We start from the raw sequence: 40,406 nt of genomic DNA on the forward strand, positions 1-40,406 counted from the left end.
CTGGCCCTGCAGGGCGACGTGCGCGAGCACCTCGCGGCGCTGCGCCGGCTCGGCTGCGACCCGCGCGTCGTACGCCGCCCCGAGGAGCTGGACGCGGTCGAGGCCCTCGTCGTCCCCGGGGGCGAGTCCACGACGATGGTGCGGCTGGCCCGCACCTTCGGGCTGCTGGAGCCGCTCCGGTCCCGCATCCGGGCGGGGATGCCCACCCTGGGGACCTGCGCCGGGATGGTGCTGCTGGCCGACCGGCTGCTCGACGCCGCGCCCGGCCAGGAGACGCTCGGCGGCCTCGACGTCACCGTCCGCCGCAACGCCTTCGGTCGGCAGGTGGCCTCGTTCGAGGACGAGGTCTCGCTCGCCGGGGTCGCGGGCCCGGTGCCCGCGGTGTTCATCCGTGCGCCGTGGGTGGAGCAGGCGGGGCCCGGCGTCGAGGTGCTCGGCCGGGTCGCCCGGGGGCCGGCCGCGGGTAGGATCGTCGCGGTTCGGCAGGGCCCGCTCATGGCGACGTCGTTCCACCCCGAGGTGGGTGGGGACGACCGTGTCCACGAACTGTTCCGAGACCTGGTCTCGGCCACCGCACGCGAGGGAAGGAACCACTGATGTCAGGCCACTCCAAGTGGGCGACCACCAAGCACAAGAAGGCCGTCATCGACGCCCGCCGCGGCAAGATGTTCGCCAAGCTGATCAAGAACATCGAGGTCGCGGCCCGGATGGGCGGCGGGGACGTGTCGGGCAACCCGACGCTCTACGACGCGATCCAGAAGGCCAAGAAGTCCTCGGTCCCCAACGACAACATCGACCGGGCCGTCAAGCGCGGCTCCGGCGCCGAGGCCGGCGGGGCGGAGTACAGCACGATCATGTACGAGGGCTACGGCCCCAACGGTGTCGCGTTCCTCATCGAGTGCCTCACCGACAACAAGAACCGCGCCGCGATGGAGGTCCGCACCGCGATGACGCGCAACGGCGGCTCGCTCGCCGACCCCGGCTCGGTGTCCTACCTGTTCCACCGCAAGGGCGTCGTCGTGGTGCCGTCGGCCCAGGAGGCCAGGGCGGTCAGCGAGGACGACCTCGTCGAGGCCACGCTCGAGGCCGGCGCCGAGGACGTCCACGACCTGGGGGAGTCCTTCGAGGTCGTCAGCGAGGCCACCGACCTGGTCGCCGTGCGCACCGCGCTGCAGGACGCCGGCATCGACTACGACTCCGCCGACGCCGCCTTCGTGCCCTCGATGCAGGTCGAGCTCGACGCCGACGGCGCCGGCAAGGTCTTCCGCCTGGTCGAGGCCCTCGAGGACCTCGACGACGTGCAGAACGTCTACGCCAACTTCGACGTCTCCGACGACGTGATGGCGACCGTCGACGCCTGACCCGGCTCGTGTCGCTCCCGTCCCCGGGGAGGCCGTCGGGCTAGCGTGGTGCGAACACGTGTTCGGACGGCGACAGGAGCAAGGATGCGCGTCCTGGGGATCGACCCCGGCCTGACCCGCTGCGGCGTCGGCGTGGTCGAGGGCGCGATCGGGCGCCCCCTGTCGCTGGTCGACGTGGGCGTCGTACGCACCTCCACCGAGCTGCACGTCGCCCACCGGCTGCGCGAGCTCGAGGTCGGGCTCGAGGAGTGGCTCGACCGCACCCGCCCCGACGCCGTCGCGGTGGAGCGGGTCTTCAGCCGCAGCGCCGTCAGCACCGTCATGGGCACCGCCCAGGCCAGCGGCGTCGCGATGCTCGTGGCCGCACGCCGCGGCCTGCCGATCGCGCTGCACACCCCCAGCGAGGTCAAGGCCGCCGTCACCGGCAACGGCCGCGCCGACAAGGCGCAGGTCGGCGCCATGGTGACCCGGCTGCTGCGCCTGGACGCCGTGCCCAAGCCGGCCGACGCCGCCGACTCGCTCGCCCTGGCCATCTGCCACGTCTGGCGCGGAGGCGCCTCCGACCGCATCGCCGCCGCCCTGGAGAAGCAGGTCGCGGCCCGAACCCGAGGAGTCCGCCCGTGATCGCCTTCGTCCGCGGCCGCGTGGCCGGCATCAGCCTCACCTCCGCCGTGCTCGAGGTCGGTGGCGTCGGCCTGGAGCTGCAGTGCACCCCCGACACCATCGCCGGGCTGCGGCACGGCGCCGAGGTCTCGCTGCCCACCAGCATGGTGGTCCGCGAGGACTCCCTGACGCTCTTCGGGTTCGCCGACGACGACGAGAAGCAGATGTTCGAGCTCGTGCAGACCGCCAGCGGCGTCGGCCCCAAGCTCGCCCAGGCCATGCTCGCGGTGCTCCGGCCCGAGACGCTGCGCCGCGCGGTGGCCGGCGACGACGTCAAGACGCTGACCACCGTGCCCGGCATCGGCCAGAAGGGGGCGCAGCGCATCATCCTCGAGCTGCGCGACCGCATCGGCACGCCGGGCTCCTACGTCGAGCCGGGCACCACGGCGCCCGCCGCACCCGGCACGGCCGACTGGCAGGCGCAGGTGCAGACCGGCCTGGTGGGCCTGGGGTGGAGCGCCAAGGAGGCCGACCGCGCGATCACCGCCGTGGCGCCGGAGGCCGACCAGATGGCCACCCCCGACGTCGCCCGGCTGCTGCGGCTGGCGCTGCGCGCGCTGAGCAAGGCCTAGGCGGCCGGCGTGGACGAGTCGCAGCTCGAGGCCGCCGAGGCGGCGTACGTCACCGGACGGGCGCTGGTGGCCGCCGACGCCGACGGCGACGAGCGCGTGGTGGAGGCGGCGCTGCGCCCCCGCACGCTCGACGAGGTGGTCGGTCAGGAGCGGGTCCGCGAGCAGCTCTCGCTGCTGCTGGAGGCCGCGCGCCGCCGCGAGCGGGTGCCGGACCACGTGCTGCTCAGCGGTCCGCCCGGGTTGGGCAAGACCACGCTGGCGATGATCATCGCCGCCGAGATGAGCTCGCCGCTGCGGCTGACCAGCGGTCCCGCGATCACCCACGCCGGCGACCTCGCGGCGATCCTCTCGGGCCTCAACGAGGGCGACGTCCTCTTCGTCGACGAGATCCACCGGATGTCGCGACCGGCGGAGGAGATGCTCTACATGGCCATGGAGGACTTCCGCGTCGACGTGGTCATCGGCAAGGGCCCCGGCGCCACCGCGATCCCGCTCGAGATCCCGCCCTTCACCATGGTGGGGGCGACCACCCGTGCGGGGCTGCTGCCGAGCCCGCTGCGCGACCGGTTCGGGTTCACCGCCCACCTCGAGTTCTACGAGCCCGCCGAGCTCGAGCGGATCGTGCGACGGTCGGCCCGGCTGCTCGAGGTCGAGCTCGGCACCGACGGTGCGGGGGAGATCTCGGGTCGCTCCCGGGGCACGCCGCGCATCGCCAACCGGCTGCTGCGCCGGGTCCGCGACTACGCCCAGGTGCGTGCCGACGGCGTGGTGACCCGCTCCCTGGCGCGGGCGGCGCTCGACCTGTTCGAGGTCGACGAGTCCGGCCTCGACCGGCTCGACCGGGCCGTGCTCGACGTGCTCTGCCGCCGGTTCGGCGGGGGGCCGGTGGGGGTGAGCACCCTCGCGGTCGCCGTGGGGGAGGAGCGCGAGACCGTCGAGGAGGTCGCCGAGCCGTTCCTGGTGCGCCTGGGGCTGCTCGCCCGCACCCCGCGCGGCCGCGTCGCGACCCGCGCCGCCTGGCACCACCTCGGCCTCACTGCCCCGGAGACGGTCGACGCCACGCTGTTCGGGTCGGACACCGAGCTGCCCCGGTAGCCCGGTTACACTGCCTCGTCGGTGCCCCGGCGACGCGCGCGCTCCGACCTGCCCCCGGGCGGGTCCCGTGCCCCGGAGGTGCCACTCGGCCTCTTTCCCCCCGTTCTTGGAGTTGGTGTCGTCGTGCCTCCCGCTGCACAGCTGCTGGTCGTCGTGGTGGCGCTGGCGGCCTTCTGGTTCGTCGTGATGCGTCCCGCCCGGGTGCAGCAGCGCAAGGTCGTCGAGCTGCAGCAGGCGTTGCAGGTCGGTGACGAGGTCGTGCTGTCCGCGGGGATCTTCGGCACCGTCCGTTCGTTGTCCGACGCGCGGGTGGACATCGAGATCGCTCCCGGCACCGTCATCACGGTGGCCCGCCAGGTCGTCGTACGCCGGGTGCAGGACTTGCCCGACCAGGACCGTCCCGCCGAGCCCGGCAGCGCGTCCGAGCACCCCACCGACCCCGACCACGGCCAGGACCCCCGCGCCCCGCGCGGCCCGGCCGACCCGACCCAGGACTGAGGCAGCAGTGGCCAGCACCCAGCGCGTGCCCCGTCCGGTCCGCACGCTCCTCGTCTTCGGCATCACGATCCTCGTGCTGTTCGGCCTCGCCGGTGCCGGTGGCACCTGGAAGCCGCGCCTCGGGCTCGACCTCGAGGGCGGCACCCGGATCACCCTCTCCGCCCTCGACCAGGGCGGCGCCGTGACGGCGACCAAGCTGCAGCAGGCGGCGGGCATCGTCGACCAGCGCGTGAACGGCAGCGGCGTCTCCGAGGCCGAGGTCTCGACCCAGGGCGACCGCAACATCATCGTGGAGATCCCCGGGGACAACCGCTCCGACCTCGTCGACGCGGTCACCCGCACCGCCCAGCTGCGGTTCCGGCTCGTCGCCGGCGCCCCGCAGCCCGGTCGTGCGGCCGAGGAGCCCAGCGGCTCGCCCAGCGCCTCGCCGAGCGGGTCGCCCAGCGCGTCCCCCGGGGCCTCGTCGAGCGCCTCCCCGAGCGCCCGACCCAGCCCGTCGGCCACCGCCGGGCAGGGCGAGGCCACCCCGGCCGGCCGGCCGGCGCCCTTCGCCGACCCCAGCGACGCGCCCAGCGGGTCGCCCAGCGGGTCGCCCAGCGCCAGCCCCTCCGCCTCGCCGAGCGCGCCGGCGTCGGAGCCGGCGGCGCCCGCCGACCCGCAGCAGCCCCAGGTCACCGAGGAGGGCGCGTCGGTCGACGACCCGCTCGCCTGGTCGACCAACCCGGGTGTGAAGTGGCTGCAGGACTTCCAGCAGTTCGAGTGCCCCGCCGCCGGTTCCGCGGCCAAGCCCGAGGCCGACGACCCGGACGAGCCGCTGGTCGCCTGCGACGAGGACGGCAACAAGTTCCTGCTGTCCAAGGCGGTCGTCGAGGGCACCGAGCTCCGCTCGGCGTCGTACGGCATCCCGCAGAACGGCACCGGCTACGCCGTGCAGCTCGGCTTCAAGGCCAGCGCGCGCGGCACCTTCGGCGACGTCACCACCGCGCTGCAGCGCAACGGCGGCAGCTTCGCGATCGTGCTCGACGGCACCGTGCTCTCCGCGCCCGGCGTCAACGAGCCGATCCTGGACGGCAACGCCCAGATCACCGGTGACTTCACCGAGTCCGAGGCGCGCTCGCTGTCCAACTCCCTGAAGTACGGCGCGCTGCCGATCCGCTTCGCCGAGCCCACGGTCGAGACGATCGGCCCCTCGCTGGCCGGCAATCAGCTCTCGGCCGGTGTGCTCGCGGGCGTCGTGGGCCTCGCGATCGTGATGATCTACTGCCTGTTCTACTACCGCGGCCTCGGCCTGGTGGTGATCGCGTCGTTGGTCGTGGCGGCGCTGATCACCTACGGAGCCGTGCTGGTGCTCTCGGCGTCCGCCGGGTTCACCCTCACCCTGCCCGGCATCGCGGGACTGATCGTCGGCGTGGGCATCACGGCCGACTCGTTCATCGTCTACTTCGAACGCATCCGCGACGAGATGCGTGACGGCAGGTCGATGCGGGTCGCCGTCGAGACCGGCTGGGCCCGGGCCCGCAACACCGCCCTCGCGGCGGACGCCGTCTCGCTGCTCGCGGCGGTCGTGCTCTACATCTTCGCCGTCGGCGTCGTCCGCGGGTTCGCCTTCGCCCTCGGCGTCAGCACGCTGATCGACATCGCCGTGTTCTTCTTCTTCACCAAGCCGGTGATGACCCTGCTCGCACGGCGTAGGTTCTTCAACACCGGCTCCCGCTTCTCGGGTCTCTCCCGGGAGACGCTCGGGGTCGACGAGGCGCCACCCGCCCGCACGGGCCTGGCCGGAGGGAGTGCCTGATGGGCCGGATGAGCCGCCTGGGCAACAGGCTCTACGAGGGGGACACCTCGATCGACTTCGTCGGTCGCAAGTGGCTCTGGTACGCCGTCTCCGCCGTCATCATGGGCATCGCCGTCACCGGGCTGCTGGTGCGTGGCCTCAACTTCGGCATCGAGTTCGAGGGCGGCGTCGAGTACCAGGTCAACCTCCCCGCCAACGAGGTGACCCAGGAGAACGCCGACGTCATCCGCTCCGCGGTGGCCGACACCGGCCTGGACGCCGCGTCCGCGCCCATCGTCAACACCTCCGGCACCGACTCGATCCGGGTCCAGACCGAGGAGATGAGCAACGACGACGCGACCGAGGTCCGCGACGCCATCGCGGAGGCGGTCGGCGTCGACGCGCGCACCGACATCTCCACCCAGGAGGTCGGCGCCAGCTGGGGCCAGCAGGTCGCCGAGCGCGCGCTGCTGGGTCTCGTGGTGTTCCTCGTGCTGGTGGTGCTCTTCATCTGGGCCTACATGCGCGAGTGGAAGATGTCGGTGGCAGCGCTGGTCGCGCTCGCCCACGACCTCGTCATCACCATCGGCATCTACGCCATCTCGGGCTTCGAGGTCACGCCCGCCACCGTCACCGGCGTGCTGACCATCCTCGGCTTCTCGCTCTACGACACCGTCGTGGTCTTCGACAAGGTCAAGGAGAACACCCGCACCACCAAGGGCTCCCGTCGGACGTACGCCGAGCAGGCCAACCTGGCGGTCAACCAGACCCTGGTGCGCTCGATCAACACCTCGATCGTCGCCCTGCTCCCGGTGGGCGCGATCCTCTACGTCGGTGTCGCCACCCTCGGCACCGGGGCGCTCAAGGACCTCGCGCTGTCGCTGTTCGTCGGCATGGCGGCGGGTGCCTACTCCTCGATCTTCATCGCCACCCCGCTGGCGGTGCACCTCAAGCAGGGGGAGAAGGAGATCAAGGTCTCCGACGCCCGCGCCAAGGCGCGGTCGCGGCGCAACGCCGACCGCTACGCCGAGGTGCCCGTCTTCCACGAGGGGATGCCCGTGGTCGACGAGGACGCGGCGTACGACGACCCGGACGACCCGGACGCCGAGCCCCGGGACGACCGTGCCCCGGCGGGCCCGGTGCGCGCGCCCGCCCGTCGTCCCGAGGCCTCCGGCTCCGGCCGGATCGCACCCGAGGCGCACTCCGCGCTGCGTGACGGCGGCGCCGCCAAGCGCAGCCAGCCCACCCGTCAGCCGCGCTCCAAGCGGCAGAAGTAGGAGCCACGTGACCTCCCAGCCTGCGACGGGCGCGCTGTCCGCCGAGATCGACCGCCTCGTCCGTGACGTCGAGGGGTTCCCCAAGCCGGGCGTGACGTTCAAGGACATCACCCCGCTGCTCGACGACCACGCGGCCTTCACCGCGGTGGTGCAGGCGCTGGCCGACGCGGGCCGCGACGCCGAGGGTCGGGTCGTGGTCGACAAGGTGGTCGGCATGGAGGCGCGCGGCTTCATCCTGGCCGCACCCGTGGCGCTGGCGCTGGGCGTGGGCTTCGTGCCGGTGCGCAAGCCCGGCAAGCTGCCGCACCGGACCCGGGCGGTCTCCTACGAGCTGGAGTACGGCGAGGAGACCCTCGAGATGCACCTCGACGCGCTCGACGAGGGCGACCGCGTCCTGGTCGTCGACGACGTGCTGGCCACGGGCGGCACCGCCGCGGCCACCGTCGCGCTCGTGGAGCAGGGCGGGGGCACCGTCGCCGGTCTCGCCGTGCTCATGGAGCTCAGCTTCCTGCCCGGGCGCGCGGCCGTGGGCGAGCTGCCGCTCACCGTGCTCCACACCGTCTGAGCGACCGCCCGGCCGCCACGACCTAGACTGGACCGCAGAGGTCCGCACCGCACGGAGGGAGGCCTCGTGGCCGAGGAGCCGGTGGTCACCGACCACCCCGTCGACGAGGGGCCTGCGCCCGCCCGCGACGCCACGCCCGCGCCCTCCTCGGGTCCCGCACCGCTGCCCACGGCACCCCGACCCGCCGCCCGGGCGCCCGAGCGCGCTCCGGCCCTGTCGGGTCGCGGCGTCCGCGCCCGGCTGGCCCGCATCGGCACCAGCAAGCAGGTCGGCAACCCCGTCCTGGAGCCCTTGTTCCGGACCGTCCGCGCCAACCACCCCAAGGCCGACCTCGCGCTCATCGAGCGGGCCTACGACGTGGCCGAGCTCCACCACCGCGGCCAGAACCGCAAGAGCGGCGACCCCTACATCACCCACCCGCTCGCGGTCACCACGATCCTCGCCGACATCGGCATGACCGAGCCGACGCTCGTGGCGGCCCTGCTCCACGACACGGTCGAGGACACGCCCTACACGCTGGACCAGCTGCGCAAGGACTTCGGCGACGAGGTCGCGCTGCTGGTCGACGGCGTCACCAAGCTCGACAAGGTCAAGTACGGCGACTCCGCCCAGGCCGAGACCATCCGCAAGATGATCGTGGCGATGAGCAAGGACATCCGCGTCCTGGTCATCAAGCTCGCCGACCGGCTGCACAACATGCGCACCCTGCGCTACGTCAAGCAGGAGACGCAGGAGCGCAAGTCCCGCGAGACGCTCGAGATCTACGCCCCGCTGGCGCACCGGCTGGGCATGAACACCCTCAAGTGGGAGCTCGAGGACCTCGCGTTCGCCACGATGCACCCCAAGATCTACGACGAGATCGTGCGGCTCGTCGCCGAGCGCGCGCCCTCGCGCGACCAGTTCCTCACCGAGGTGACCGGCCAGGTCGACCGCGACCTCAAGACCGCGCGCATCAACGCCCGCGTCACCGGCCGGCCCAAGCACTACTACTCGATCTACCAGAAGATGATCAACGGGGGCCGCGAGTTCTCCGACATCTACGACCTCGTCGGCATCCGCATCCTGGTCGACACCGACCAGGAGTGCTACGGCGTCCTCGGCGTGCTGCACAACCGCTGGAACCCCCTGCCCGGGCGGTTCAAGGACTACGTCGCGATGCCGAAGTTCAACATGTACCAGTCGCTGCACACCACGGTGATCGGTCCCTCCGGCAAGCCGGTGGAGATGCAGATCCGCACCGTCGCGATGCACCGCCGCGCGGAGTACGGCGTCGCCGCCCACTGGAAGTACAAGGAGGACTCCCGCAACGGGGTCGACACCGAGCGGGCCGCCGGGTCCGACGGCGACCTGCAGTGGCTGCGGCAGCTCCTGGACTGGCAGAACGAGGTCGAGGACCCGGGGGAGTTCCTCGACTCGCTGCGCTTCGAGATCAACAGCGCCGAGGTGTTCGTCTTCACCCCGCGTGGAGACGTGATCGGGCTGCCGATCGGCTCCACGCCCGTCGACTTCGCCTACGCCATCCACACCGAGGTCGGGCACCACACCATCGGCGCCCGGGTCAACGGCCGGCTGGTGCCGCTGGAGTCCGCGCTCGAGCACGGCGACGTCGTCGAGGTCTTCACCTCCAAGTCGCCCAACGCCGGACCCTCGCGCGACTGGCTGCAGTTCGTCACCTCACCGCGGGCCAAGAGCAAGATCCGCCACTGGTTCACCAAGGAGCGGCGCGAGGAGGCGATCGAGCAGGGCAAGGAGCAGATCGGCCGGCTGCTGCGCAAGGAGGGCCTGCCCCTCAAGCGCGTGATGACGCACGACTCGCTGACCCAGGTGGCCAACGAGCTGCGGCTGCCCGACGTCTCGGCGCTCTACGCCGCGGTCGGCGAGGGCAACCTCGGCGCCCAGACCGTCGTCCGCAAGGTGATCGAGGTCGCCGGCGGCAAGGAGGGCGCCGCGGAGGACCTGGCCGAAGCGGTGACGATCACCCGGCCCCGGCGTACGTCCTCGGCGGGGGTGGACTCCGGCATCGTCGTCAAGGGCGTCAGCGACGTCCTGGTCAAGCTGGCCCGATGTTGCACGCCGGTCCCCGGCGACGAGATCCTCGGCTTCGTCACCCGCGGCGACGGCATCTCGGTGCACCGTCGCGACTGCACCAACGCCACCTCGCTGCTCAGCCAGCCCGAGCGTCTCGTCGACGTCGAGTGGGCCCCGACCTCGCAATCGACCTTCCTGGTCCAGATCATGGTGGAGGCCCTCGACCGGGCCCGGCTGCTCTCCGACATCACGATGGTGCTCTCCGACCAGCACGTGAACATCCTCTCGGCCAGCCTCTCCACCAGCCGCGACCGCGTCGCCAAGAGCCGCTTCGCCTTCGAGATGGGCGACCCCAAGCACCTCGGCGCGATCCTGAAGTCCGTCCGCCAGGTCGACGGCGTCTTCGACGCCTACCGCGTCACGCACTGATCCCGGTCAGGAGAAGTCGGAGGCTGCCTGGCGGGCCATGTCGAGGAACTGCTGGCGCGACGCGAGCTGGGCCTCGACGTCCTTGACCTTGCGGTCGTCCCCGGCGGCGCGGGCCTTCTCCAGGTCGGCCTCGAGCCCGGCGACGGCGCGCTCGAGCTGTCCCAGCATGTCGTCGGCGCGGGCCGACTTCTCCGGGTCGCTGCGCTTCCACTGGTCGTCCTCGACCTGCCGGATCGCCTGCTCGACCTTGCGCATCCGGCCCTCGAGGGTCTTGATCTGGTCGCGCGGCACCTTGCCCGCCGCGTCCCACCGGTCGGCCAGGTCGCGGAAGGCCCGCTTGGTGGCGTCGAGGTCCTTCACGGGCAGCAGCGCCTCGGCCTCGACGAGCAGCGCCTTCTTGGTCTCGGCGTTCTCCGCGAACTCCTTGTCCTGCTCGGCGTTGGCGGCGTCGCGGGCACCGAAGAAGACGTCCTGGGCGGCGCGGAAGCGCTGCCACAGCGGCTCCTCGACGTCGCGGGGCGCGGGGCCGGCGGACTTCCAGTCCTGCATCAGCGACCGGTAGCGCGTCGAGGTCGGTCCCCACTCGGTCGAGCCGCTGAGCGACTCGGCCTCGGTGACCAGCCGCTCCTTGACGACTCGGGCCGACTCGCGCTTCTCGTTGAGCTCGTTGAAGTGCGCCTTGCGGCGTCGGGTGTACGCCGTCCGCGCACTCGAGAACCGGTGCCACAGCTCGTCGTCCTGGCGCTTGTCCAGACGAGGCAGCGCCTTCCACTCCTCCAGCAGGTCGCGCAGCCGGTTGACGCCGTTGCGCCAGTCCTGGCCGGTCGAGACCGACTCGGCCTCGACGACGATCTGCTCCTTGCGCGCCCGCGACTCCTCCTGCTTGCGGGCACGGTCGGCGCGGCGCTGGCCGCGCTGGACGCCCAGCAGCGGCCGCAGCGCGTCGAGACGGGCCGACAGGCCGACCAGGTCGCCGACCGCGCGGGGCTCGACCAGCAGGTCGGCGACCTTGGCCAGCGAGGTCGAGGCCTCGTCGGGCGACATCGCGCCGTTGCGGATGCGCTGCTCGAGCAGCTGCACCTCGAAGGCGAGCGCGTCGTAGCGCTGGGTGAAGAACGCCAGCGCCTCCTCGGGCGTGCCCTCGGGGAACTGCCCGACCTCGCGCTCGCCGTCGGGGGTGAAGACGAACACGGTGCCGTCCTGGCGCACCCGGCCGTGCTCGGTCTCCAGCGCGGAGTCGGCCGCGGGGGTGCGCTCCGGCCTCGGCGGTGCGGGCGTGGCAGGGGCTGCGACCGGAGCCTGCGGCGCGGCGGGGCGAGGAGGCGCGGGGACCGGCGGAGCCGGGGCCGGAGGAGCGGCCGGGGAGGTCTCGGACGGTCGCGGACCGTCGGGTCCGGGGGAGTTGCCCTGCGCGGTCACGTTCGCCACACCTGCTTCGCTCGAGTCGTTGGCGGTCCAGCGCTGCAATCGTAGCCATGCCCGGGGCACCGTCCCGTGGCCAGTAGGCTGGCTCGGTCCACGACCCGACCCCGCAGGAGACAGACAGGTGCTGATCGCAGGCTTCCCGGCCGGGCCCTGGGGCACCAACTGCTACGTCGCCGCTACCGGCGCCGGCCAGGAGTGCGTCGTCATCGACCCCGGCAAGGACGCGGCCGACGGCGTCGCCGACGTGGTGCGCGAGCACGGCCTCAAGCCCGTCGCGGTGCTGGTGACCCACGGCCACGTCGACCACATGTGGTGCGTGGCTCCGGTGGCCGGCACCTACGACGCGACCGCGTGGATCCACCCCGCCGACCGTCACCTGCTGAGCAACCCCATGGCGGGGATGTCGCGGGAGACGACCGCCATGCTGCTGGGCGGCAAGTACGAGTTCGCCGAGCCCGACTCCGTCGAGGAGCTGGCCGACGGTCGCACCCTGGAGCTGGCCGGGCTGTCGTTCGTCGTCGACCACACCCCGGGCCACACCGAGGGCTCGGTCACCTTCCGTACGCCGTACGCCGACGCCGACGTGTCCGAGGTGATGTTCTCCGGCGACCTGCTGTTCGCGGGCTCGATCGGGCGCACCGACCTGCCCGGCGGCGACCACCCGACGATGCTGCGCAGCCTGCGCGAGAAGGTGCTGACCCTGCCCGACGACATCGTGGTCCTGCCCGGCCACGGCGAGCAGACCAGCATCGCCCGCGAGCGTGCCACCAACCCCTACCTGCTCGACCTGGCCGACGACGCCCCCACCACGCCGCCGACCCGGGGGCTCTGAGGTGGCCCGCACCGCCCCGCTGAGCGGGTTCCCCGAGCTGCTGCCCGCCCAGCGCCACGTCGAGCAGCAGGTGCTGGCGCGGCTGTCCCGCACCTTCGAGCTGCACGGCTTCGCCAACCTCGAGACCCGCGCCGTCGAGCCGCTCGACCAGCTGCTGCGCAAGGGCGAGACCTCCAAGGAGGTCTACGTGCTGCGCCGGCTGCAGGCGGCCGAGGAGGGCAACGACTCCGGTCTGGGGCTGCACTTCGACCTCACCGTGCCGTTCGCGCGCTACGTGCTCGAGCACGCCGGCAAGCTGGAGTTCCCGTTCCGCCGCTACCAGGTCCAGAAGGTGTGGCGCGGCGAGCGGCCCCAGGAGGGTCGCTTCCGCGAGTTCACGCAGGCCGACATCGACGTGATCGGCCGCGACACCCTCGCCTTCCACCACGACGTCGAGGTCGCCCGCGTGATGCTCGCGGCCCTCGGGTCGCTGGCCGAGCCCGGGGGGATCGGGCTGCCCGGCTTCCGGCTCCAGGTCAACAACCGCAAGCTCATCCAGGGCTTCTACGCCGGCCTCGGGGCGCCCGACGTCGAGGCCGTGATGCGGGTCGTCGACAAGCTCGACAAGCTGCCGCGCGAGCGGGTGCACGCGCTGCTGCAGGACGACGCCGGCCTCACGGGGGAGCAGGCCGACGCCTGCCTGGCACTGGCCTCGATCACCACGACCGACACCTCCTTCGTGGAGCGGGTGCGGGCCCTCGGGGTCGAGCACGAGCTGCTCGACGAGGGGCTGGCCGAGCTGGCCGCGGTCGTCGAGGGCTGCGCCGGGCTGGTCACCGACCGGGTCGAGATCGTCGCCGACCTCACCATCGCCCGCGGACTCGACTACTACACCGGCACGGTGTTCGAGACCCGGCTGCACGGCCACGAGTCGCTGGGCTCGATCTGCAGCGGCGGCCGCTACGACGCCCTCGCCACCGACGGCCGCACCACCTACCCCGGCGTCGGGATCTCGCTGGGCGTCAGCCGGTTGCTCGTGCCGCTGCTCAGCCGCGGCGTGGTCGTCGCCGACCGCTCGGTGCCCAGCGCCGTGCTGGTCGCCGTCGTCGACGAGGACCGCCGCGCCGAGAGCGACGCGCTGGCCGACGGGCTCCGCGCCCGGGACGTGGCCTGCGAGGTCGCCCCGTCGGCGGCCAAGTTCGGCAAGCAGATCCGCCACGCCGAGCGCCGCGGCATCCCGTTCGTGCTCTTCCCCGGGAGCGACGGGGAGCACCCCCAGGTCAAGGACATCCGCAGCGGCGACCAGACCACGGTCGACCCCACCAGCTGGACGCCACCGGTGGAGGACCTCCACCCCCGCGTCCGGTTCGACGAACAGGAGCAGCAGTGATCCGCACGCATGACGCCGGCAGCCTTCGGGCCGAGCACGTCGACACCGAGGTCGTCCTCGCCGGGTGGGTGGCCCGCCGCCGCGACCACGGCGGGGTGGCGTTCATCGACCTGCGCGAGGCCAGCGGCGTCGTGCAGGTGGTGATCCGCGACGAGGCGGTGGCCCACCAGCTGCGCAGCGAGTACTGCCTCAAGGTCACCGGCACCGTCTCGCAGCGCCCCGAGGGCAACCAGAACCCCTCGCTGCCCACCGGCGAGGTCGAGGTCATCGCGACCGACGTCGAGGTGCTCAGCGAAGCGGCCACCCTGCCCTTCCCCATCGACGACGCGGCGACGCACAGCGGTGGCGCCGTGGGCGAGGAGGCGCGGCTGCGGCACCGCTACCTCGACCTGCGCCGCAGTGGTCCGGCCGCGGCGCTGCGGCTGCGCAGCAAGGTCAACAAGGCGGCGCGCGACGTCCTCGACGGGCGCGCGTTCGTGGAGATCGAGACGCCGACGCTGACCCGCTCGACCCCCGAGGGCGCCCGTGACTTCCTGGTGCCCGCCCGGCTGCAGCCCGGCAGCTGGTACGCCCTGCCGCAGAGCCCGCAGCTGTTCAAGCAGCTGCTCATGGTCGCCGGCATGGAGCGCTACTACCAGATCGCGCGCTGCTACCGCGACGAGGACTTCCGCGCCGACCGGCAGCCGGAGTTCACCCAGCTCGACATCGAGATGAGCTTCGTCGAGCAGGACGACGTGATGGAGCTGATGGAGGACGTCCTGGCCGCCATGTGGCGTCTGGTCGACGTCGAGATCCCGCGCCCGATCCCGCGGATGACGTACGCCGAGGCGATGCGTCGCTTCGGGTCCGACAAGCCCGACCTGCGGATGGGCCTCGAGCTCGTCGAGTGCACCGACTTCTTCGCCGGCACCCCGTTCCGCGTCTTCCAGGCCGACTACGTCGGCGCCGTCGTGATGCCCGGGGGAGCGGGCCAGCCCCGCAAGCAGCTCGACGCTTGGCAGGAGTGGGCCAAGCAGCGCGGCGCCCGCGGCCTCGCCTACCTGCTCGTCAAGGACGACGGCGAGCTGACCGGGCCCGTGGCCAAGAACATCAGCGACGAGGAGAAGGCCGGGATCGCCGCCCACGTGGGCGCCGCCCCGGGCGACTGCATCTTCTTCGCGGCGGGGGAGCCGAAGCCCAGCCGTGCGCTGCTCGGCGCGGCGCGCCTGGAGATCGGCCGCCGCGGCGACCTCATCGACACCAGTGCCTTCGCCTTCACCTGGGTGGTCGACGCCCCCATGTTCGAGCCCGCCTCCGACGCCGTCGCCAGCGGCGACGTCGCCGTCGGGTCCGGAGCCTGGACCGCGGTGCACCACGCCTTCACCGGCCCCAAGCCGGAGTTCGCCGACACCTTCGACACCGACCCCGGCAGCGCCCTGGCCTACGCCTACGACATCGTCTGCAACGGCAACGAGCTCGGTGGCGGCTCCATCCGGATCCACCGCGAGGACGTCCAGAAGCGCGTCTTCGCGGTCATGGGCCTCAGCGAGGAGCAGGCGCAGGAGAAGTTCGGCTTCCTGCTCGACGCCTTCAAGTTCGGCGCCCCGCCGCACGGCGGCATCGCCGTCGGCATGGACCGGATCTGCGCGATGCTGGCCGGCAGCGACTCGATCCGCGACGTCATCGCCTTCCCCAAGAGCGGGGGCGGCTACGACCCGCTGACGCAGGCGCCGGCGCCCATCACGCCGGCCCAGCGCAAGGAGGCCGGCGTGGACGCTCGTCCGACGCCGGAGGCCGCACCGGCGGCGCCGGCGGGACAGTCCCCGTCCTGAGGAGCGTCCTGCGGCCGGTCCCGAGGTTCGTCCTCCGGACGATCCGTGACGGCAGCGCCGCTGAGACGGAATCGTTACTGCCTCCGGCCCGGTGAGGGCCGAGATGTCACATAGTGTCTCGGCGAGCGCCCGGTCGGGGTGCGATTCTTCGTGAAAGGAAACCCAAACTCATGCGAAGTGCCCCACGTTCCATAACCGCGGTCTTCGCGGTCACAGCGCTGGGTCTCGGACTCGCAGCGTGTGGCGGCAGCGGCAGCGGTGACGGCGAGAGCAGCTCGTCGGGCTCGGCCCCGAGCGACCTGGTCGTCCGCGGCTGCAACCCCGAGAACCCGCTCGTCCCCGGCAACACGGCCGAGACCTGTGGTGGCGACATCCTCGACACCACGACCTCGAAGCTCATCCACTACGCCCTCAAGGACGCCGCTCCCGAGATGGACATCGCGGAGTCCATCGAGACCGACGACAACCAGACCTTCACCGTGAAGATCAAGTCCGACCGGAAGTTCTCCGACGGCACCCCGGTGACCTCGAGCAGCTTCGTGGACGCCTGGAACTACACGGCGTACGGCCCCAACGCGCAGCAGGGCTCCTACTTCTACGAGCCCATCGAGGGCTTCGCCGACGTCTCGTGCACCGGTGAGGTCGTCGAGGAGACCGACGACCCGTGCGCCGGCGCCGGCGCGCCGAAGGCCGAGACCATGAAGGGCCTCAAGGTCGTCGACGACACCACCTTCACGATCCGCACCACGCAGCCGGTCTCGAACCTGCCGATCCGCCTGGGCTACTCCGCCTTCGCGCCGCTGCCCGAGTCGTTCTTCGAGGACCCCAAGGGCTACGAGTCCGACCCGGTCTCCGCCGGTCCCTACCGCGTGACCGAGCAGAACCCCAACGAGTCGGTCGTGGTGGAGAAGAACCCCGAGTACACCGGTGACTACGAGGGCAAGGCCGAGAAGATCACCTTCCGGATCTTCACCGACGCCAGCGCCGCCTACTCCGAGCTGCAGTCCGGCGAGCTCGACGTCCTCAACGAGATCCCGACCGACGTGCTGCCCGACGAGCGCTGGAAGCAGGAGCTCGACGGTCGCGGCAAGTCGCGCGAGGTCGGCATCATCCAGACGATGGGCATCAACCCGACCGTCGACGACCGCCTCGAGGACCCGCGCCTGCGCGCCGCCATCTCGATGTCGGTCGACCGCCAGTCGATCATCGACGCCGTCTTCGCCGGCACCCGTGAGCCCGCCACCGGCTGGGTCTCGCCCGTCGTCGACGGCTACCGCGCCGACGCCTGCGGCCAGAACTGCGTCTTCGACCCCGAGGCCGCCAAGAAGCTGTGGGACGAGGCCGGTGGCATCGAGGGCGACCTGACCCTCACCATCAACGGTGACGCCGACCACGGCCCGTGGGCCGAGGCCGCGTGCAACTCGATCCGGCAGACCCTCGAGGTGGAGTGCAAGGTCAAGCCGACCGTCGACTTCGCCACCTTCCTCACCGACCTGAACGAGAAGAAGGTCAACGGGCTGTTCCGCCAGGGATGGCAGATGGACTACCCGTCCATCGAGAACTTCCTGGTGCCGCTGTACTCCAAGAACGCTGCGTCGAACTACTACAGCTACGACAACCCGCAGTTCGAGGAGCTGACCCGCCAGGCGGCGGCCGCCTCCAACCTGGACGAGGCCAACAGCCTCTACCAGCAGGCCGAGGCCCAGCTGGCCGAGGACATGCGGATCATCCCGCTGTGGTACTCGGTCGGCAACGTCGGTTGGTCCGACCGCGTCGACGATGTCGAGATCAACGCCTTCGGCGTCCCCGACTACGGCAACGTCACCTTCAAGTGATCCACGTGGGGGCCGGTCGCCGAGGCGGCCGGCCCCCACGCATGGGTCGAACCCCCACCTCGGGTCGTGACCTCGGGTCGCGGCCCCCTCGAAGAGCGGAGGCACGGTGAGCAAGTACGCACTGCGCCGGTTGATCCAGATGATCCCGGTCGTGCTCGGCGTGACGTTCCTGATCTACGCCCTCGTCTACGCCCTCCCGGGCGACCCGACCGCGGGCAAGTGCGGTGAACGCCCCTGCAGCCCGGCCTACGTCGCGGAGTTCCGCAAGACCTACAACCTCAACGACCCGCTGCCGCTGCAGTACGTCAAGTACCTCGGCAACGTGGTCCAGGGTGACCTCGGCGAGAGCCAGTACGGCCAGCCGATCCGCGACGAGCTCGCGGAGCGCTTCGGCACCACCTTCAAGCTCGGGGTCGTGGCCCTGGTCTTCGAGGTCGTCGTGGGCCTGCTCGCCGGAGTGCTCGCGGCCCTGCGCCGCGGCGGCTTCCTGGACAACCTGGTCCTGGTCAGCACCCTGTTCGTCATCGCCATCCCGGTCTTCGTCACCGGTCGTGCCCTGCAGCTCTACCTCGGGGTGCGGGCCGGGCTCTTCCCGGCGACCGTGTCCTTCGAGCCGACCTGGTTCGAGCTGCTGCTGCCCGGCTTCGTGCTGGGGTCGACGTCGTTGGCCTACCTGGCGCGACTGATGCGCACCAACCTGGGGGACAACCTCTCCGCGGACTACGTGCGCACCGCCCACGCCAAGGGCCTGAGCACCCGCAGGGTGGTGGGCGTCCACGCGCTGCGCAACTCGATGATCCCGGTCGTCACCTTCATCGGCTACGACTTCGGTGCGTTGCTGGGAGGCGCGATCATCACCGAGGGCATCTTCAACGTCCCCGGGGTCGGCCAGTACGTCTTCCGCGCCATCAACGACCGCGACGGCCAGGTGGTGGTGGGCACGGTCACCGCGCTCGTGCTCGTCTACCTGGTCGCCAACCTGGTCGTCGACCTGCTCTACGCCTACCTCGACCCGAGGATCTCCCATGACTGAGTCCACGAACAGCCGACCGGACAGCGGCGCCGACCTGCGTCACCCGGGCGAGCTGGAGGCCGTGGCCGGCGGCAGCGCCGTGGCCGTCGCCGGTGCCGACGGGGACCGGGTGCGGTCGGTCACGGGCGACGCGTGGCGCGAGCTCCGGCGCAAGCCGCTGTTCTGGGTCTCGGCCGTGATCATCGTGGTCTTCGTCGTGATGGCCGTGGCGCCCGGGCTGTTCACCAGCGTCGACCCGCGGGAGGCGGTCCTCTCGGAGGCCTCCAAGACCCCGGACGGCCAGAACATCTTCGGCCGGGACCGCCAGGGCTACGACATCTACTCCCGCTGCATCTACGGCGCCCGCGCCTCGATCCTGGTGGGCCTGCTCGCCGTCATCGGCACGGTCATCATCGGCACCCTGCTGGGCCTGGTGGCCGGCTACCGCGGGGGACTCATCGACTCGGTGCTCGGACGCGTGGCCGAGGTCTTCTTCGCGCTGCCGCTGCTGCTCGGCGCCGTGATCATCCTGTACACGATCCAGGGCGAGGACGACGGCTACTTCACCATCGTGCTGCAGGTGTCCCTGGTGCTGGTCGTCCTGGGGTGGCCCAACATCTTCCGGCTGCTCCGGTCCTCGGTCCTCCAGGTCAAGCCCAACGACTACGTGCAGGCCGCGCGGGCGCTCGGCGCCTCGCCGACCCGGATCTCGTTCTCGCACATCCTGCCCAACGCCATCGGCCCGGTGATCGTGGTCTCGACCATCAACCTCGGCGTCTACATCTCCTCCGAGGCGGCGCTGTCGTTCCTCGGCATCGGGCTGCGCCCCCCGACGGTGTCGTGGGGCGTGATGATCTCGCAGGCGACCGACTCGATGCGCTCGGCACCGCACACGCTGCTGTTCCCGGCGCTCTTCCTGAGCCTCGCCGTGCTCGGCTTCATCATGCTCGGCGACGCCGTGCGTGACGCCCTCGACCCCAAGTCCAAGTCGCGCTGACCCGCGCCTGACGACTCAGGAGACACAGATGACGACGTCCATGGACAGCCGGGCCGACCGGCCCCGTCCGGGTGAGACCGACCGGCTCCTCGAGGTCAAGGACCTCCACGTGGAGTTCCACAGCCGCGAGGGCGTGGCGCACGCCATCAACGGCGTGGACCTCCACCTCGACCGGGGCGAGACGCTGGCGGTGCTCGGCGAGTCCGGCTCGGGCAAGTCCGTGACCGCCCAGGCGATCATGGGGATCCTCGACATGCCCCCGGCGGTCATCCCCCGCGGCCAGATCCTGTTCCAGGGCCGCGACCTGCTCACCATGAAGCCCCGGGAGCGGCGGGCGGTCCGCGGCGCCGAGATCGCGATGATCTTCCAGGACGCCCTGTCCTCCCTGAACCCCGTCTTCCCGGTCGGGTGGCAGATCGCCGAGATGTTCCGGCAGCACCGCGGCCTGAACCGCTCCGACGCCAAGGCCCAGGCGATCCGGCTGATGGAGCTGGTCAACATCCCGGCGGCCAAGGAGCGGGTCAACGCCTACCCGCACCAGTTCTCCGGGGGGATGCGCCAGCGCATCATGATCGCGATGGCGGTGGCGCTGGACCCCAAGGTGCTCATCGCCGACGAGCCCACCACGGCCCTCGACGTCACCGTCCAGGCCCAGGTGATGGACCTCCTCAAGGAGCTGCAGGCGCAGTTCCACATGGGCCTGATCCTGATCACCCACGACCTGGGCGTCGTGGCCGACATCGCCGACCGGATCAACGTGATGTACGGCGGCTCCATCATGGAGAGCGCCGACGTGCGGGACCTCTACGCCCACCCCGGCCACCCCTACACCCAGGGACTGCTGGACTCCATCCCGCGCCTGGACATGAAGGGCCAGGAGCTCTACGCCATCAAGGGGCTGCCGCCCAGCCTGATGCGGATGCCCTCCGGCTGCCCGTTCCACCCCCGCTGTGCCCACGCCCAGGACGTGTGCCGCTCGGAGTTCCCCCCGCGGGTGGAGCTCGGACCCCGGCACGAGAGCGCCTGCCACTTCGCCCAGGAGGTCGTCCGTGGCTGACCCCACCGGATCCACCACGTCCACCGCGCCCACGAGCCACGACGACGCCCCGGTCATCCTGCGCGCCCAGAACCTCACCAAGCACTACCCGATCAAGGGCGGGGTGCTGCGGCGCACCGTCGGTCACGTCCGCGCGCTGGAGGACGTCTCCTTCGACCTGCGGGCCGGTGAGACCCTCGGCGTGGTCGGGGAGTCGGGGTGCGGCAAGTCGACCCTCGGCCGGATGCTGATGCGCCTGGAGGAGCCCACGGGCGGTCGCCTGGAGTTCGACGGCGTCGACCTGTACTCCCTGGGGCGCCGCGAGATGCGCCGCAAGCGCCGCGACATCCAGATCGTGTTCCAGGACCCCTACACCTCGCTGAACCCCCGCAAGACCGTCGCCGACCTGATCGGGGAGCCGTTCGACGTCCACCCCGACGCCGTCCCGCGCGCCGGCCGCCGCCGGCGCGTGCAGGAGCTGATGGAGCTGGTGGGGCTCTCGCCCGAGCACATCAACCGCTACCCGCACCAGTTCTCCGGCGGCCAGCGCCAGCGCATCGGCATCGCACGCGGCATCGCGCTCAACCCCAAGATCCTGGTGTGCGACGAGCCGGTGTCCGCGCTCGACGTCTCGGTGCAGGCGCAGGTCATCAACGTGATGGAGCGGCTGCAGCGCGAGCTGGGCCTGGCCTACGTCTTCATCGCCCACGACCTCTCGGTGGTGCGCCACATCGCTGACCGCGTGGCGGTGATGTACCTCGGGCGGATCGTGGAGCTCGGCACCGAGGACGAGATCTACGAGCGGCCCACGCACCCCTACACGCGGGCGCTGCTGTCGGCCGTGCCGGTGCCGGACCCGCTGGCCCGGGGCACCCGCCAGGAGATCAAGCTCCAGGGCGACGTCCCCTCGCCGGCCAACCCGCCGTCGGGCTGCCGGTTCCACACCCGGTGCTGGCTGGCGCGCGACGTCTGCTCCACCGACGAGCCGCAGCTGGTCGAGCGCAACGACGGACGGGGCGAGCACCGGTCCGCCTGCCACTTCACCGAGGAGTCGGTGTCGGGTCGCACCACCCCGTGAGGTGCCGATGAGCGGCGACGGCCTGTTCGAGCTCGACGACGCGGCCGCCCCGGCCAACCGGCCGGGGGGCACGGCGGGGTCGCTGGCCGGCAACGCCCACGCCTCGGCGCCGCTCGCGGTCCGGATGCGGCCGCGGACCCTCGACGACCTCGTCGGCCAGCAGCACCTGCTGCGGCCCGGCTCGCCGCTGCGGCGGCTGATCGAGGGCGACCAGCCGATGTCGCTGCTGCTCTGGGGACCGCCCGGGACGGGCAAGACCACGATCGCCTCGATCGTCTCGGGCCAGACCAACCGGGAGTTCGTCGAGGTCTCGGCGGTCTCGGCGGGCGTCAAGGAGGTCCGCGCGGCCATCGACACCGCCCGCAACCGGCTGGTCCGCACCGGCGGCGAGACGGTGCTGTTCGTCGACGAGGTGCACCGCTTCAGCAAGGCCCAGCAGGACGCGCTGCTGCCGGGCGTGGAGAACCGCTGGGTCACGCTCGTCGCGGCCACCACGGAGAACCCCTTCTTCTCCGTGATCTCCCCGCTGCTCTCGCGCTCGCTGCTGCTCACCCTCGAGCCGCTGACCGACGCCGACGTCCGCGGCGTGATCGAGCGGGCGCTGGCCGACGAGCGGGGGCTGGGCGGTCGGCTCACCCTCGAGCCCGACGCGCTGGACCACCTGGTGCGGCTGGCCGGGGGAGACGCGCGACGGTCGCTGACCTACCTCGAGGCCGCCGCCGGTGCCGCCGAGAGCCCCGAGGCCGGTGACGACGGTGAGGGCGCGGCCGAGCCGGGGACCATCACGCTGGCGACGACCGAGCGGGCCGTGGACCGCGCGGCGGTGCGCTACGACCGGCAGGGCGACCAGCACTACGACGTCACCAGCGCCTTCATCAAGTCGATCCGCGGCTCCGACGCCGACGCCGCCATGCACTACCTCGCCCGGATGGTCGAGGCGGGCGAGGACCCGCGCTTCATCGCCCGGCGGCTGGTCGTGCTGGCCAGCGAGGACGTCGGGCTGGCCGACCCGACCGCGCTGACCGTGGCGGTGGCCGCGGCCCAGTCGGTGCAGCTGATCGGGATGCCCGAGGCCCGGCTCAACCTGGCGCAGGCCGTCCTCCACCTCGCGCTCGCCCCCAAGTCCAACGCCGTGATCAAGGCCATGGACGCCGCCTCCGCCGACGTGCGTGCCGGCAAGATCGGTCCGGTGCCCGCCCACCTGCGCGACGCGCACTACGGCGGGTCCAAGCAGCTGGGTCACGGCCAGGGCTACCGCTACTCCCACGACGCGCCCTACGGGATCGCCGAGCAGCAGTACGCCCCCGACGTCGTCGCCGACGCGACCTACTACCGCCCCACGTCGCTGGGCGCGGAGGCCTCGCTCAAGGAGCGCTGGGAGCGCGTCCGCCGTCTCGTCCGCGGCAGGTAGGGTCGGGCGCCATGGACTCGCCGCTCACCCTGGGACTCGCGCTGGCCCTCGGCGCCGCCCTCGTGGCGGTCGTCGTGCTGGCCGTGCAGGTGCGCCGCGCCCGGCGGAGCACCGAGGCCGAGCTGCTCGCCACCCGCGCCGAGTCCGAGGCGCTGCGCGAGCGGGTCGACGGGCTGGCCGCGCGGCTGGACCGTCGTGACGACGGCGTCCGGTCGACCGCCGACGGGGCGGCGTACGTCATCACCGACGCGGGCGCCCACGAGCCGGCCCCTTTGGTCGACGCGCGGCCGATGGTCGCCGACCGCGTGGTCCTCAACGCCGCGCTGGGCGAGCCGCTGGTGCGGGCCGTCGCGCTGGGCCACGGCGTACGCCGGGCGCTGGGCGCCGAGTCGCGCAACCGGATCCGCTTCGAGATGCGCCGCGAGGCCAAGCGGGCCCGCAAGCAGCGCCGCCGCGAGATGCGCGACGCCTACCGCGAGGCCCGGGTGGCCCGCCGGCCCCCCGAGGGGCCGGGGGCCCGCGCCGCATGAGGGCCGAGCGGTGAACCGGGGCTGGTGGTTCGTCGCGGGTGCCGGTGCCGGGGTGTACGCCGCGGCCCGCGCCCGCCGCGTGGCCGAGTCGCTGACCCCGCAGGGACTCCGCGACCGGGTCGCCGGACTGAGCCTGGGCGCCCAGCTGCTGGCCGAGGAGGTCCGCACCGGAGCCGCCGAGAAGGAGGCCGAGCTGCGCGAGCGGCTCGGGCTGGTCGCCCCCGAGACCGGTCCGCCGGCCGTGCACCCCACACCCCCGACGCACCCCACCCCGCTCCAGATCCCCGAGGAAGGCACCACCTGATGGACAGCGCCGACATCCGCCGCCGCTTCGTGGCGCACTTCGAGGCGGCCGGCCACACGGCCGTCCCCTCGGCGTCGCTGCTCGTGCCCGACCCCAACCTGTTGTTCGTCAACGCCGGGATGGTGCCCTTCAAGCCCTACTTCCTGGGCCAGGAGACCCCGCCGTGGCCGCGGGCCACCAGCGTCCAGAAGTGCGTGCGCACCCCCGACATCGAGGACGTCGGCAAGACCACCCGGCACGGCACCTTCTTCGAGATGTGCGGCAACTTCAGCTTCGGCGACTACTTCAAGGAAGGCGCCATCGAGCTGGCCTGGGACCTGGTCACCAAGCCGCTGGCCGACGGCGGTTGGGGCCTGGAGGAGAGCCGGCTCCACCCGAGCGTCTACGAGGACGACGCCGAGGCGGTCGAGCTGTGGCGCAAGGTCACCGGCCTGCCCGACCACCGGATCGTCCGGCTGGGCCGCAAGGAGAACTACTGGTCGATGGGTGTGCCGGGTCCGGGCGGCCCGTGCTCGGAGATCCTCTACGACCGCGGGCCGGCGTACGGCCCCGACGCCGACCTGTCGACCATCGGGCCCGACATGCCGACCGAGCTCGAGGACCGGTTCCTGGAGATCTGGAACCTGGTGTTCATGCAGGACGAGCTCTCGGCCGTGCGCTCGAAGTCCGACTTCGACATCGCCGGCTCGTTGCCCCAGCGCAACATCGACACCGGGATGGGCCTGGAGCGTGTCGCACTGCTGCTGCAGGACAAGCCCAACATGTACGAGACCGACGTGGTCTTCCCCGTGATCCAGCGGGTCGAGGAGCTGACCGGCCGCCGCTACGGCGCCGACCCGGCCGACGACGTCCGGTTCCGGGTCGTGGCCGACCACGTCCGCAGCTCGATGATGCTCATCGGCGACGGCGTGACCCCGGGCAACGAGTCGCGCGGCTACGTGCTGCGGCGGCTGCTGCGCCGCGCGGTCCGCTCGGTGCGGCTGCTGGGCTTCGAGGACCGGGCGCTGCCCGAGCTGTTCCCGGTCAGCCGCGACAAGATGGGCGAGACCTACGGCGAGCTGCTCACCGACTGGGACCGGATCTCGACGGTCGCGTACGCCGAGGAGGACGCCTTCCGGCAGACCCTGCGCACCGGCACCACCATCTTCGACACCGCCGCGACGCGGGTGAAGGACAGCGGCGGTTCGACCCTGCCCGGTGACCAGGCCTTCGCGCTGCACGACACCTACGGCTTCCCCATCGACCTGACCCTGGAGATGGCCTCCGAGGCCGGCCTCGAGGTCGACGAGGCAGGCTTCCGCTCGCTGATGGCCGAGCAGCGCGAGCGCGCGAAGGCCGACGCCCGCTCGCGCAAGGGCGGCCACGCCGACACCGGCGCCTACCGGGACGTCCTGGGCGAGCACGGGCCCACCGAGTGGCTGGCCTACGAGACCCTCGAGACCGAGTCCCGCCTGCAGGCCGTGCTCAGCGGCGGCCGACGGGTCACCAGCCTGGCAGCGGGCGAGGTCGGCGAGGTGGTCCTGGACCGCACCCCCTTCTACGCCGAGTCCGGTGGTCAGGCGGCCGACGCCGGCACCATCGACTTCGCGGGCGGCACCCTGGAGGTGCTCGACGTGCAGCGGCCGGTCAAGGGGCTGGTCGTCCACCAGGTGCGGGTCGTCGACGGTGAGCTGCCCCCGGGTGCGGTGCTGCACGCCCGCGTCGACCCCGAGTGGCGCACCGGCGCGCGCCAGGCGCACTCCGGCACCCACGTCGTCCACGCCGCCCTGCGCGAGGTGCTCGGCCCGCAGGCGCTGCAGTCCGGCTCCTACAACCGGCCGGGCTACCTGCGCCTCGACTTCGGCTGGACCGGCGGCCTGTCGCCGGCCCAGGTGCACGACGTGGAGGAGGTCGCCAACCGTGCGCTGCGCGCCGACCTGCCGGTGGGCTGGCAGTACATGACCCTGCCCGAGGCCAGGGAGTGGGGCGCGCTGGCGCTGTTCGGCGAGACCTACGACGTCGGGCAGGTGCGGGTGGTGGAGATCGGTGGGCCGTGGTCGCGCGAGCTCTGCGGCGGCACGCACGTCGACCACTCCAGCCAGATCGGCACCATCGTGGTGACCGGGGAGTCCTCGGTCGGCTCGGGCAACCGACGGATCGAGGCGTTCACCGGCGTCGAGGGCTTCGCCTACCTCGCCCGTGAGCGCGACGTGGTGGGCGAGCTGTCCACGCTGCTCAAGACCCGGCCCGACGACCTCGTCGGGCGCGTCTCGGACCTCGTGGAGCGCCTGCGCCACGCCGAGAAGGAGATCGAGAAGGCACGCGTGGCGCAGCTGCTCGCCTCGGCCGGCGACCTGGCCGCGGCCGCCGAGGACCTCGACGGCGTCGCCCTGGCCGGGCAGGTCGTGGCGGGTGCGGGGGGCGGCGACGTACGTACGCTCGCGCTGGACGTGCGCGCCCGGCTGGCGCCGGAGCGTCCCGGCGCCGCGGTCGTGATCGGCACCGGCGGCGGCAAGCCGTCGGTCGTGGTCGCGGTCAACGACGCCGGCCGCGCGGCCGGGCTCTCGGCCAACACGCTGGTCCGCGTGGCCACCCAGGTCCTCGGCGGCAAGGGCGGCGGCAAGGACGACGTGGCCCAGGGCGGCGGCGCGGACGCGAGCAAGGCCGACGAGGCGCTGCGGGCGGTCCGCGACCACCTCGCCCAGGGCCGCCCCACCGCGTGAGCACCGCACCGGGGGTGCGGCTGGGCATCGACCCGGGCGAGGCCCGGATCGGCGTCGCGAGCAGCGACCCGCACGGCATCCTCGCGACGCCGCTGGAGACCGTCGCCCGGGCCAGGGGCGACCTCGACCGGCTGGCGGCGCTGGTGGAGGAGCACGACGCCCGCCTGGTCTACCTCGGCCTGCCCCGCTCGATGTCCGGGGGAGAAGGACCCTCGGCGGGTAGGGTTCGAGCGTTCGCGCGCGACCTGGCGGCCCGGATCCATCCGGTGCCGGTGCGGCTGTGCGACGAGCGCCTGAGCACCGTGACCGCCGAGGGGCAGCTGCGGGCGCAGGGACGCAAGGGCAAGAAGCGCCGCGCGGTGGTCGACATGGCCGCGGCAGTGGTGATCTTGCAGGGGGCTCTGGAGAGGGAACGACAGACGGGCGCCGCGGCCGGCGAGCTGGTCCGGGCCGACGCCCCGGACCAGTAGGAACGGACGACACGTGAGCCACACCGACTACAGCGGGGACGAGCCCCTGCTCGAGGACGGGTACGACGACCCCCGCGACTCCGACGACTGGAGCTACGAGGAGCCGCGCAAGCGGCGCGCCCGCAGCTGCCTGCCGGTCCTGCTCGTGCTGGTGATCCTCGGGTCCGGGCTCTACTTCGGTGGCCGGTGGGCCTACGACGAGCTCAGCACCCGGCTCGCCTCGGCCCCTGACTACGAGGGGCCCGGCAGCGGCGAGGTCGTCTACCAGGTGGAGGAGGGCGTCACCTCCGCGCAGATCGGCCGTGACCTCAAGGAGGCGGGCGTCGTGGCCAGCGTCGACGCCTTCACCGAGGCCGCCAACCTCGACGAGGACTCCCGCAGCATCCAGGTCGGCTACTACCAGCTCCAGCAGAAGATGAAGGCGAGCGACGCCCTCGACGTGCTCGTCGACCCCGCCAACCTGGTGCAGGCACTCGTGACCGTGCCCGAGGGCGCCCGGGTCCGCCAGGTGGTGGACTCCATCGCGGAGAACACCGACATCCGGCGCCGTGCCGTGGTCCGGGCCCTGGCCGACGCCGAGGCCATCGGGCTGCCCGCCGACGCCGCGGGCAACCCCGAGGGCTACCTGTTCCCCGCCACCTACACCGTGCCGCCGAAGATGACGGCGGTCGAGCTGATCAGCCAGATGGTGGCCAAGACCAAGGCCGTCGAGACCGACCTGGACATCGAGGCCCGCGCCGCCGACCTCGGGCTCACCCCCGAGCAGGTGCTCACGGTGGCCAGCATCCTGGAGTACGAGGCCAACAAGTCCGAGGACTACCCGCGCGTGGCCCGGGTGCTCTACAACCGGCTCGACGACGACATGGCGCTGCAGCTGGACTCGACGGTGTCCTACGTCAGCGGCCGCTCCGGCGACGTGTGGACCACCTCGGCCGAGCGCGACTCCGACTCGCAGTACAACACCTACAAGTACACCGGCCTCCCGCCCGGCCCGATCGGCTCGCCCGGCCAAGAGACCATCGAGGCGGCTCTGGAGCCGGCCCAGGGCGACTGGCTGTTCTTCGTGCCCGACTACGAGGCCGACACCACCCGCTTCTCCGAGACGCTGGCGGAGCACAACAGGTGGGTGGAGAAGCTCCGCGAGTACTGCCGCACCAACGAGGACTGCTAGGCCCGTGCGCTGCGCCGTGGTGGGCACCCCCGTGGCCCACTCCCTCTCACCTGCCATGCACCGGGCGGCGTACGCCGAGCTGGGGCTCGACTGGACCTACGACGCCGTCGAGCTCGCCTCGGACGACCTGCCGGCCCACCTGGCCTCGCTCGACCGCAGCTGGCGGGGGCTGTCGCTGACGATGCCGCTCAAGCGCACCGTGGTGCCGCTGGTGGACTCCCTCGACGACTGGGCCCGCGTCTCGGGGGCAGTCAACACGCTCCTGCTCGGCGACCGCCGGCGGCTGGGGTTCAACACCGACGTGCCCGGCGCGATGGCGGCCCTGGTCGAGCGGGTCCACGACCCGGTGCGCGAGGTGGTCGTGCTGGGCGGCGGCGCGACCGCCACCTCGGTGCTGCTCGGGCTGGTCGAGCTCGGCTGCACCCGGGCCCACGTGCTGGTGCGCTTGCCCGCCCGCGCCGCCGAGACCGTGGAGACCGTCCGCCGGCACCGACGGGCCCCGCAGGTCACCGTCGGCAGCCTGCCCGAGGCGGTGGCGCGCGGCGACCTGGGCGAGGGGTCCGGGGCCGACCTCCTCGTGTCGACCATCCCCGGACGGGCCCAGACCCCGGAGGTGCTCGCCGCGGCCGCGGGCGTGCCACGGGTCTTCGAGGTCGTCTACGACCCCTGGCCGACCCCCCTCGCCCGCGCCGCGGAGGAGTCCGGCCGGCCCCTGGTCAGCGGCCTCGACCTGCTCGCGCACCAGGCCGTGCTGCAGCTGCAGGTGATGGCCGGGCGCTCGGTGCCCGTCGAGCTGCTGCGCGTCGCCGCGCTGCGCGAGCTGCACCGGCGCGGCCACACCACCTACGGCGCCGTCGACGGCCCCGGCCCTGTGGACGACGGCCCCGCCGTCGCCCCGAGGGCCTAGCGTCCCGGGGATGCCCTGGACCGAGGCCTCGCTGCTGCCCACCCTGGTGGTCGGCCTGGCGTGCGGCCTGCTCGCGCTGCCCGCGCCGGCGCTGCTGGCCCGGCTCCCCGAGCCCGAGCCCGAGCCCGGCGCCCCGGCGGCGCCCGAGCCGACGCTCGCGGGGGAGCCGCTCGTCGAGACGCCGCCCGTCGCGGTCGCCGCCTCGCCGCTGGGTCCGCCACCCCCCAAGGAGCCGTACGCCGCCATCGCGGCGCTCCCCGGCCTGCGCCTCGGGCTGGTGCTGGCCTGCGCCCTGGTGGGGGCGATGTTCGGGGCGGCCCTCGGCTGGACCGGCGCGCTGCTCTACCTCGTGCCGCTGGTCCCGGTCGGCGCGGTGCTGCTGGTGGTCGACTGGCGGACCACCCTGCTCCCGACGCGCGTCCTGCACCCGACGTACGCCGGGCTCGCGGTGCTGCTGCCCCTGGCCGCCCTGCTCGACGGTGACTGGGGCGGGCTGCTGCGCGCGGGCGGCGGCTGGCTGGTGGTGGGCGGCTGGTTCTGGGTCTTCTGGGCCGTGCTGCACGCCTGGGGGTTCGGCGACGTCCGGCTCGCGCGCGTGCTGGGGCCGGCGCTGGGCTACCTCGGCTGGTCGCACGCCCTGGTCGGGCTGGGGCTGATGGTGTTCCTCGGTGGGATCGGCGGCGTGGTGCTCTCGCTGCTGCGGCGCAGCCTCCGGCGCCGCTACCCCTACGGCCCGTTCATGCTGGTCGGGGCGGCGGTCGCGGTGGTCGCGGCGCCCGTGATCGCGGCGGGTCTCGGCTACTAGGGAGGGGCCGGGAGGGCCCCGGGCCCCGTGGGAGACTGGCGCCATGTTGCGCTGGCTCACCGCGGGGGAGTCCCACGGACCCTCCCTCACCGCGATCCTCGAGGGCCTCCCCGCCCACGTCCGGGTCACCTCCGAGGACATCTCCGACGCCCTGGCCCGTCGCCGGCTGGGCTACGGCCGCGGCGCCCGGATGAAGTTCGAGCAGGACCAGGTGCGCGTCACCGGCGGCGTCCGCCACGGCGAGACGCAGGGCGGTCCGGTGGCGATCGAGGTCGGCAACACCGAGTGGCCCAAGTGGGAGAAGGTGATGTCGGCCGACCCCGTCGACGCCGCCGAGCTCGAGGCGCTGGCCCGCAACGCCCCGCTGACGCGACCCCGCCCGGGCCACGCCGACCTGGTCGGCATGCAGAAGTACGACTTCACCGAGTCGCGCCCGGTGCTCGAGCGGGCCTCGGCCCGCGAGACCGCGGCCCGCGTGGCGCTCGGCCGCGTCGCCTCGGCCTTCCTCGAGCAGGCCACCGGCGCCCGGCTGGTCTCCCACGTCGTCGAGCTCGGCGGCGTGCCCGCCCCGGCCGGCTCGGTGCCCGGCCCGGACGACGTCGCGCGGCTCGACGAGGACCCGGTGCGGTGCCTGGACCCGGACGCCTCCAAGCAGATGGTCGAGCGGATCGACCAGGCCCACAAGGACGGCGACACCCTCGGCGGGGTCGTCGAGGTCGTGGTCCACGGCCTGCCGCCGGGCCTGGGCTCCCACGTGCACTGGGACCGGCGCCTCGACGCCCGCCTGGCCGGCGCGCTGATGGGCATCCAGGCCATCAAGGGCGTCGAGGTCGGCGACGGCTTCGAGCTCGCGGCCACCCCCGGGTCGCTCGCGCACGACGAGATCGTCACCGAGGACGGCGCGCTGCGGCGTACGTCGGGACGCTCGGGCGGCACCGAGGGCGGGATGTCGACCGGCGAGGTGCTGCGGGTGCGCGCCGCGATGAAGCCGATCGCGACCGTGCCCCGTGCGCTGCGGACGGTCGACGTCGCCACCGGCGAGGCCACCGTCGCCGACCACCAGCGCTCCGACGTCTGCGCGGTCCCGGCCGCCGGCATCGTGGCCGAGGCGATGGTGGCGCTGGTGCTGGCCGACGCGGTCGTGGAGAAGTTCGGCGGCGACAGCGTGGGGGAGACCCGGCGCAACGTCGGGAGCTACCTCGACACGCTGCGGTTCCGGTGAGCACCGGCGGCAGCGGCAGCGCCGGGGCCACCCGGCCGCGGGTCGTCCTCGTCGGCACCATGGGCGCCGGGAAGACCACGGTCGGCCGTCGACTGGCCGCGCACTGGGGCGTGCCGTTCCGCGACTCCGACCTCGACGTGGAGGAGCGCGAGGGCCGGTCGGTCTCCGACATCTTCGTCGACTCCGGCGAGGCGCACTTCCGCCGGCTCGAGCGCGAGGCGGTGGCCGAGGCCCTCGCGGGCCACGACGGCGTGCTCGCGCTGGGTGGCGGCGCGGTGACCGACGAAGCGACCCGCGCCCTGCTGGCCGGCCACGAGGTCGTGTTCCTCCGCGTGGGGCTCGGCGACGCCGCCTCGCGCGTCGGCCTGGGAGTCTCCCGGCCGATGCTGCTGGGCAACGTCCGCGGCCGGATCAAGCAGCTGATCGACGAGCGCACCCCGGTCTACGAGTCGGTCGCGGTCCACGTCGTGGAGACCGACGGCCTCGACGTCGACCAGGTCGTCGAGCAGGTGCTGGCCCGGCTGGAGGCTCCCCGTGGCTGAGGCGAGGGTGGTCCACGTCGGTGGCGCGTCGCCCTACGACGTGGTGATCGGCCACGACGTGCTCGACCGGTTGCCCGGCCTGCTCGGTCCCGGCGTACGACGGGTGGCGCTGTGCCACGCGCCCGGCCTCGGCGACCTCGTCGACCGCGTGCGCGACCAGCTCGACGGTCTCGAGGTGCTCGACCTGCCGCTGCCCGACGGCGAGCACGCTAAGACGGCCGTGGTGGCCGCCGAGGCGTGGGAGGCGCTGGGCGAGGCCGGGTTCACCCGCTCCGACGCGGTGGTGACCGTCGGCGGCGGCGCGACCACCGACATGGGCGGGTTCATCGCCGCGACCTGGCTGCGCGGCGTCCCCGTCGTCCACGTGCCCACCACGCTGCTGGCCATGGTCGACGCGGCCGTCGGGGGCAAGACCGGCATGAACACCGGTGCTGGCAAGAACCTCGTGGGCAGCTTCCACGAGCCGGCCGGCGTGCTGTGCGACCTCGACGCCCTGGCCACGCTGCCGCGGCCCGAGCTGGTCGCCGGGCTGGCCGAGGTGGTCAAGTGCGGCTTCATCGCCGACCCCGGGATCCTGGCGCTGGTCGAGGCCGATCCGGCCGCCGCGCTCGACCCCGCCTCGCCCGCGCTCCGCGAGCTGGTGGAGCGCGCGGTCGCGGTCAAGGTCGACGTCGTGGTCGACGACCTGCGCGAGACGGGCGGCCGCGACGGCCACCCGGGTCGCGAGGCGCTCAACTACGGCCACACCCTGGCCCACGCCGTCGAACGGGGCACCGGCTACCGCGTCCGTCACGGCGAGGCGGTGGCGCTGGGCATGGTCTACGTCGCCGAGCTCGCCCGCCGGGTCGGGCGCCTCGACGACGCCACGGCCGACCGGCACGAGGCGGTGCTGCGGTCCGTCGGGCTCCCGGTGCGGCTCGCCGACGTCGACGCCGACGACCTCGGCTTCGAGGACCTGCTGACCACGATGCGGGTCGACAAGAAGGCCCGCGGCGACCGGCTGCGGTTCCTCGTGCTCGACGGCCTGGGCCGGCCGACGGTGCTGGCCGGGCCCGAGGAGGACGCGCTGCGCGCCGCCTACGACCACGTCCGGAGGGGGACACCATGACCGAGCCCACGACCGTGCTGGTGCTCAACGGGCCCAACCTGGGCCGGCTGGGCAAGCGGCAGCCGGAGATCTACGGCCACACGACGTACGCCGACCTGGTCGGCCTGTGCGAGCAGTGGGGCCACGACCTGGGGCTGGCCGTCGAGGTCCGGCAGACCAACCACGAGGGCGAGCTGCTCGACTGGCTCAACCAGGCGGCCGACGACGGCACGCCGGTGGTGCTCAACGCCGCGGCCTGGACGCACTACTCGCTGGCGCTCTACGACGCGTGCGCGCAGCTGACGGCGCCGCTGGTCGAGGTCCACATCAGCGACCCGAAGAACCGGCCGGAGGAGTTCCGCCACACCTCCTACGTCACGCCGCACGCGGCGCACGAGGTGGTCGGGCAGGGCGTCGACGGCTATCGCGTCGCGCTGGAGCACCTGGCCGGCGACCGGACCTAGCGGGTCCCGGTGACCGCGCCCGGCGGGTCGAGGACGGTGCGGGTCTCGTCGGGGTTGAACCCGTGGCGCACGGCCCACAGCACCGCCTGGCTGCGCCGCTGCACGCCGATCTTGCGGTAGGCCGAGCGGATGTAGGTCTTGACCGAGTTGATGGAGAGGTAGGCGCGGGCGGCCACCTCCTGGTTGGACAGGCCCTGCGCGATCAGGGCCAGCACCTCGGACTCGCGAGCGCTCAGGCCGAGCCCGCGGCCGGGCCAGTCGCCGGCGCTGATCGTGGCCTCGGCGTCCTCGGGGGCCTGGCTGACCACCACCGAGCCGGCGGCGACCTTCTCGAGCGCGTCGACGACCTCCTCGGCCGCGGAGGTCTTGCTGAGGCAGCCGGCCACGCCCAGGTCGAGGCACTCCTGGACGAGCTGCGGGTCGAGGTGCCAGGTGTAGATCACCACGGGGGCGGCCGTGGTGGCGAGCACCTCGGCGACCGGGCCGACGGCCCGCTCGCGGGTGAACGCGTCGTAGAGCAGCACGTCGACGGGGCTGCTGACGGGGACGCCGCTGTCGAGCTCGACGACCTGCACGCGCGAGGCGAACGGCTCCAGCATGCGGCGCACGCCCTGCACCACGACCTCGTAGTCGTTCATGATCGCGACGCGGACGACGTCGCTCCCGGGGGTGCGCTCCGGAGCCGGCGTGGACATGGGGGCCAGGATAGACGAGGGGGGTGACGGCCGCTGTCGGACGGCGTACGGCCACCCCTGTGGGGGAGGTCGGGCCAGGTGGTCACGGCTAGCGTCGGGACGTCGTGCGTCCGTGCGACACCCCAGCCCGAGGAGCGACCCGGTGCCCCCCACCCCCGTCCGGCTGCGCCAGGGGCGAGCCGCGTCACCCGTGCTGGGCCCGCTCGTCGAGGACGCCGTGCGAGCGGCGTACGCCGACGCGGCCGGCCCGGACCTCGCCGCGGCCCTCGACCTGGCCGTGCTGCTGGGCCGCACGCTGCCGCTGCCGGCCGGGGGCGACACCGTCGGGCTGTGGGAGGCGCTGGCCACCCTCGGCGCGGTGGACCTCACCGTCGCCCGGGTCGTCGAGCCCCACCTCGACGCCCTCGCGGTGCTCGCCGAGGCGGCCGCCGCGGGCTCGGTCGCGCCCGACGCCCCCGACGACGCCACCTGGGGCGTGTACGCCGCGGAGGGTCCTCACCGGCTGCAGGCGCGGCAGACCCCCGACGGGTGGGTGCTCGACGGCGAGAAGTCGTGGTGCTCCCTGGCCGACCACGTCGACCACGCCCTGGTGACCGCCTGGGTCGACGAGACCCGCCGCGGGCTCTTCGCCGTCGACCTGGGCGCCGCCGGGGTGGCCCGGCAGGCCACCGGCGGCTGGGTGGCGCGCGGCCTCGCCGCCGTGCGCAGCACCGGCCTGCGCCTCGACGCGGTGCCGGCGACCCCGGTCGGGGACCCCGACTGGTACCTCACCCGCCCCGGCTTCGCCTGGGGCGGCGCCGGCGTCGCCGCGGTGTGGTTCGGCGGGGCCGTGGGCGTGGCCCGCCGGCTGCGCGAGTCGGCCGGGCGACGCGAGCCCGACCAGCTCGCGCTGACCCACCTCGGCGCCGTCGACGCCGTCCTGGACGGTGCCCGCGGCGCGCTGGCGGCGGCCGCCGACCTCGCCGACACCCGTCCCGACGCCGCCCGCGCGGACCTGGTCGCCACCCGGGTGCGCCAGCAGGTCGCCGACGCGACGACCGAGGTGCTCGACCGGACCGGTCGCGCGCTCGGACCGGGCCCGCTCGCCACCGAGGAGCCGCACGCGCGGCGGGTGGCCGACCTCGGTCTCTACCTGCGCCAGCACCACGCCGAGCGCGACCTGGCCCGGCTGGGCTCGCTGGTGCTGGCCGCGGCCCCCGACGTCGAGCGGTGGTGGTGAGGGTGCCGACCCCGCACGAGTTCACCCACGTCGGTCCGGGCACCTCGGCCCGCGACTGGCGCGCCCACCCCGCGTGGGCGGCGGGCGAGCCGCTGGACCTCCGCGGCGTGCACCACCTCGTGGTCGTCGCCGCGCACCCCGACGACGAGTCGCTGGGCGCCGGGGGCCTGGTGGCCGCGGCCCGCGACGCCGGCGTGTGCGTGCACCTGGTGTGCGCCACCGACGGGGAGGGCAGCCACCCCGGCTCGCCGACCACGACCCCGCAGCAGCTCGCGGCGGTGCGGGCCCACGAGGCCCGGGCCGCAGCGCTCGAGCTGGGGGTCGGGGAGGGGCAGCTGGTGCGGCTGCAGCTCCCCGACGGCGACCTGGCCGAGCACCAGGAGCGCCTGACGCGGCGCCTGGTCGAGCTCGTCGTCGCCGGGGGAGCGGGCGAGCGGACGGTCCTCGCCGCACCCTGGCGCGAGGACGGCCACCCCGACCACGAGGCCGCGGGACGGGCGGCGGCGGCGGCGGCGCGGCGTACGGACGCGACGCTGTGGGAGTACCCCGTCTGGTTCTGGCACTGGGGCACGCCCGCCGAGGCACCGTGGTCGCGGCTGCGGCCGCTCACGCTCACCGGACCCGCGGCGCAGGCCAAGCAGCGCGCCATCGCCAGCCACCGCAGCCAGGTGGCGCCGCTGTCCGACGAGCCGGGCGACGGCACCCTGCTGGGCCCCGAGCTGCTGGAGCACTTCGCCGGCACCGTCGAGCACCTGCTGGTGACCCCGCCGACCGAGTGCCCCGACGACGCGCTCGACAGCGTGCACGAGCAGGACGCCGACCCCTGGGGCGTGGAGAGCCGGTGGTACGAGAAGCGCAAGCGCGACCTCGTGCTCGCCGCCCTGCCGCGGGCACGATTCCGACGCGCCCTCGAGGTCGGTTGCTCGACCGGGTCGCTGGCGCAGAGCCTGGCGACGCGGACCTCCACCCTGGTCGCCGTCGACCGCTCGCCGGCCGCGCTGCGCGCCGCCCGCACCCGCCTCGCCGACGCGTCCGGCACCGACGTGCTGGGCCTCGACGTGCCCGCGCGCTGGCCGAGCGGGCGATTCGACCTCGTCGTGGTCTCCGAGGTCGGCTACTTCCTCTCCCCGTTGGCGCTGGACCGCCTCGTCGACCGGGTGACCGACAGCCTCGACCCCGACGGCGTGGTCGTGCTCTGCCACTGGCGGCACCCGATCGAGGGGTGGCCGCTCGACGGTCCGGCCGTCCACGAGCGGGTGGCGGCGCGGCTCGAGGTGCCGCTGCAGGCGACGTACGCCGACCGCGACGTCGAGATCCGCGTCCACAGCGCCGACGCGTCCTGGCCGGACCCCGGTCGGTGACCGTCGCGGACGTCCGCCCCGGCCCGCTGGCCGTCCACGTCGTGGTGCCGGCGCGCGACGAGGAGCTGCTCCTGGGCGGTCACCTGGTAGCGCTGGCGCGCGCGGTGGCCGGGCTGCGCCGTGCCCGGCCCGCGGTGCGGGTGGCGGCCACCCTGGTGCTGGACGCGTGCACCGACGGGTCGGCCGACCTGGTGCGTCGTACGGCTGCGGGGTGGGGGTGGCTGGAGGCCGTCGAGGTCGAGCTGGGCTGCGTCGGACGGGCCCGGGCGGCCGGCGTGGACCGGGCCCGGGTCGTCCACCACGACCTGCCGCCCGAGCGGGTGTGGGTGGCCTCGACCGATGCCGACTCCGTGGTGCCGCCGGACTGGCTGCGGCACCACGCGCAGGTCGCGGCCGACGGCGCGGCGCTGCTGACCGGCACGGTGCGTCCCGTCGGCCTCTCCGCGGCCCGGCTCGACCGCTGGCACGCGGCTCACCAGCTGGGCGAGGGCCACGAGCACGTCCACGGGGCCAACCTCGGGTTCACCCTGGCCGCGAACGACGCGGTGGGCGGGTTCGCCCCGCTGTCGACCGGCGAGGACGTCGACCTCGTGGCCCGGCTGCGATCCACCGGCGTGCCGTGGGTGGCCTCCGCGGCGGCGCCGGTGCTCACCTCGGGCCGTGCGGTGTCACGGGCACCGGAGGGCTTCGCGGAGTTCGTCGCGGACCTCTAGGTGCGCAGCTTGTCCTCGAAGAAGGCGAGCACCCGGTCGACGCCCTCCTGCTGGCGGTGCAACGTCAGCGTGGAGTGCTTGCGGCCCTCGAACTCGACCTTGAGGAACGCCTCGCCCAGCTCGCGGGTCAGGGTCTCGAAGCGTCGGCCCACCGCAGGGTCCTGGCGGTAGCGCAGCCCCAGCACCTGGCAGCCCGCGGCGGCGCGCTCCTTGACGACGGCGAGGTCCTCGGGGCTGGGGTTGACGTCGCGCGAGCGGCGCGGGCCGACCGGGAACGGCGCGCTCGGCTGGGCCAGCACGGGTGCCGCGACCGAGGTGTCGACCATCATCGCCAGCGCGAAGCCGCCGGTGAAGCACATCCCCAGGGCCCCGACACCGGGACCGCCCAGCTCCTCGTGGAGCTCGCGGGCCAGGCTGCGCAGCCACCCGGCGATCGGCGTGGTCACCCCCGTGGCGAGGGTCGTGAACTCCCGGCTGACGCAGACCCGCCGCAGGGTGTCGAGCGCGTAGGGGACGCCGACCGGCTTGCCCGGCGTACCGAACAGGTGGGGGAGGACGACGGTGAACCCGGCCGCCACGACCTCGTCGGCGAAGGCGATCACCTCCGGCGTCATCCCGGGGATCTCGTGGACCACGATCACGCCGGGGCCGCTCCCGCGCCGGTAGACCGGGTGCGTGGTGCCGTCGTGGGAGTGCTCGCCGCGCGTCCAGTCGGCCAGGGGGTCCGGGGTGCTCACCGCGTCAGTCAAGCAGCCTGTGCCGCGCGCCACGTCCCGCGGGCGCGTGACGCGGGGTGGTGTGGGAACGTGCACCGGGTGAGGTCGTACCGCTGCCGGGTGTGCGAGAACCCGCTCCACTTCGAGAACTCCCAGTGCGTGTCCTGCGGGACCCGGCTGGCCTTCTCCCGCGACGAGCGCGAGATCGTGCCGGTCGACGAGGAGGGCCGCTACGCCGGGCCCGACGGCGCCACGTGGTCGGTCTGCCGCAACCTCGGGCTGTCGGGGTGCACCTGGCTGGCGTCCTCGGACGGGGCGCAGTGCTCGGCCTGCGACCTGACCCGCACCCGCCCCCACGACTCCGACGCGGTCGGGCTGCGGCAGTTCTGGGACGCCGAGCGCGCCAAGCGCCACCTCGTCGCCGAGCTGGACGCCCTGGGCTTCCCGGTCGTCGACAAGCACGCCGACCCCGAGAACGGCCTCGCCTTCGACCTGCTCAGCAGCGTCGCGGAGTCGGTCACCATCGGCCACGCCGACGGCGTGATCACCATCGACCTCGCCGAGACCGAGGCCTCGCACCGCGAGAAGCTGCGGGCCCAGCTCGCCGAGCCCTACCGGACCATGCTCGGCCACTTCCGCCACGAGTCGGGCCACTACTTCGAGTGGCAGCTGGTGCGGGGCCAGGAGCGGATCGCCCGGTCGCGGGAGCTGTTCGGCGACGAGAGCGCCGACTACCAGGTCGAGCTCGACCGGCACTACGCCGAGGGGCCGCCGGAGGACTGGGCGTCGTCGTACATCTCGGCGTACGCCACGATGCACCCGTTCGAGGACTTCGCCGAGACCTGGGCGCACTACCTGCACATCTGCGACACCATCGAGACGGCGTCGCAGTACGGCCTGGCACTGCCCGGTGGCGACGCCGCCCCCGACTCGTTCCGCGACGTGGTGGTCGGCACCTGGGTGCCGCTCGCCATCGCGCTCAACATGATCAACCGGAGCATGGGCCAGGACGACCTCTACCCCTTCGTCATCCCCGGCCCCGTGCTCGACAAGCTCGAGTTCGTCGCCTCGCTGTCGGGCGAGCGGCGCGATGGGTGACCCGGTGGACGGCCCGGGTGCGACGGGCGGGGACGACTTCGGGCTGTGGCTCGGCGACCACACGCCGGTGCCCGGCGACGACCGCGGCGCCGTGCACGCCCGTCACCAGCGCGACGTGCTCGGTCGGTTCGCCACCGGCGTGACCGTCGTGACCGCCGTGCACGAGGGCGAGCCGGTCGGCCTGACGTGCCAGTCGTTCAGCAGCGTCTCGCTCGAGCCGCCGCTGGTGCTGTTCTGCGTCTCCCGCACCTCCAGCACCTGGCCGCGCGTGCGGTCCGCGGGTCACTTCTGCGTCAATGTCCTCGCCGCCGACCAGCAGCCGCTGGCGGAGGCGATGGCGGTCCGCGGGCCCCACAAGTTCACCGGCGTCGACTGGCGTCCCGGCGTCACCGGCTCGCCGGTCGTCGCCGGCACCCTGGCCCACGTCGACTGCCGCATCGAGGCCGTCCACCCCGCCGGCGATCACGACGTCGTGATCGGCCACGTCCTCGACCTCGGCCTCGGCTCGCCCACCACCCCCGCCCCCCTCCTCTTCCACCGGGGTGGGTACCTCACCGAGGGATGAGCCGCTGCTGGTCACCCGGACGTCCGGGTGACTGGGGGCGTGTCACAGGTGACGGAGGAGTGGTACTGGGGGTGGTCGAGGAGGGACGAAGTCCCGTCACGAGACCCGGCACCGCGATTCGTCCGCACTGCGAACACGTGTTCGATACTGTCGGTTCAGCCACCTAGAATCAATTCATGAACCCGGCACCCCGTTCCGCCAAGGCGCGTCTGGTCGACGCTGCCTGGGAGGCGCGGGCCGAGGAGCACGAGGCCCAGCTGCGGCAGCTCCGGGTCGCGCTGCAGTGGGCGCTGCTCCACCCCGCGCCGGTCGACGCCGACGGGGTGGTCGACCACGCCGGGTGGGGCGAGATCCGCCTGGTCGGCGACCCGGCACCGCTGCGCCCCCTGGCCGGTGAGGGTGCGCCGCTGGTCGCGCCCGAGGCGCCGGTCGAGCTGGCTGCGGCGCTGGGGGTGCCGGCGCTGCACGCGCAGCAGCTGATGGCCGACGCCCTCGAGCTGGCGTTCCGGCTCCCGCGGCTGTGGACCCTGCTCGACGATGCCACCCTGCTCTCGGGGCCAGGGGTGTGGCAGGCCCGGATGATCTCGCGCGAGACCCACGACCTGTCCCTCGACGCCGCGCTGCACGCCGACCGGCTGATCTGCGCGGTCCCCGACAAGATCGGGCTGGTCGACGCCCGCCGGCTGGCCCACGAGGCCCGGCTGCACGCCGATCCCGACCGCGCGGTCGCCGAGGAGGACGAAGCCCTCGCACGACGTGGGGTGTGG

38 protein-coding genes and 1 pseudogene are annotated in these 40,406 nt (G+C 73.3%); 36 read left to right on the top strand and 3 right to left on the bottom strand.

Annotated elements, in window-relative coordinates:
• From pdxT to ASG49_RS06530, 10 genes are all read left to right on the top strand, one after another.
• The coding region (pdxT, locus tag ASG49_RS06485; protein WP_082533932.1) for a pyridoxal 5'-phosphate synthase glutaminase subunit PdxT at window positions 1-597 on the top strand (597 nt) is incomplete at its 5' end.
• A complete protein-coding gene (locus ASG49_RS06490; RefSeq protein WP_056538579.1) occupies window positions 597-1,361 on the top strand; it encodes a YebC/PmpR family DNA-binding transcriptional regulator in 765 nt (254 codons plus the stop codon). The genes pdxT and ASG49_RS06490, both read left to right, overlap by 1 nt.
• Window positions 1,362-1,454: 93 nt before the next feature.
• Window positions 1,455-1,985: a crossover junction endodeoxyribonuclease RuvC gene (gene ruvC, locus ASG49_RS06495; protein WP_200936244.1), complete on the top strand. Its 531-nt coding sequence runs from the start codon at window positions 1,455-1,457 to the stop codon at window positions 1,983-1,985.
• Window positions 1,982-2,596: a Holliday junction branch migration protein RuvA gene (gene ruvA, locus ASG49_RS06500; RefSeq protein WP_056538587.1), complete on the top strand. Its 615-nt coding sequence runs from the start codon at window positions 1,982-1,984 to the stop codon at window positions 2,594-2,596. The genes ruvC and ruvA overlap by 4 nt, the downstream gene beginning before the upstream one ends.
• A gap of 9 nt (window positions 2,597-2,605) precedes the next feature.
• Window positions 2,606-3,691 carry a Holliday junction branch migration DNA helicase RuvB gene (ruvB, locus tag ASG49_RS06505; RefSeq protein WP_056538590.1) on the top strand — a complete coding sequence of 362 codons (1,086 nt, stop codon included), beginning with the start codon at window positions 2,606-2,608 and terminating at the stop codon, window positions 3,689-3,691.
• 123 nt (window positions 3,692-3,814) lie between these two features.
• The gene (gene yajC, locus ASG49_RS06510) at window positions 3,815-4,189 is read left to right on the top strand and encodes a preprotein translocase subunit YajC (protein WP_056538593.1); all 375 of its coding nucleotides are present in this window, start codon (window positions 3,815-3,817) and stop codon (window positions 4,187-4,189) included.
• 25 nt (window positions 4,190-4,214) lie between these two features.
• Window positions 4,215-5,984 (top strand): protein translocase subunit SecD, encoded by a 1,770-nt coding sequence (gene secD, locus ASG49_RS06515; protein ID WP_235561928.1) that lies wholly within the window; start codon window positions 4,215-4,217, stop codon window positions 5,982-5,984.
• Entirely contained in the window at window positions 5,984-7,240 is a 1,257-nt protein-coding gene (gene secF / locus ASG49_RS06520; RefSeq protein WP_056538597.1) for a protein translocase subunit SecF, read from the top strand. The genes secD and secF overlap by 1 nt, the downstream gene beginning before the upstream one ends.
• A 7-nt stretch (window positions 7,241-7,247) precedes the next feature.
• Complete coding sequence (locus ASG49_RS06525) at window positions 7,248-7,805, top strand: adenine phosphoribosyltransferase (protein ID WP_235561929.1); 558 nt, start codon at window positions 7,248-7,250, stop codon at window positions 7,803-7,805.
• Window positions 7,806-7,871: 66 nt separating this feature from the next.
• On the top strand, window positions 7,872-10,262 hold the full coding sequence (locus tag ASG49_RS06530; protein ID WP_369814205.1) for a bifunctional (p)ppGpp synthetase/guanosine-3',5'-bis(diphosphate) 3'-pyrophosphohydrolase: 2,391 nt from the start codon (window positions 7,872-7,874) through the stop codon (window positions 10,260-10,262).
• A 6-nt stretch (window positions 10,263-10,268) separates the two neighbouring features.
• On the opposite strand, the gene ASG49_RS06535 is transcribed toward ASG49_RS06530, so the two are convergent.
• Complete coding sequence (locus tag ASG49_RS06535) at window positions 10,269-11,471, bottom strand: DUF349 domain-containing protein (RefSeq protein WP_235561930.1); 1,203 nt, start codon at window positions 11,469-11,471, stop codon at window positions 10,269-10,271.
• A 337-nt stretch (window positions 11,472-11,808) separates the two neighbouring features.
• Here ASG49_RS06535 and ASG49_RS06540 point away from each other — a divergent pair, with 337 nt between their 5' ends.
• The 20 genes from ASG49_RS06540 to ASG49_RS06635 all read left to right on the top strand — a co-directional run bounded on the left by ASG49_RS06540 (window position 11,809) and on the right by ASG49_RS06635 (window position 33,272).
• Window positions 11,809-12,519 (top strand): MBL fold metallo-hydrolase, encoded by a 711-nt coding sequence (locus ASG49_RS06540; RefSeq protein WP_056538601.1) that lies wholly within the window; start codon window positions 11,809-11,811, stop codon window positions 12,517-12,519.
• A gap of 1 nt (window position 12,520) precedes the next feature.
• Window positions 12,521-13,888, top strand: a complete 1,368-nt coding sequence (gene hisS, locus ASG49_RS06545; protein WP_056538603.1) for a histidine--tRNA ligase — start codon at window positions 12,521-12,523, stop codon at window positions 13,886-13,888.
• Window positions 13,885-15,699 carry an aspartate--tRNA ligase gene (gene aspS / locus ASG49_RS06550; protein ID WP_056538606.1) on the top strand — a complete coding sequence of 605 codons (1,815 nt, stop codon included), beginning with the start codon at window positions 13,885-13,887 and terminating at the stop codon, window positions 15,697-15,699. Before hisS ends, aspS begins: the two co-directional genes overlap by 4 nt.
• Before the next feature lie 170 nt (window positions 15,700-15,869).
• On the top strand, window positions 15,870-17,534 hold the full coding sequence (locus tag ASG49_RS06555; RefSeq protein WP_056538609.1) for an ABC transporter substrate-binding protein: 1,665 nt from the start codon (window positions 15,870-15,872) through the stop codon (window positions 17,532-17,534).
• 106 nt (window positions 17,535-17,640) lie between these two features.
• A complete protein-coding gene (locus ASG49_RS06560; RefSeq protein ID WP_056538612.1) occupies window positions 17,641-18,567 on the top strand; it encodes an ABC transporter permease in 927 nt (308 codons plus the stop codon).
• Entirely contained in the window at window positions 18,560-19,543 is a 984-nt protein-coding gene (locus ASG49_RS06565) for an ABC transporter permease (RefSeq protein ID WP_056538615.1), read from the top strand. Before ASG49_RS06560 ends, ASG49_RS06565 begins: the two co-directional genes overlap by 8 nt.
• A gap of 28 nt (window positions 19,544-19,571) precedes the next feature.
• On the top strand, window positions 19,572-20,600 hold the full coding sequence (locus tag ASG49_RS06570) for an ABC transporter ATP-binding protein (RefSeq protein WP_056538621.1): 1,029 nt from the start codon (window positions 19,572-19,574) through the stop codon (window positions 20,598-20,600).
• Entirely contained in the window at window positions 20,593-21,657 is a 1,065-nt protein-coding gene (locus ASG49_RS06575) for an ABC transporter ATP-binding protein (protein ID WP_056538624.1), read from the top strand. Before ASG49_RS06570 ends, ASG49_RS06575 begins: the two co-directional genes overlap by 8 nt.
• A 7-nt stretch (window positions 21,658-21,664) precedes the next feature.
• Window positions 21,665-23,068, top strand: coding sequence for a replication-associated recombination protein A (locus ASG49_RS06580; protein WP_056538627.1), 1,404 nt, complete (start codon window positions 21,665-21,667; stop codon window positions 23,066-23,068).
• 11 nt (window positions 23,069-23,079) lie between these two features.
• The gene (locus tag ASG49_RS06585; protein WP_056538629.1) at window positions 23,080-23,598 is read left to right on the top strand and encodes a hypothetical protein; all 519 of its coding nucleotides are present in this window, start codon (window positions 23,080-23,082) and stop codon (window positions 23,596-23,598) included.
• 10 nt (window positions 23,599-23,608) lie between these two features.
• The gene (locus tag ASG49_RS06590) at window positions 23,609-23,902 is read left to right on the top strand and encodes a DUF6167 family protein (RefSeq protein WP_056538632.1); all 294 of its coding nucleotides are present in this window, start codon (window positions 23,609-23,611) and stop codon (window positions 23,900-23,902) included.
• Window positions 23,902-26,604, top strand: a complete 2,703-nt coding sequence (gene alaS, locus ASG49_RS06595; RefSeq protein WP_056538637.1) for an alanine--tRNA ligase — start codon at window positions 23,902-23,904, stop codon at window positions 26,602-26,604. Before ASG49_RS06590 ends, alaS begins: the two co-directional genes overlap by 1 nt.
• A complete protein-coding gene (ruvX, locus tag ASG49_RS06600; RefSeq protein WP_056538639.1) occupies window positions 26,601-27,074 on the top strand; it encodes a Holliday junction resolvase RuvX in 474 nt (157 codons plus the stop codon). The genes alaS and ruvX overlap by 4 nt, the downstream gene beginning before the upstream one ends.
• Window positions 27,075-27,087: 13 nt before the next feature.
• Complete coding sequence (mltG, locus tag ASG49_RS06605; RefSeq protein WP_056538641.1) at window positions 27,088-28,245, top strand: endolytic transglycosylase MltG; 1,158 nt, start codon at window positions 27,088-27,090, stop codon at window positions 28,243-28,245.
• A gap of 19 nt (window positions 28,246-28,264) precedes the next feature.
• The gene (locus ASG49_RS06610; RefSeq protein WP_255355111.1) at window positions 28,265-29,152 is read left to right on the top strand and encodes a shikimate dehydrogenase; all 888 of its coding nucleotides are present in this window, start codon (window positions 28,265-28,267) and stop codon (window positions 29,150-29,152) included.
• A 10-nt stretch (window positions 29,153-29,162) separates the two neighbouring features.
• The gene (locus ASG49_RS06615; RefSeq protein WP_056538643.1) at window positions 29,163-29,957 is read left to right on the top strand and encodes a prepilin peptidase; all 795 of its coding nucleotides are present in this window, start codon (window positions 29,163-29,165) and stop codon (window positions 29,955-29,957) included.
• 43 nt (window positions 29,958-30,000) lie between these two features.
• Window positions 30,001-31,179 (top strand): chorismate synthase, encoded by a 1,179-nt coding sequence (gene aroC / locus ASG49_RS06620; protein ID WP_056538647.1) that lies wholly within the window; start codon window positions 30,001-30,003, stop codon window positions 31,177-31,179.
• Window positions 31,176-31,721, top strand: coding sequence for a shikimate kinase (locus tag ASG49_RS06625; RefSeq protein ID WP_056538649.1), 546 nt, complete (start codon window positions 31,176-31,178; stop codon window positions 31,719-31,721). The genes aroC and ASG49_RS06625 overlap by 4 nt, the downstream gene beginning before the upstream one ends.
• Complete coding sequence (gene aroB / locus ASG49_RS06630) at window positions 31,714-32,829, top strand: 3-dehydroquinate synthase (RefSeq protein ID WP_056538652.1); 1,116 nt, start codon at window positions 31,714-31,716, stop codon at window positions 32,827-32,829. The genes ASG49_RS06625 and aroB overlap by 8 nt, the downstream gene beginning before the upstream one ends.
• Complete coding sequence (locus tag ASG49_RS06635) at window positions 32,826-33,272, top strand: type II 3-dehydroquinate dehydratase (RefSeq protein ID WP_056538654.1); 447 nt, start codon at window positions 32,826-32,828, stop codon at window positions 33,270-33,272. Before aroB ends, ASG49_RS06635 begins: the two co-directional genes overlap by 4 nt.
• Here ASG49_RS06635 and ASG49_RS06640 read toward each other — a convergent pair.
• The gene (locus ASG49_RS06640; protein ID WP_056538657.1) at window positions 33,269-33,967 is read right to left on the bottom strand and encodes a response regulator transcription factor; all 699 of its coding nucleotides are present in this window, start codon (window positions 33,965-33,967) and stop codon (window positions 33,269-33,271) included. The genes ASG49_RS06635 and ASG49_RS06640 overlap by 4 nt on opposite strands.
• A gap of 142 nt (window positions 33,968-34,109) precedes the next feature.
• On the opposite strand from ASG49_RS06640, the gene ASG49_RS06645 reads away from it, so the two are divergent.
• Genes ASG49_RS06645 through ASG49_RS06655 form a run of 3 tightly spaced genes read left to right on the top strand, consistent with a single transcriptional unit; the run spans window position 34,110 to window position 37,260 of the window.
• Complete coding sequence (locus ASG49_RS06645; protein ID WP_200936211.1) at window positions 34,110-35,186, top strand: acyl-CoA dehydrogenase; 1,077 nt, start codon at window positions 34,110-34,112, stop codon at window positions 35,184-35,186.
• A 2-nt stretch (window positions 35,187-35,188) separates the two neighbouring features.
• Window positions 35,189-36,547 (top strand): PIG-L family deacetylase, encoded by a 1,359-nt coding sequence (locus ASG49_RS06650; protein WP_162244500.1) that lies wholly within the window; start codon window positions 35,189-35,191, stop codon window positions 36,545-36,547.
• Window positions 36,544-37,260, top strand: coding sequence for a glycosyltransferase family 2 protein (locus ASG49_RS06655; RefSeq protein WP_056538663.1), 717 nt, complete (start codon window positions 36,544-36,546; stop codon window positions 37,258-37,260). Before ASG49_RS06650 ends, ASG49_RS06655 begins: the two co-directional genes overlap by 4 nt.
• Here the strand turns inward: ASG49_RS06655 and ASG49_RS06660 are convergent.
• Window positions 37,257-37,997, bottom strand: a complete 741-nt coding sequence (locus tag ASG49_RS06660) for a dienelactone hydrolase family protein (RefSeq protein WP_056538665.1) — start codon at window positions 37,995-37,997, stop codon at window positions 37,257-37,259. The two genes, ASG49_RS06655 and ASG49_RS06660, sit on opposite strands and share 4 nt — an antisense overlap.
• A gap of 78 nt (window positions 37,998-38,075) precedes the next feature.
• Here ASG49_RS06660 and ASG49_RS06665 point away from each other — a divergent pair, with 78 nt between their 5' ends.
• The 3 genes and pseudogenes from ASG49_RS06665 to ASG49_RS18885 all read left to right on the top strand — a co-directional run.
• Window positions 38,076-39,074, top strand: coding sequence for a putative zinc-binding metallopeptidase (locus ASG49_RS06665; RefSeq protein WP_056538669.1), 999 nt, complete (start codon window positions 38,076-38,078; stop codon window positions 39,072-39,074).
• Window positions 39,067-39,639, top strand: coding sequence for a flavin reductase family protein (locus tag ASG49_RS06670; protein WP_082533830.1), 573 nt, complete (start codon window positions 39,067-39,069; stop codon window positions 39,637-39,639). The genes ASG49_RS06665 and ASG49_RS06670 overlap by 8 nt, the downstream gene beginning before the upstream one ends.
• Before the next feature lie 176 nt (window positions 39,640-39,815).
• Window positions 39,816-40,406 (top strand): annotated as a pseudogene (locus ASG49_RS18885) (hypothetical protein); the annotation flags it as partial.

The sequence above is a fragment of the Marmoricola sp. Leaf446 genome, assembly GCF_001424755.1.
Taxonomy (GTDB): domain Bacteria; phylum Actinomycetota; class Actinomycetes; order Propionibacteriales; family Nocardioidaceae; genus Marmoricola.

What these genes read in the sequence shown, in the direction of transcription:
- ASG49_RS06490 (WP_056538579.1), top strand. Translation starts at nt 597, where the DNA reads ATGTCAGGCCACTCCAAGTGGGCGACCACCAAGCACAAGAAGGCCGTC.
- secF (WP_056538597.1), top strand. Translation starts at nt 5,984, where the DNA reads ATGGGCCGGATGAGCCGCCTGGGCAACAGGCTCTACGAGGGGGACACC.
- ASG49_RS06555 (WP_056538609.1), top strand. Translation starts at nt 15,870, where the DNA reads ATGCGAAGTGCCCCACGTTCCATAACCGCGGTCTTCGCGGTCACAGCG.
- ASG49_RS06565 (WP_056538615.1), top strand. Translation starts at nt 18,560, where the DNA reads ATGACTGAGTCCACGAACAGCCGACCGGACAGCGGCGCCGACCTGCGT.
- ASG49_RS06570 (WP_056538621.1), top strand. Translation starts at nt 19,572, where the DNA reads ATGACGACGTCCATGGACAGCCGGGCCGACCGGCCCCGTCCGGGTGAG.
- ASG49_RS06580 (WP_056538627.1), top strand. Translation starts at nt 21,665, where the DNA reads ATGAGCGGCGACGGCCTGTTCGAGCTCGACGACGCGGCCGCCCCGGCC.
- ASG49_RS06585 (WP_056538629.1), top strand. Translation starts at nt 23,080, where the DNA reads ATGGACTCGCCGCTCACCCTGGGACTCGCGCTGGCCCTCGGCGCCGCC.
- alaS (WP_056538637.1), top strand. Translation starts at nt 23,902, where the DNA reads ATGGACAGCGCCGACATCCGCCGCCGCTTCGTGGCGCACTTCGAGGCG.
- ASG49_RS06615 (WP_056538643.1), top strand. Translation starts at nt 29,163, where the DNA reads ATGCCCTGGACCGAGGCCTCGCTGCTGCCCACCCTGGTGGTCGGCCTG.
- aroC (WP_056538647.1), top strand. Translation starts at nt 30,001, where the DNA reads ATGTTGCGCTGGCTCACCGCGGGGGAGTCCCACGGACCCTCCCTCACC.
- ASG49_RS06635 (WP_056538654.1), top strand. Translation starts at nt 32,826, where the DNA reads ATGACCGAGCCCACGACCGTGCTGGTGCTCAACGGGCCCAACCTGGGC.
- ASG49_RS06640 (WP_056538657.1), bottom strand. Translation starts at nt 33,967, where the DNA reads ATGTCCACGCCGGCTCCGGAGCGCACCCCCGGGAGCGACGTCGTCCGC.
- ASG49_RS06670 (WP_082533830.1), top strand. Translation starts at nt 39,067, where the DNA reads ATGGGTGACCCGGTGGACGGCCCGGGTGCGACGGGCGGGGACGACTTC.